This window comes from Streptomyces sp. NPDC001832 (assembly GCF_040297265.1).
Classification (GTDB): domain Bacteria; phylum Actinomycetota; class Actinomycetes; order Streptomycetales; family Streptomycetaceae; genus Streptomyces.
Map to the genome: position 1 here is coordinate 1 of NZ_JBEOYU010000038.1, position 57,671 is coordinate 57,671.

The 57,671-nt window shown below is 68.9% G+C and carries 48 protein-coding genes and 3 pseudogenes; 17 read left to right on the forward strand and 34 right to left on the reverse strand.

Features of this window, described 5'->3' with window-relative positions; all coding sequences use genetic code 11:
• The 3 genes and pseudogenes from ABT115_RS24265 to ABT115_RS24275 all read right to left on the reverse strand — a co-directional run.
• Nucleotides 1–96: pseudogene (locus ABT115_RS24265) on the reverse strand (IS200/IS605 family transposase); the annotation flags it as partial.
• Nucleotides 97–168: 72 nt separating this feature from the next.
• Nucleotides 169–1,413 carry a LolA family protein gene (locus ABT115_RS24270; protein WP_351793511.1) on the reverse strand — a complete coding sequence of 415 codons (1,245 nt, stop codon included), beginning with the start codon at nt 1,411–1,413 and terminating at the stop codon, nt 169–171.
• A 218-nt stretch (nt 1,414–1,631) separates the two neighbouring features.
• Complete coding sequence (locus ABT115_RS24275) at nt 1,632–2,642, reverse strand: polyprenyl synthetase family protein (RefSeq protein WP_351793514.1); 1,011 nt, start codon at nt 2,640–2,642, stop codon at nt 1,632–1,634.
• Nucleotides 2,643–2,798: 156 nt separating this feature from the next.
• On the opposite strand from ABT115_RS24275, the gene ABT115_RS24280 reads away from it, so the two are divergent.
• From ABT115_RS24280 to ABT115_RS24295, 4 genes are all read left to right on the forward strand, one after another.
• On the forward strand, nt 2,799–4,298 hold the full coding sequence (locus tag ABT115_RS24280) for a peptide MFS transporter (protein ID WP_351793517.1): 1,500 nt from the start codon (nt 2,799–2,801) through the stop codon (nt 4,296–4,298).
• Nucleotides 4,299–4,307: 9 nt separating this feature from the next.
• Complete coding sequence (locus tag ABT115_RS24285) at nt 4,308–6,302, forward strand: CocE/NonD family hydrolase (RefSeq protein ID WP_351793520.1); 1,995 nt, start codon at nt 4,308–4,310, stop codon at nt 6,300–6,302.
• Between the two features lie 172 nt (nt 6,303–6,474).
• Nucleotides 6,475–7,707, forward strand: a complete 1,233-nt coding sequence (gene fahA, locus ABT115_RS24290) for a fumarylacetoacetase (RefSeq protein ID WP_351793523.1) — start codon at nt 6,475–6,477, stop codon at nt 7,705–7,707.
• Nucleotides 7,708–7,848: 141 nt separating this feature from the next.
• The gene (locus ABT115_RS24295; RefSeq protein ID WP_351793525.1) at nt 7,849–8,457 is read left to right on the forward strand and encodes a Uma2 family endonuclease; all 609 of its coding nucleotides are present in this window, start codon (nt 7,849–7,851) and stop codon (nt 8,455–8,457) included.
• Nucleotides 8,458–8,484: 27 nt separating this feature from the next.
• Here ABT115_RS24295 and recQ read toward each other — a convergent pair whose 3' ends face one another.
• The 15 genes from recQ to ABT115_RS24370 form a co-directional block, all read right to left on the reverse strand.
• Nucleotides 8,485–10,500, reverse strand: a complete 2,016-nt coding sequence (recQ, locus tag ABT115_RS24300) for a DNA helicase RecQ (RefSeq protein WP_502969157.1) — start codon at nt 10,498–10,500, stop codon at nt 8,485–8,487.
• Between the two features lie 133 nt (nt 10,501–10,633).
• On the reverse strand, nt 10,634–12,337 hold the full coding sequence (gene nuoN, locus ABT115_RS24305) for an NADH-quinone oxidoreductase subunit NuoN (RefSeq protein ID WP_351793528.1): 1,704 nt from the start codon (nt 12,335–12,337) through the stop codon (nt 10,634–10,636).
• Nucleotides 12,334–13,932, reverse strand: coding sequence for an NADH-quinone oxidoreductase subunit M (locus ABT115_RS24310; RefSeq protein WP_351793531.1), 1,599 nt, complete (start codon nt 13,930–13,932; stop codon nt 12,334–12,336). The genes nuoN and ABT115_RS24310 overlap by 4 nt, the downstream gene beginning before the upstream one ends.
• Nucleotides 13,933–13,936: 4 nt before the next feature.
• On the reverse strand, nt 13,937–15,832 hold the full coding sequence (nuoL, locus tag ABT115_RS24315) for an NADH-quinone oxidoreductase subunit L (RefSeq protein ID WP_351793533.1): 1,896 nt from the start codon (nt 15,830–15,832) through the stop codon (nt 13,937–13,939).
• A 14-nt stretch (nt 15,833–15,846) separates the two neighbouring features.
• Nucleotides 15,847–16,146 (reverse strand): NADH-quinone oxidoreductase subunit NuoK, encoded by a 300-nt coding sequence (gene nuoK / locus ABT115_RS24320; RefSeq protein ID WP_351793536.1) that lies wholly within the window; start codon nt 16,144–16,146, stop codon nt 15,847–15,849.
• A complete protein-coding gene (locus ABT115_RS24325; protein ID WP_351793538.1) occupies nt 16,143–16,970 on the reverse strand; it encodes an NADH-quinone oxidoreductase subunit J in 828 nt (275 codons plus the stop codon). Before ABT115_RS24325 ends, nuoK begins: the two co-directional genes overlap by 4 nt.
• A complete protein-coding gene (gene nuoI, locus ABT115_RS24330) occupies nt 16,967–17,593 on the reverse strand; it encodes an NADH-quinone oxidoreductase subunit NuoI (protein ID WP_351793540.1) in 627 nt (208 codons plus the stop codon). Before nuoI ends, ABT115_RS24325 begins: the two co-directional genes overlap by 4 nt.
• On the reverse strand, nt 17,586–18,989 hold the full coding sequence (gene nuoH / locus ABT115_RS24335) for an NADH-quinone oxidoreductase subunit NuoH (RefSeq protein ID WP_351793543.1): 1,404 nt from the start codon (nt 18,987–18,989) through the stop codon (nt 17,586–17,588). The genes nuoI and nuoH overlap by 8 nt, the downstream gene beginning before the upstream one ends.
• A complete protein-coding gene (locus ABT115_RS24340; RefSeq protein ID WP_351793546.1) occupies nt 18,986–21,532 on the reverse strand; it encodes an NADH-quinone oxidoreductase subunit G in 2,547 nt (848 codons plus the stop codon). Before ABT115_RS24340 ends, nuoH begins: the two co-directional genes overlap by 4 nt.
• On the reverse strand, nt 21,529–22,899 hold the full coding sequence (gene nuoF / locus ABT115_RS24345) for an NADH-quinone oxidoreductase subunit NuoF (protein WP_351793550.1): 1,371 nt from the start codon (nt 22,897–22,899) through the stop codon (nt 21,529–21,531). The genes ABT115_RS24340 and nuoF overlap by 4 nt, the downstream gene beginning before the upstream one ends.
• The gene (gene nuoE, locus ABT115_RS24350; RefSeq protein WP_351793633.1) at nt 22,899–23,672 is read right to left on the reverse strand and encodes an NADH-quinone oxidoreductase subunit NuoE; all 774 of its coding nucleotides are present in this window, start codon (nt 23,670–23,672) and stop codon (nt 22,899–22,901) included. Before nuoE ends, nuoF begins: the two co-directional genes overlap by 1 nt.
• Before the next feature lie 29 nt (nt 23,673–23,701).
• Nucleotides 23,702–25,024 (reverse strand): NADH-quinone oxidoreductase subunit D, encoded by a 1,323-nt coding sequence (locus ABT115_RS24355; RefSeq protein ID WP_327369242.1) that lies wholly within the window; start codon nt 25,022–25,024, stop codon nt 23,702–23,704.
• Entirely contained in the window at nt 25,024–25,746 is a 723-nt protein-coding gene (locus ABT115_RS24360; RefSeq protein WP_351793553.1) for an NADH-quinone oxidoreductase subunit C, read from the reverse strand. Before ABT115_RS24360 ends, ABT115_RS24355 begins: the two co-directional genes overlap by 1 nt.
• Nucleotides 25,743–26,297, reverse strand: coding sequence for a NuoB/complex I 20 kDa subunit family protein (locus tag ABT115_RS24365; protein WP_351793556.1), 555 nt, complete (start codon nt 26,295–26,297; stop codon nt 25,743–25,745). The genes ABT115_RS24360 and ABT115_RS24365 overlap by 4 nt, the downstream gene beginning before the upstream one ends.
• Nucleotides 26,298–26,307: 10 nt before the next feature.
• The gene (locus ABT115_RS24370; protein ID WP_003992243.1) at nt 26,308–26,667 is read right to left on the reverse strand and encodes an NADH-quinone oxidoreductase subunit A; all 360 of its coding nucleotides are present in this window, start codon (nt 26,665–26,667) and stop codon (nt 26,308–26,310) included.
• Nucleotides 26,668–27,428: 761 nt separating this feature from the next.
• On the opposite strand from ABT115_RS24370, the gene ABT115_RS24375 reads away from it, so the two are divergent.
• Complete coding sequence (locus ABT115_RS24375; RefSeq protein WP_351793559.1) at nt 27,429–28,280, forward strand: C40 family peptidase; 852 nt, start codon at nt 27,429–27,431, stop codon at nt 28,278–28,280.
• Between the two features lie 426 nt (nt 28,281–28,706).
• Here the strand turns inward: ABT115_RS24375 and ABT115_RS24385 are convergent, their stop codons facing one another.
• On the reverse strand, nt 28,707–29,153 hold the full coding sequence (locus ABT115_RS24385) for an ATP-binding protein (RefSeq protein WP_351793562.1): 447 nt from the start codon (nt 29,151–29,153) through the stop codon (nt 28,707–28,709).
• Nucleotides 29,154–29,439: 286 nt separating this feature from the next.
• Here ABT115_RS24385 and ABT115_RS24390 point away from each other — a divergent pair, with 286 nt between their 5' ends.
• Complete coding sequence (locus ABT115_RS24390; protein WP_351793565.1) at nt 29,440–30,249, forward strand: helix-turn-helix domain-containing protein; 810 nt, start codon at nt 29,440–29,442, stop codon at nt 30,247–30,249.
• Between the two features lie 10 nt (nt 30,250–30,259).
• Nucleotides 30,260–30,460 carry a DUF397 domain-containing protein gene (locus ABT115_RS24395; RefSeq protein WP_351793567.1) on the forward strand — a complete coding sequence of 67 codons (201 nt, stop codon included), beginning with the start codon at nt 30,260–30,262 and terminating at the stop codon, nt 30,458–30,460.
• Nucleotides 30,461–30,951: 491 nt separating this feature from the next.
• Here ABT115_RS24395 and ABT115_RS24400 read toward each other — a convergent pair whose 3' ends face one another.
• From ABT115_RS24400 to ABT115_RS24420, 5 genes are all read right to left on the reverse strand, one after another.
• Nucleotides 30,952–31,491, reverse strand: coding sequence for a hypothetical protein (locus ABT115_RS24400; protein ID WP_351793569.1), 540 nt, complete (start codon nt 31,489–31,491; stop codon nt 30,952–30,954).
• Between the two features lie 14 nt (nt 31,492–31,505).
• Complete coding sequence (locus tag ABT115_RS24405; RefSeq protein WP_351793572.1) at nt 31,506–33,446, reverse strand: alpha/beta hydrolase; 1,941 nt, start codon at nt 33,444–33,446, stop codon at nt 31,506–31,508.
• Between the two features lie 3 nt (nt 33,447–33,449).
• Nucleotides 33,450–33,896 (reverse strand): amino acid ABC transporter permease, encoded by a 447-nt coding sequence (locus ABT115_RS24410; RefSeq protein WP_351793574.1) that lies wholly within the window; start codon nt 33,894–33,896, stop codon nt 33,450–33,452.
• Between the two features lie 519 nt (nt 33,897–34,415).
• On the reverse strand, nt 34,416–35,699 hold the full coding sequence (locus ABT115_RS24415; RefSeq protein ID WP_351793577.1) for a geranylgeranyl reductase family protein: 1,284 nt from the start codon (nt 35,697–35,699) through the stop codon (nt 34,416–34,418).
• A 78-nt stretch (nt 35,700–35,777) separates the two neighbouring features.
• Entirely contained in the window at nt 35,778–36,473 is a 696-nt protein-coding gene (locus ABT115_RS24420; protein ID WP_351793579.1) for a demethylmenaquinone methyltransferase, read from the reverse strand.
• A 148-nt stretch (nt 36,474–36,621) separates the two neighbouring features.
• On the opposite strand from ABT115_RS24420, the pseudogene ABT115_RS24425 reads away from it, so the two are divergent.
• Both ABT115_RS24425 and ABT115_RS24430 read left to right on the forward strand, forming a co-directional pair.
• A pseudogene (locus ABT115_RS24425) lies at nt 36,622–36,804 on the forward strand (SigE family RNA polymerase sigma factor); the annotation flags it as partial.
• A 130-nt stretch (nt 36,805–36,934) separates the two neighbouring features.
• Nucleotides 36,935–37,861 carry a DUF3152 domain-containing protein gene (locus tag ABT115_RS24430; protein WP_351793582.1) on the forward strand — a complete coding sequence of 309 codons (927 nt, stop codon included), beginning with the start codon at nt 36,935–36,937 and terminating at the stop codon, nt 37,859–37,861.
• Between the two features lie 33 nt (nt 37,862–37,894).
• Here ABT115_RS24430 and ABT115_RS24435 read toward each other — a convergent pair whose 3' ends face one another.
• From ABT115_RS24435 to ABT115_RS24450, 4 genes are all read right to left on the reverse strand, one after another.
• Entirely contained in the window at nt 37,895–38,548 is a 654-nt protein-coding gene (locus ABT115_RS24435; protein ID WP_351793585.1) for an imidazolonepropionase-like domain-containing protein, read from the reverse strand.
• 7 nt (nt 38,549–38,555) lie between these two features.
• A complete protein-coding gene (mqnC, locus tag ABT115_RS24440) occupies nt 38,556–39,755 on the reverse strand; it encodes a cyclic dehypoxanthinyl futalosine synthase (RefSeq protein WP_351793588.1) in 1,200 nt (399 codons plus the stop codon).
• Nucleotides 39,756–39,827: 72 nt separating this feature from the next.
• Nucleotides 39,828–41,615, reverse strand: a complete 1,788-nt coding sequence (locus ABT115_RS24445; RefSeq protein WP_351793591.1) for a serine/threonine-protein kinase — start codon at nt 41,613–41,615, stop codon at nt 39,828–39,830.
• A 361-nt stretch (nt 41,616–41,976) separates the two neighbouring features.
• The gene (locus ABT115_RS24450) at nt 41,977–42,855 is read right to left on the reverse strand and encodes a menaquinone biosynthetic enzyme MqnA/MqnD family protein (RefSeq protein WP_351793594.1); all 879 of its coding nucleotides are present in this window, start codon (nt 42,853–42,855) and stop codon (nt 41,977–41,979) included.
• A gap of 373 nt (nt 42,856–43,228) precedes the next feature.
• Between ABT115_RS24450 and ABT115_RS24455 the strand changes: the two genes are divergently transcribed.
• Nucleotides 43,229–43,432: a cold-shock protein gene (locus ABT115_RS24455; RefSeq protein ID WP_003967102.1), complete on the forward strand. Its 204-nt coding sequence runs from the start codon at nt 43,229–43,231 to the stop codon at nt 43,430–43,432.
• A 177-nt stretch (nt 43,433–43,609) separates the two neighbouring features.
• On the opposite strand, the gene ABT115_RS24460 is transcribed toward ABT115_RS24455, so the two are convergent.
• Nucleotides 43,610–44,839: an amidohydrolase family protein gene (locus tag ABT115_RS24460; protein WP_351793597.1), complete on the reverse strand. Its 1,230-nt coding sequence runs from the start codon at nt 44,837–44,839 to the stop codon at nt 43,610–43,612.
• Between the two features lie 263 nt (nt 44,840–45,102).
• On the opposite strand from ABT115_RS24460, the pseudogene afsR reads away from it, so the two are divergent.
• Both afsR and ABT115_RS24470 read left to right on the forward strand, forming a co-directional pair.
• Nucleotides 45,103–48,073, forward strand: a pseudogene (gene afsR / locus ABT115_RS24465) (SARP-family global regulator AfsR).
• Between the two features lie 209 nt (nt 48,074–48,282).
• Nucleotides 48,283–48,471 (forward strand): hypothetical protein, encoded by a 189-nt coding sequence (locus tag ABT115_RS24470; protein WP_351793599.1) that lies wholly within the window; start codon nt 48,283–48,285, stop codon nt 48,469–48,471.
• Between the two features lie 172 nt (nt 48,472–48,643).
• On the opposite strand, the gene ABT115_RS24475 is transcribed toward ABT115_RS24470, so the two are convergent.
• Together ABT115_RS24475 and ABT115_RS24480 are read right to left on the reverse strand one after the other, a co-directional pair.
• Nucleotides 48,644–49,039, reverse strand: a complete 396-nt coding sequence (locus ABT115_RS24475; protein WP_351793602.1) for a hypothetical protein — start codon at nt 49,037–49,039, stop codon at nt 48,644–48,646.
• Entirely contained in the window at nt 49,039–49,314 is a 276-nt protein-coding gene (locus tag ABT115_RS24480) for a hypothetical protein (protein WP_351793605.1), read from the reverse strand. Before ABT115_RS24480 ends, ABT115_RS24475 begins: the two co-directional genes overlap by 1 nt.
• Nucleotides 49,315–49,438: 124 nt before the next feature.
• Between ABT115_RS24480 and ABT115_RS24485 the strand changes: the two genes are divergently transcribed.
• Together ABT115_RS24485 and ABT115_RS24490 are read left to right on the forward strand one after the other, a co-directional pair.
• Entirely contained in the window at nt 49,439–49,765 is a 327-nt protein-coding gene (locus ABT115_RS24485; RefSeq protein ID WP_351793608.1) for a type II toxin-antitoxin system Phd/YefM family antitoxin, read from the forward strand.
• Nucleotides 49,765–50,178, forward strand: a complete 414-nt coding sequence (locus tag ABT115_RS24490; RefSeq protein WP_351793610.1) for a type II toxin-antitoxin system VapC family toxin — start codon at nt 49,765–49,767, stop codon at nt 50,176–50,178. Before ABT115_RS24485 ends, ABT115_RS24490 begins: the two co-directional genes overlap by 1 nt.
• A 4-nt stretch (nt 50,179–50,182) precedes the next feature.
• Here ABT115_RS24490 and ABT115_RS24495 read toward each other — a convergent pair whose 3' ends face one another.
• Nucleotides 50,183–51,745 carry a FadD3 family acyl-CoA ligase gene (locus tag ABT115_RS24495; protein WP_351793613.1) on the reverse strand — a complete coding sequence of 521 codons (1,563 nt, stop codon included), beginning with the start codon at nt 51,743–51,745 and terminating at the stop codon, nt 50,183–50,185.
• A gap of 92 nt (nt 51,746–51,837) precedes the next feature.
• Between ABT115_RS24495 and ABT115_RS24500 the strand changes: the two genes are divergently transcribed.
• From ABT115_RS24500 to ABT115_RS24510, 3 genes are read left to right on the forward strand one after another with little or no spacing between them, the layout of a single operon-like run.
• Complete coding sequence (locus ABT115_RS24500; protein ID WP_351793635.1) at nt 51,838–52,986, forward strand: lipid-transfer protein; 1,149 nt, start codon at nt 51,838–51,840, stop codon at nt 52,984–52,986.
• Nucleotides 52,987–52,991: 5 nt separating this feature from the next.
• The gene (locus ABT115_RS24505) at nt 52,992–53,432 is read left to right on the forward strand and encodes a Zn-ribbon domain-containing OB-fold protein (protein WP_351793616.1); all 441 of its coding nucleotides are present in this window, start codon (nt 52,992–52,994) and stop codon (nt 53,430–53,432) included.
• A 6-nt stretch (nt 53,433–53,438) separates the two neighbouring features.
• The gene (locus ABT115_RS24510; protein WP_351793619.1) at nt 53,439–54,212 is read left to right on the forward strand and encodes an enoyl-CoA hydratase/isomerase family protein; all 774 of its coding nucleotides are present in this window, start codon (nt 53,439–53,441) and stop codon (nt 54,210–54,212) included.
• 2 nt (nt 54,213–54,214) lie between these two features.
• Here the strand turns inward: ABT115_RS24510 and ABT115_RS24515 are convergent, their stop codons facing one another.
• Together ABT115_RS24515 and afsK are read right to left on the reverse strand one after the other, a co-directional pair.
• On the reverse strand, nt 54,215–54,754 hold the full coding sequence (locus ABT115_RS24515; protein WP_351793622.1) for a hypothetical protein: 540 nt from the start codon (nt 54,752–54,754) through the stop codon (nt 54,215–54,217).
• Nucleotides 54,755–55,011: 257 nt separating this feature from the next.
• Nucleotides 55,012–57,402: a protein serine/threonine kinase AfsK gene (gene afsK / locus ABT115_RS24520; RefSeq protein ID WP_351793625.1), complete on the reverse strand. Its 2,391-nt coding sequence runs from the start codon at nt 57,400–57,402 to the stop codon at nt 55,012–55,014.
• Nucleotides 57,403–57,671: the final 269 nt, after the last annotated feature.

Here is a 57,671-nt window from a genome sequence, read left to right on the forward strand (position 1 = left end):
GAACGACGACGACCACAGGGTGGGCATACGGCTCTTGAGGTGCGGGAACTCCTCGCGCAGTACGCGGGAGGTGAAACCCTTGAACTGGTTCGCGAGCGGACCGCCCCGCCGTACGGAGAGTAACGGCGGGGCGGTCGGTCGGTGCCGGGAAGCGCGACGCGTCCGGCGTCAGGCGGCGTTGTCGGCCGCCTTGACCAGCGCGTTGGGTGTGACCGCGCCGATGTACACCTTGCCGTCGTCCGTCATCAGCGCGTTGACCAGGCGGGTCTTGAAGACCGTGCCCGAGCCGAACTTGCCGGAGACCTTGTCGCCCAGCGTGTCCAGGAACTGCTGCGCCTCGGCCGGTACGTCACCCGACTTCTTCGTGGGGAGTCCGGTGCCGCCCGGGGTGCTGATCTCGGCGATCGCGTTCCAGCCCTCGCCGATGACCTTCATGTCCCCGGCGCCCTGGCCCCCCGCGCTCAGTCCCTCGCCGCCCGGGAACATGCCCAGGCCCCCTGCTCCGTCGGCCTTCTGCTCTGTCTTCGCGTCGTCGGCCTCGGTCACCTCGGCGCCCTTGGGCGGGGTGAACGTGAACGAGGAGGCGGGCGGCTTCGCGAAGTCGACCTTGGTGAATCCGGCGTCGACGACGGCCTTGCCACCGCTGCTCGGAAGCAGCGTGAACTTCAGCGGCACACCGTTCTTCGCGTCGACCGCCACCGTGACGGAGCCGATCGTGGAGCCGCTCTGCCTGGGCTTGATCAGCAGCTTGTACGCGTCACGTCCGGCGACCTGCGCCGTGCCATCGACCGTCACCGATGTGGTGGGGCCCGCGGCCTTCAGGACCTGTTCGGCGAGCGCCTTGGGCGTGGACGGCACGCCCTCGGGGGCCGGGTGCCCGGGCTTCTTCCCGCTCCGGTCCTCGGCGGCGTGGTAGGCCTGGTTGGTCTTGCTGTCGTAGGCCCAGACCTGACCGCCGTTTCGGATCAGGCTGTACTCCGCCGCGTTTTCCAGGATCGACACCCGCTGCTTGTCGGGGCCGTCGGCGGCCACCCGCAGGGTGTGCGTGCCGGACGCCAGCTCCGTCATCTTCGTCTGCGGGTCGGCGGTCGAATCGCCCTTGCCGCTGTCGCTGCCGCCCGGGGCGAAGGAGCCGTCCAGACCGCCGAGCGACGGGATGCCGAAATCCGTGCTGATCTTCACCGTGCCGGAGAGCTGCTGGGTGTCCGACGCGGCGATCTTCTCGATGAGCTGCTGTGCGGTGATCTCCGGCAGATCGGGGTCACCGGTGCTCGCGAGCGCCGGGGCGAGCCCGATCGTCGCAGCCGCCACCCCCACCACCGCGACCGGGACGATGTAGCGCGCCGCCTTTCGACGGCCGACGGCGGTGCCCCTGGTGCCGCCGTCGGTCTCTACGCTGTCGTTCGGTGCCATGTGTGCCCTACCTCCGTGGTCGGCGGCTTCCGTCCGGATGCACTCGCCCACTCCGTGCCGCCATTCTCACCGATTCGTTCAGGAGTGGTTGGTCTCCATCCGACCAGAACAGCGGCGCGGAATCGTCACTCCCGGGGAGCAACTCCGCCTACCTCTTCGGTATGACGCCACACGCTCGGGTGTCCACCGTCCCGTAGGGGGCCGGCCACCGAACGGGCTCAGCCCGCCCGGTGCACCACCGCGTCGCACAGCTCCTCCAGTGCGGCCTTCGCGTAGCCGCCGGGCAGCGGCGCCAGCGTCGCGCGGGCCTCCTGCGCGTACCGGACGGTGTCCCGTCGGGCCTGCTCCAGCGCCGGGTGGGCGCGCAGCCTGCGCAGCGCCTCGGCGTGCCGGGCGTCGTCGCTCAGGTCGCCGGCCAGCAGCTCGACGAGCTCCAGGTCGTCCGGCTTTCCGTCGGCCGCCGCCTGGGCCCGCAGATGGAGCACAGGGAGCGTCGGGATGCCTTCGCGCAGGTCGGTGCCCGGAGTCTTGCCGGACTCGTGGGAGTCGGAGGCGATGTCGAGCACGTCGTCGGCGAGCTGGAAGGCCACGCCGAGCCGCTCCCCGTACTGGGTGAGGATGTCGACGGCCGACTCGTCCGCACCGGCCATCATCGCCCCGAACCGGCAGGCCACAGCGATCAGCGAGCCAGTCTTGCCGCGCATCACTTCGAGGTAGTGCTCGACCGGGTCGCGCCCGTCGCCCGGGCCCGCGGTCTCCAGGATCTGGCCGGTGACCAGCCGCTCGAACGCCTCCGCCTGGATGCGTACGGCCTGGGGACCGAGGTCGGCCAGTATGTGCGAGGCGCGGGCGAAGAGGAAGTCGCCGGTCAGGACGGCCACCGAGTTGCCCCAGCGGGTGTTGGCGCTGTCGACGCCACGGCGTACGTCCGCCTCGTCCATCACGTCGTCGTGGTAGAGCGTCGCGAGATGGGTCAGCTCGACGACGACCGCGGCGGGCACGACGCCCGGCGCATCGGGGTCGCCGAACTGGGCGGCCAGCATGGCCAGCAGCGGACGGAATCGCTTGCCCCCGGCGCGTACGAGATGCTGCGCGGCCTCCGTGATGAAGGACACGCCGCTCTTGGTGGCATCGAGCAGCCCCGACTCGACAGCAGCCAAACCGGCCTGGACATCGGCCTCAAGAGCGTGGTCCCGCACGCTCAGTCCGAACGGCCCGACGACGGTCACGAGGGGATCTCCTGTCTGCTGACGATCACACGGAGTGTCGATGTGTCGCTGTTATCACTCAACTCAGCGTATCCGGTCCCCTTTGGATCACCATGGGCGCCTTCCCGCCACCGCCGGTATGTTCGGGATCAGCTCATACGATCAGGAGTTCTCCCTTTGTCCCGCATAACCACCGACACCGAACCGACTCGGCTGCCGACCCGCGACGACCGTGCGTTTTTCGGCCAGCCACGAGGCCTGATGACCCTGTCCGGCCTGGAGGTCTGGGAACGGTTCTCGTTCCTCGGCATGCAGGCGATCCTGGTTCTCTACTTCGCCGACACCGTCGCCCGCGGCGGCATGGGCATGGACGCGGGCACCGCGGCGTCCGTCTCGGCCGCCTACGGCACCCTGGTCTACCTGGTCTCCGTGGCCGGCGGCTGGCTGGCCGACCGAATCCTCGGCTCGTACCGTGCCGTCCTGTACGGCGGAATTCTGATCGCGTGCGGGCATTACGCCATGGCGGTGCCCACGGACGCCATGACGTGGACCGGCCTCGGTCTGATCAGCGCCGGAACCGGTCTGCTGAAGCCCAATGTGGCGACCATGGTCGGCAAGCTCTACCGAACCGACGACGAGCGCCGTGACGCCGGATTCGCGCTCTACTACATGGGCATCAACATCGGGGCGTTCCTCGGCCCGCTGGTCACCGGCTGGCTCGGGGACCACGCGAGCTGGCACTGGGGCTTCTCGGCCGCCGCTCTCGGTATGACGCTCGGTCTGATTCAGTACGTACTGGGCCGGCGTCACCTGGCCGGCCGAACGCACGGCGCCGAATTCAAGCTGGAGCCGCAGCCGATGCGCCGCGCCGTTCGGCTGATCGTGGCCGGCGTTGTCGTGGTCGCCGCCGTCGCCACCGCGCTGGCACTGGCGGGGTGGCTGACCATGGACCGCTTCGTCAACCTGCTCACCCTCATCTCGGTGATCGCCCCGGTCGTGTACTTCGTGGTGATGTTCCGCAGCCCGCGCGTCACCGGCGAGGAACGCGGCAGACTGCGCCCGTACGTGGTGCTGTTCCTGGCCTCCGTCGTCTTCAACTTCATCCTCTTCCAGGCGTACTCGACGATGATGCTGCTCGCGTCGACCAACGCCCGTACCGAGATCTTCGGCTTCCACTTCCCGGCCGGCTGGTACGCCTCCGCGCTCGGCGCCTTCGAGGTCGCGCTCGCTCCCGTGGTCGCCGCCGTCTGGGCCCGGATGGGCGCCCGTCAGCCGCACGCCTCCAACAAGATCGCAATCGGGGTGATCCTCGGCGGACTGTCGTTCCTGCTGATGGTGCTGCCGACCTCCGGGCACTCCGACGACAGCTACAAGATGGCCGCCTGGTGGATCGTCGGCTCGTATCTGCTGCTCGGCCTCGGCGACATCCTGCTGGAGACCTCCGGCATGTCCGCGACCACCAAGCTCGCACCCAAGGCGTTCGCCGGCCAGACGATGGCGCTCTGGTTCCTCTCGCTGGCCCTCGCCAACGGCATCCAGGCCCAAGTCGTGAAGCTGTACGGCGAGGTCTCCAGCCCCGCCTACTTCGGCATCAACGGCGCAATCGCGGTGGTGGCCGGTGTGGCCGTCATCGCCGCCGCGCCCTGGCTCAAGCGCACCATGCACCCCGTCCACTGAGGTACCGCCATGCACATCCGCACCACGCATCCGTATGACACCACTCATGAGGACGTCTACATTCCGCTGCCGGACGGCACCCGGCTCTACGCCCGGATCTGGCGGCCGGTCACCGAAGAACCCGTCCCCGCGCTCCTCGAATATCTGCCGTACCGGCTGAGCGACTGGACGGCGCCGCGCGACTGGCAGCGCCACCCCTGGTACGCCGGTCACGGCTATGCCTCCGTCCGGGTGGACGTACGCGGACACGGCAACAGCGAAGGAATGCCGGGCGACGAGTACGACGCGACGGAGCTGGCCGACGGAGTCGCCGTCATCCACTGGCTGGCCGAGCAGGAGTGGTGCTCTGGCCGGGTAGGAATGTTCGGCATCTCCTGGGGCGGCTTCAACTCGCTCCAGATCGCGGCGCTGGCCCCCGAGCCGCTGAAGGCGGTCGTCACCGTCTGTTCGACCGACGACCGCTACGACAACGACGTCCACTACATGGGCGGCTCCGTCCTCGCCGTCGACATGCACGCCTGGGCGGCCACCATGCTGGCCTTCGTCTCCCGGCCGCCGGACCCGGCACAGGTCGGCGAGGGCTGGAAGGACATGTGGCTGGAGCGGCTGGAAACGGTCGAACCATTCATCCACACCTGGCTGGCGCACCAGACCCGCGACGACTACTGGAAGCACGGCAGCGTCTGCGAGGACTACTCCGCGATCACGGCGAACGTCCTCGCGGTCGGTGGCTGGCACGACCCGTACCGCGACACCGTCCTGCGGCTCGTCGAACACCTCGGCCCGGACAAGGTCCGCGGGCTGATCGGGCCCTGGTCGCACCAGTACCCCGACCGCGGTCTGCCGCCCGGTCCGGCGATCGGCTTCCTCCAGGAGACGCTGCGCTGGTGGGACCAGCACCTGAAGGACAAGAACACCGGCATCATGGCCGAGCCGCTGCTGCGGTCCTGGATCAGTGAGTCGCACCGGCCCGCCACGATGTACGAGACACTGCCCGGCCGCTGGGTGGGGGACACCAGCTGGCCCTCGGAGAACGTCGAGCCGGTCGCGTACGCCCTGCAGGGCGGGCCGCAGATCGTCGACTCGCCCCAGCAGACCGGTCTGGACGCCGGGCGTTTCTTCCCGTTCGGCAATGACGCCGACCTGCCGCCCGACCAGCGCGACGAGGACGCCAAGTCGGTCTGCTTCGAGTTCCCGGTCGAAGACGCCCCGGTCGAGATCCTCGGACGCCCCCGGGTGAAGCTGCGCATCCGGATGGACGTGCCGCGTGGCCAGGCCATCGCCCGGCTCTGCGACGTCGCACCGGACGGTTCCTCCACTCTGGTGACCCGCGGCGCGCTCAACCTCTCCGCCCGGCACGGCCGCGACCGCGCGGACGACTGGCCGGTGGGCGGGACCGAGGACGTGACCTTCGACCTGAACGGCATCGGGCACACCTTCCCGCCCGGCCACCGGATCAGGCTCGCAGTCTCCTCCTCGTACTGGCCGTGGATCTGGCCGCAGGCCGGGTCGGTCGGCTTCACCCTGGACGCCGACGGCAGCTTCGTCGAGCTGCCGGTGCGCCGGCACACCGAGGACCCCGCGATCCGGTTCGAGGAGCCGGAGCAGTCGGAACCGCTCGGCGTCGTCCACCCGGTGACGCTCGACGATCAGCGCCCCGAGCGCCTGGTGGTCCGCGATGTCGCCAAGGGCGAATGGCGCCTGGAGGTCGACCCGCGCTACGGCGGCACCCGTCTCTACCCGGACGGCCTGGAATTCACCGAGGACGCCGTGGAGACGTACACGATCCAGGAGGGCGACCCGCTTTCCGCACGCACCTGCTCCGAATGGGCGATCCGGCTGCACCGGCCGGAGATGGCGTGGGACGTACGGATCGAGACCCGGTCCGAAATCAGTGCGGTCGACACCGACTTCATCACGTCCGACGAGGTGGTGTGCAAGGACGGCGGCGAGGTCGTCTTCCACCGGACCTGGGAGAAGCGGATCCCGCGCACGGCCGGATGAACCACCGCTGTGCCCCCGCGCACGGCCGGACGAGACCCACCGCCGTGCCCCCTGCGCACCAGGGGGGCACGGCAGAACTTTCCGGGCATCAGGAGCAGTTGGGACACTCCCCCGGGTGGCGACACCGACGTAACGTGTCCCCCAAGCGACCTGGAAAGCGAGGCAGCAACACATGTCCGAGCAGAGCAGCCCGCTCGATCTGGCCGAGGGCGACCCCTTCGGTCCGCACAACCTTCCATACGGTGTGTTCTCCACCCCCGACCACCCCGAGGACCGCCGGATCGGCGTCCGCATCGGCAACCACGTACTGGACGCCGGAGCGGCGGCACACGCACTCGGCTCGCCCTACGAGCAGCTTCTCGCCCAGCCGGACCTGACCGCGCTGCTGGCCGCGGGCCGCACCGCCTGGCGGGACGTCCGGCGGGCCCTGACCGCATGGGTGACGGTCCCGGCACACCGCTCGGCCATCGAACCGCTGCTGCGTCCGATCGAATCCGTGACACTCCATCTGCCGTACAAGGTCGCGGACTACGTCGACTTCTACGCGAGCGAGCACCACGCCACCAACGTCGGAAAGATCTTCCGGCCGAACGGTGACGCACTGACGCCCAACTGGAAGCACCTCCCGATCGGCTACCACGGCAGGTCCGGCACCGTCGTCGTCTCCGGCACGGATGTGGTGCGCCCGTCCGGCCAGCGCAAGACGCCGGCCGACGCGGCCCCCGTCTTCGGCCCCTCCCTCAAGCTCGACATCGAGGCCGAGGTCGGCTTTGTCGTCGGAGTGGGCTCCGAGCGGGGCCGCCCGGTACCGCTCGGCGACTTCCGCGACCACGTCTTCGGGCTCTCGCTGCTCAACGACTGGTCGGCGCGGGACATCCAGGCCTGGGAGTACGTCCCGCTCGGCCCGTTTCTCGGCAAGTCCTTCGCCACATCCGTATCGGCGTGGGTGACGCCGCTCGAAGCCCTGGAGGCGGCCCGGATCGCATCCCCGGCCCGCGACTTCCCGCTGCTCCCCTATCTGGAGGACGCGGGCGACAAGGAGGAGTCCTGCGGCCTCGACCTGCGGATCTCCGTCGCGATCAACGGACAGCTGGTTGCCGAGCCGCCGTTCGCCACCATGTACTGGACGGCGGCCCAGATGCTGGCCCATATGACGGTGAACGGCGCGTCGCTGCGCACCGGCGATCTGTACGGCTCCGGCACGGTCAGCGGCGTCGAGCCCGGACAGCGCGGCTCACTCCTGGAACTGACCTGGAACGGCCGCGACCCGCTGGACCTCCCGGACGGAAAGCGCGCCTTCCTGGAGGACGGCGACACCGTGACGATGACGGCCTGGGCCCCGGGTCCGGACGGCACGCGGGTGGGGCTCGGCGAGGTGACGGGGCGGATCGTGCCGTCGGCGTGACACCTGCTGGCAGGCGGCCGCGCCCCTGACTGGGCGCGGCCGTCAATGGCACGCAATTGGTTCACCTGTTCGCGCGGTTCGGAACCGGTTCCCGGCGGATACGCTGGACAGATCCGCGAGACTCCGTGCATGGGAGCACTGATGAGCGTCGAACCCGAGGCCAACGAGCCGAGGTGGGCGGTTCCGCCCGTGGGCGGCTGGACCGCCGATGACCTGGACACACTCCCGAATCTGCCTCCGCACACGGAGTTGATCGACGGGAGCCTTGTTTTCGTGAGTCCGCAGACCCTGTTCCATTCACGAGCGGTCAGCTTCTTCGAGTGGCAGTTGCAATCGCTGCTGCCGCCCGACCTGGAGGTCGTGCGCGAGTTCACCATCGACATCGACCGCTACAACCGGCCCGAACCCGATGTGATCGTCGTGGACGGCGAGATCATCAAAGACCCGAACCAGACTCGTTTCCCCGCCGAGTCCGTACAGCTGGCCATCGAGGTCGTCTCCCCCGAGTCCCTGACCCGGGACCGGGAGACCAAGCCCGTGAAGTACGCACGGGCGAGGATCCCTCACTACTGGCGGGTGGAGAGCCACGACGGCAGGGCGGTGGTCTATGTCTTCGAACTGGAGCCGTCGACCGGGGCCTACACCTCCACCGGAATTTTCCACGACCGGATGAAGGTCTCCGTTCCCTTCCCGGTCGATCTGGATCTCACCGCCATCACGGCACGCCGCCGGGCAGCGGCCCCGGAGTAGACCGGCGAGCGCCGCCGGCTCCCGTGCTCACTCGTACTCGGGCGGCTCCTCGTCCCAGCCGAACTCTGGGTCCGGATCGGGGGCCGTCGCAGGTGCGGCCGGGCGCGGGGCGGGAGCCTGCGCCGCCGGGACCGGAGGCGCAGGGGCCACCGCAGGACCCGGCTCCGGGCCCGCCGCGGCATCCTGGAACGACGCGAGCACTTCCAGCACCCCCTCCCCGTACGTCGCCAGCTTCTTCTCGCCCAGGCCGCTGATGCCGGCCAGCGCGGACACCGAGTCCGGCCGCACCGTGGCGATCTCGCGCAGCGTCGCGTCGTGGAAGATGACGTACGCCGGAACGCCCTGCTCCTTCGCCTGGGCGCCACGCCAGGCCCGTAGCGCTTCGAAGACCGGGACGGCTTCGGGAGCCAGCTCTGCGGCGGCCGTCGAGGACTTCGCCTTGCGTTCGCTCCTCGTGGAACGCGACGCGGGCTTCGGCGCCTCCTTGCGCAGCAGCACCTCGCGCTGTCGGCCGAGCACCGAGCCGCTCTCCTCGGTCAGCACCAGCGTGCCGTACTCGCCCTCGACCGCGATCAGCCCCTGGGCGAGCAACTGCCTTACGACTCCGCGCCATTCGGCCTCGGCCAGCTCTTCGCCGATGCCGAAGACCGAGAGCTGGTCGTGGTCGAACTGGATGACCTTCGCCGTCTTGCGGCCGAGCAGGATGTCGATGATCTGGCCCGCGCCGAACTTCTGCCCGCGCTCCCGCTTCAGCCGTACGACGGTCGACAGCAGCTTCTGCGCGACCACCGTGCCGTCCCAGGTCAGGGGAGGGGTGAGGCAGGTGTCGCAGTTGCCGCAGGCCGCCGCTGTGGGCTCCTGGCCGAAGTACGTCAGGAGCTGGGCGCGGCGGCACTGGACCGTCTCGCACAGGGCCAGCATCGAGTCGAGGTGGGAGGCGGCGCGACGGCGGAACCCCTCGTCGCCCTCACCACCCTGGATGAGCTTGCGCTGCTGGACGACGTCCTGGAGTCCGTATGCCATCCAGGCCGTGGACGAGAGCCCGTCACGGCCGGCGCGGCCGGTCTCCTGGTAGTAGCCCTCGACCGATTTCGGCAGGTCCAGATGGGCGACGAAGCGTACGTCCGGCTTGTCGATGCCCATGCCGAAGGCGATGGTCGCGACGACGACCAGGCCCTCCTCGCGCAGGAAACGGGACTGGTGGGCGGCGCGTGTGCCCGCGTCCAGACCGGCGTGGTACGGCACGGCCTCGATGCCGTTGCGGCAGAGGTACTCGGCCGTCTTCTCGGTCGAGTTGCGCGACAGGCAGTAGACGATGCCCGCGTCCCCGGCGTGCTCCTCCTTGAGGAAGGAGAGCAGCTGCTTCTTCGGGTCGGCCTTCGGCACGATCCGGTACTGGATGTTGGGCCGGTCGAAACTGGCGACGAAGTGCTTCGCGTCGGGCATGCCCAGGCGCTGGGTGATCTCCTGGTGCGTGGCGTTCGTCGCAGTGGCCGTCAGGGCGATGCGCGGTACGTCCGGCCAGCGCTCGCCGAGGACGGAGAGGGCCAGATAGTCCGGGCGGAAGTCGTGACCCCACTGGGCCACGCAGTGCGCCTCGTCGATCGCGAAGACGGAGATCTCGCCACGGGAGAGCAGGCTGAGCGTGGTGTCCAGGCGGAGCCGCTCCGGAGCCAGATAGAGCACGTCGAGTTCTCCGGCGACGAACTGGGCCTCCATCGAACGGCGCTCGTCGAAATCCTGCGTGGAGTTGATGAAGCCGGCCCGCACACCGAGTGCCCGCAGCGCGTCCACCTGGTCCTGCATCAGGGCGATGAGGGGCGAGATGACGATGCCCGTACCAGCTCTGACCAGGGCCGGGATCTGGTAGCAGAGGGACTTTCCGCCACCGGTCGGCATGAGCACGACGGCGTCCCCGCCCGCCACCACATGGTCGACGATCGCTTCCTGCTCGCCGCGGAACGCCTCGTACCCGAACACCCGGTGCAGCGTCTTCCGCGCGTCGCTCTCGGTCACATCCATGGTCCCGCCCATCGCACCCATTGCTCTGTCCCCCGAAGTCGTCCCGTTCTGTCCTGCCGCCGTCCCCTGCCACGATAGGCGCCGCCTACGACAACGCCGGACGGGCTTGACTTCTCAAGCCCGTCCGGCGTTGTCCCAGCCGTGTGCGTGTGTGCTACCTCACGAACACTCCCGCCTGGCTCGCCAGGTCCAGGAAGTACTGCGGGGCCAGACCCAGCACCAGTGTGACCGCGACACCGACCGCGATCGTCGTCATCGTCAGCGGGGACGGGACGGCGACCGTCGGACCGCCCGCCTTCGGCTCACTGAAGAACATCAGCACGATGACCCGGATGTAGAAGAACGCGGCGATCGCCGACGAGATCACACCGACCACGACCAGGCCGCCCGCCCCACCGTCCGCCGCGGCCTTGAAGACGGCGAACTTTCCGGAGAACCCGGAGGTGAGCGGGATACCGGCGAAGGCCAGCAGGAACACCGCGAAGACCGCGGCGACCAGCGGCGAGCGCCGGCCGAGCCCGGCCCACTTCGACAGATGCGTCGCCTCACCGCCCGCGTCACGCACCAGGGTGACGACGGCAAACGCGCCGACCGTCACGAAGGAGTACGCGCCCAGGTAGAAGAGGACCGAGGAGATGCCGTCCGGGGTGGCCGCGATGACACCGGCGAGGATGAAGCCGGCGTGCGCGATCGAGGAGTAGGCGAGCAGCCGCTTGATGTCGGTCTGGGTGATGGCGACGATCGCACCGCCCAGCATCGTGACGATCGCGACGGCCCACATGACCGGGCGCCAGTCCCAGGCGAGGCCCGGCAGCACCACGTACAGCAGACGCAGCAGCGCACCGAACGCGGCGACCTTGGTGGCCGCGGCCATGAAGCCGGTGACCGGGGTCGGGGCGCCCTGGTAGACGTCCGGGGTCCACATGTGGAACGGGACGGCGCCGACCTTGAAGAGCAGACCGGTCAGGATCATCGCCCCGCCGATCAGAAGCAGCGCGTCATTGCCCATGGTGGCGGCGAGCGCCGGGTCGATCCGGGTGACGGATCCGTCGACCACGTCCGCGATGGCGGCGTACGAGATGGAGCCCGCGTACCCGTACAGCAAAGCGATCCCGAAGAGCAGGAACGCCGACGAGAAGGCGCCGAGCAGGAAGTACTTCACCGCGGCCTCCTGCGACATCAGGCGCTTGCGGCGGGCGACGGCGCACAGGAGGTAGAGCGGGAGGGAGAAGACCTCCAGGGCCACGAAGAGCGTCAGCAGGTCGTTGGCCGCCGGGAAGACCAGCATGCCGGCCACCGAGAAGAGGAGCAGCGGGAAGACCTCGGTGGTGGTGAACCCGGCCCTGACCGCGGCCTTCTCGCTGTCGCTGCCGGGTACCGAAGCGGCCTGTGCGGCGAACGAGTCCACGTTTCCCCAAGCGCTCAGCTTCGTTCGAGCAGGGGATGCCGCACCGCCGTGCGCGGCCGGGTCGAGCCGCCGCTCGGCGAAGGTGAAGACGGCGACCAGCGAGGTCAGCAGGATGGTGCCCTGCAGGAAGAGCGTCGGTCCGTCGATCGCGATGGCGCCCATCGCGGCGATGTGCGCCTTCGTTGTGCCGTAGCCCCCGGCCGCCAGGCCGATGACCGCGGCGAACGCGGCGGCGAAGGCGACCACCGTCAGGAAGACCTGCGTGTAGTACCGGGCCCGACGCGGCACGAAGGCCTCGACGAGTACGCCCACGACGGCGACACCGATCACAATGAGGACCGGGGCCAGCTGGGCGTACTCGATGACCGGTGCCTCGAACTTCACGCCCGGGGCGGCCGATGTCACTCCGCCCGCCATTGTCCACAAGCTGTGGACAGCTGTTGCGCTCACTTGGCGGCCTCCACCTCAGGCTGGGGGTCGTGCTTCTGGACGTCCGACATGGTGTGCTGCACCGCCGGGTTGACGATCTGTGTCAGCGGCTTCGGATAGACGCCCAGGAAGAGCAGCAGCGCGATCAGCGGGAGCACCACCGCCAGCTCCCGGACCTTGAGGTCCGCCATGCCCTGGACCTCGGCCTTGACCGGGCCCGTCATCGTCCGCTGGTAGAGGACGAGGACGTACAGCGCGGCGAGCACGATGCCGGTCGTGGCGACGATGCCCGCCACCGGATACGCAGTAAACGCGCCGACCAGGACCAGGAATTCACTGACGAACGGGGCCAGCCCGGGCAGCGACAGGGTGGCCAGAGAGCCGATCAGGAACGTGCCGGCCAGGACTGGCGCCACCTTCTGCACCCCGCCGTAGTCGGCGATGAGCCGCGAACCGCGCCGGGTGATCAGGAAGCCCGCCACCAGCATCAGCGCGGCGGTCGAGATCCCGTGGTTGACCATGTAGAGCGTGGCGCCCGACTGGCCCTGGCTGGTCATCGCGAAGATGCCCAGGATGATGAAGCCGAAGTGCGAGATCGACGCATAGGCGATCAGCCGCTTGATGTCGCGCTGGCCGACGGCCAGCAGCGCCCCGTACACGATGCTGATCAGCGCCAGGACGACGATCACCGGCGTCGCCCACTTGCTGGCCTCCGGGAAGAGCTGAAGGCAGAAGCGGAGCATCGCGAATGTGCCGACCTTGTCGACGACCGCGGTGATCAGGACGGCGACCGGGGAGGTCGCCTCGCCCATGGCGTTGGGCAGCCAGGTGTGCAGCGGCCACAGCGGGGCCTTCACCGCGAAGGCGAAGAAGAACCCGAGGAACAGCCAGCGTTCGGTGCTGGTCGCCATGGAGAACGAGCCGCTGGCCCGGGCATCGGCGATCTCGGAGAGCGAGAACGTCCCCGCGACCACGTACAGGCCGATCACGGCGGCCAGCATGATGAGGCCGCCGACCAGGTTGTAGAGGAGGAACTTGACGGCGGCGTACGAGCGTTGCGCCGCCGCGTTCTCGTCGCCGCCGCCCGCCGCGGCAGCGGCAGATCGAGAAGACGTCGCCCGGTCTCCGAAGCCGCCGATGAGGAAGTACATCGGGATGAGCATGGCTTCGAAGAGGACGTAGAAGAGGAAGACGTCGGTGGCCTCGAACGAGAGGATCACCATCGCTTCAGTCATCAGCACCAGAGCGAAGAAGCCCTGCGTCGGCCGCCAGCGGCGACTCTGATTCTCCAGAGGGTCGGCGTCATGCCAACCCGCCAGAATGATGAACGGGATCAGCAGCGCGGTGAGCGCCATGAGCGCCAGCCCGATGCCGTCCACGCCCAGTTCGTACCGGACGCCGAAGTCCTTGATCCAGGCGTGTGATTCGGTGAGCTGGTAGCGGGCGCCGCCGGGCTCGAAGCGGGCGAGCGCGATGCCCGCCAGTACCAGCGTGGCCAGCGAGAAGAGCAGCGCCAGCCATTTGGCGGCGGTGCGCCGGGCGGCTGGGACGGCGGCGGTGGCGACCGCACCGATCGCCGGCAGCACCGCCGTCGCTGTCAGGAGGGGAAAGGACATGTGATCAGACCGCCCTCATCAGCAGGGTCGCGGCGATGACGATCGCCGTACCGCCGAACATCGAGACCGCGTAGGAGCGGGCGTAGCCGTTCTGCAGCTTGCGCAGCCGGCCGGAGAGCCCGCCCATCGAGGCGGCCGTGCCGTTGACGACGCCGTCGACCAGGGTGTGGTCGACGTACACCAGGGAACGGGTGAGGTGCTCGCCGCCACGGACCAGGACCACATGGTTGAAGTCGTCCTGGAGGAGATCGCGGCGGGCGGCCCGTGTGAGCAGCGAGCCGCGCGGGGCGACGACCGGCACCGGCCGCCGTCCGTACATCGCCCAGGCGATGGCGACACCGATGACGAGCACCACCATGGTGGCCACCGTGATGGTCGTGGCGCTGACCGGGGCGTGTCCGTGGCTGTGTCCGGTGACCGGTTCCAGCCAGTTCAGGAAACGGTCGCCGAAGGAGAAGAGGAATCCGGCGAAGACCGACCCGAAGGCCAGGACAATCATGGGGATGGTCATCGACTTCGGGGACTCGTGCGGATGCGGCTCGTGCCCCTGTGCGTCGGGCTGCCAGCGCTTCTCCCCGAAGAACGTCAGCAGCATCACGCGCGTCATGTAGAACGCGGTGATCGCGGCGCCCAGCAGGGCCACTGAGCCGAGGATCCAGCCCTCGGTGCCGCCCTTGGCGAAGGCCGCCTCGATGATCTTGTCCTTGGAGAAGAAGCCGGACAGGCCGGGGAAGCCGATGATCGCCAGATAGCCGAGGCCGAAGGTGACGAAGGTGACCGGCATGTACTTCCTGAGGCCGCCGAACTTCCGCATGTCGACCTCGTCGTTCATGCCATGCATGACCGAACCGGCGCCGAGGAAGAGCCCGGCCTTGAAGAAGCCGTGCGTCACCAGGTGCATGATCGCGAAGACGTAGCCGATCGGGCCGAGCCCGGCGGCCAGGATCATGTAGCCGATCTGCGACATCGTCGACCCGGCAAGGGCCTTCTTGATGTCGTCCTTCGCGCAACCGACGATCGCACCGAAGAGCAGCGTGACCGCACCGACGGCCACGACGGCCAGCTGTGCGTCCGGCGCCGCGTTGAAGATCGCGCCGGACCTGACGATGAGGTAGACACCCGCGGTCACCATGGTCGCGGCGTGGATGAGGGCCGAGACCGGGGTCGGGCCCTCCATCGCGTCACCGAGCCAGGACTGCAGCGGCACCTGGGCCGACTTGCCGCAGGCCGCGAGCAGCAGCAGCAGGCCGATCGCTGTGAGCCTGCCCTCGGTCGTCTCCCCGGTCGCCCCCAGGACGGGACCGAAGGCGAAGGTGCCGAACGTGGTGAACATCAGCATGATCGCGATCGACAGACCCATGTCGCCGACCCGGTTGACCAGGAACGCCTTCTTGGCGGCCGTGGCCGCGCTGGGCTTGTGCTGCCAGAAACCGATCAGCAGGTACGACGCCAGGCCGACGCCCTCCCACCCGACGTACAGCAGCAGGTAGTTGTCGGCGATGACCAGGATCAGCATCGCCGCGAGGAACAGGTTCAGATAGCCGAAGAAGCGGCGTCGGCGCTCGTCGTGCGCCATGTAGCCGATCGAGTAGATGTGGATCAGCGTGCCCACACCGGTGATCAGCAGCACGAACGTCATCGACAACTGGTCGAGCTGGAAGGCCACATCGGCCCGGAAACCCTCGACCGGAATCCAGCTGAACAGCTTCTGGTGCAGCGCCCGGTTCTCCGCGCCCTTCCCCAGCATGTCGAGGAAGAGCACGACACCGATGACGAACGACACCGCGGCGAGCAGGGTGCCGACCCAGTGTCCGGCGCGGTCCAGCCGTCGGCCGCCGCACAGCAGGACCGCAGCTCCGAGCAGAGGCGCCGCGACGAGCAGCGCAATCAGGTTCTCCACGATTCAACGTCCCCTTACAGCTTCATCAGGCTGGCGTCGTCGACCGAGGCCGAGTGGCGGGAACGGAACACCGACACGATGATCGCGAGCCCGACCACGACCTCGGCGGCGGCGACAACCATCGTGAAGAACGCGATGATCTGGCCGTCGAGATTGCCGTGCATCCGGGAGAAGGTCACGAACGCGAGGTTGCAGGCGTTGAGCATCAGCTCCACGCACATGAACAACACGATCGCGTTCCGCCGGATCAGTACCCCGGCCGCACCGATGGTGAACAACAGGGCCGCGAGGCAGAGGTAGTTGACCGGATTCACTTGGCGGCCTCCTCATCTTCGTTGTCACGGCCGAGCCGCTCCTCGGAGCGCTGCTCCAGCGCCTTGAGCCGGCCCAGCGACTCCTTAGACACATCGCGGATCTGGCCGCGGCTGCGCAGCGTCTGCATGACGGTGAGCCCGGACGGTGTGCCGTCCGGGAGCAGCCCCGGGATGTCCACGGCGTTGTGCCGGGCGTAGACACCGGGGGCGGGCAGCGGCGGCACCTGCTTGCTGCGCACGCGCTGCTCGGACATCTCCCGCTGGGTCCTGGCCCGTTCGGTGCGCTCCCGGTGGGTGAGCACCATCGCGCCGACCGTCGCCGTGATCAGCAGGGCGCCGGTCATCTCGAAGGCGAAGACGTACTTGGTGAAGAGGAGGCTGGCCAGCCCCTCGACGTTCCCGCCGTGCTCGGCGTTGGCGGTGCCGAGCCCGTTGAAGCTGTTCAGCGAGGCATTGGTGATGCCCGCGATCAGCAGGATGCCGAAGCCGAGTCCGCAGGCTGCGGCCAGCCAGCGCTGGCCCTTGAGGGTCTCCTTCAGCGAGTCGGCCGCCGTGACACCGACGAGCATGACCACGAAGAGGAACAGCATCATGATCGCGCCGGTGTAGACGACGATCTGGACGACGCCCAGGAAGTAGGCACCGTTGGCGAGGTAGAACACCGCCAGGACGATCATGGTCCCGGCGAGGCTCAGCGCACTGTGCACGGCCTTTTTCATCAGTACGGTGGACAGCGCGCCGATCACGGCGACAGTGCCCAGCACCCAGAACTGGAGGGCCTCGCCGGTCGAGGTCTGGGAGGCCGCTGCGGCCAGGCCGGTCATGCGTCCACCTCCTGCGCCGAGCCGTTCCCGTGCCCGTTGTCCTGCTTGGACTCGCCCTTGGAGACAGCGGCCTGGCGCTCCGTACCGGGCGCGGCCTCGGTGACAAGACCCCGGTAGTAGTCCTGCTCGTCCATCCCGGGGTAGATCGCGTGCGGGGTGTCGACCATGCCCTCCTCCAGGCCCGCGAGCAGCTCGTCCTTGGTGTAGATGAGGCTCTCGCGGGTGGTGTTGGCGAGCTCGAACTCATTGGTCATCGTCAGCGCCCGGGTCGGGCATGCCTCGATGCACAGTCCGCAGAGAATGCAGCGCGCGTAGTTGATCTGGTAGACGCGGCCGTAGCGCTCACCCGGGGAGTAGCGCTCCTCGTCGGTGTTGTCCGCGCCCTCCACATAGATCGCGTCCGCCGGACAGGCCCAGGCGCACAGCTCACAGCCGATGCACTTCTCCAGACCGTCCGGGTGACGGTTGAGCTGATGCCGGCCGTGGAAGCGCGGCGCCGTCACCTTCTGCGTTTCCGGATACTGCTCGGTCAGCCGCTTCTTGAACATGGCCTTGAAGGTCACGCCGAAGCCGGCGACAGGGTTCTGGAACTTCTCGCCCGAGGGCTCTGATGACTCAGACACCGTCAGCCTCCTTTCCGTCACTCGAATTTCCGTCACTCTCAGTATCCGACCCGCCACTGACAATGAGCTGCCGCTCGCTCCGCGGCCTGCGGCGCGGCACCGGCGGCAGGGTCTGTCCTGGCAGCGGCGGCACCGGGAATCCGCCCGCCATCGGGTCGAACGCCGGTTTCGGTCCCGCGTCCGCCCCGGCGGCCCGGCCCTTCTTGTCGCGGAAGATGTCGGCGACGAAGGAGATCAGCAGGAGCGCGATCACGGCCCCGGCCACGTACAGCACGATCTTCGAGAAGTCGTACCCCTCGTTGCGCATCGCCCGCACCGTCGCGACCAGCATCAGCCACACCACGGAGACCGGGATCAGGACCTTCCAGCCGAGCTTCATCAGCTGGTCGTAGCGGACCCGGGGCAGCGTGCCGCGCAGCCAGATGAAGAAGAACAGCAGCAGCTGGACCTTGATGACGAACCAGAGCATCGGCCACCAGCCGTGGTTCGCGCCCTCCCAGAAGGTGCTGATCGGCCACGGGGCCCGCCAGCCGCCCAGGAACAGGGTCGTGGAGACCGCGGAGACGGTGACCATGTTGACGTACTCGGCGAGCATGAACATCGCGAACTTGATCGACGAGTACTCGGTGTTGAAGCCGCCGACCAGGTCGCCCTCGGACTCCGGCATGTCGAACGGGGCCCGGTTGGTCTCGCCGACCATCGTGACGATGTAGATGATGAAGGAGACCGGCAGCAGGATGATGAACCAGCGGTCCTGCTGCGCCTCCACGATCTTCGAGGTCGACATCGACCCGGAGTAGAGGAAGACCGAGGCGAACGCGGCGCCCATCGCGATCTCGTAACTGATCATCTGCGCGCACGAGCGCAGACCGCCGAGGAGCGGGTACGTAGATCCGGACGACCAGCCCGCCAACACGATGCCGTAGATCCCGACCGAGGCGACCGCGAGGATGTAGAGCATCGCGATCGGCAGGTCGGTGAGCTGCATCGCCGTACGGTGCCCGAAGATCGAGACCTCGTTGCCGGACGGGCCGAACGGGATGACCGCGATCGCCATGAACGCCGGTACGGCGGCGACGATCGGCGCGAGCACGTACACGACCTTGTCGGCGCGCTTGACGACGACGTCTTCCTTCAGCATCAGCTTGATGCCGTCGGCGAGCGACTGGAGCATGCCCCAGGGGCCGTGCCGGTTGGGGCCGATGCGCAGCTGCATCCAGGCGACGACTTTGCGCTCCCACACGATGGCGAAGAGCACGGTCACCATCAGGAACGCGAAGCAGAACACCGCCTTGACGACAATGAGCCACCATGGGTCGGTGCCGAACATCGACAGATCCTCGGCGGCGAGTACGACACTGTGCGGTGCCGCGGCCAGTTGAGCGAAGGCAGTCACGCCCCCACCTCCGGTGTGACGTCGGGAGTGCCCGGTGCGGCGGGCCCGATCCGGACCAGACCGCCGGGCCGGGCGCCGGTGTCGGCCAGGACGCCCCGCCCGGTGGAGTTCAGCGGCACCCAGACCACCCGGTCCGGCATGTCGGTGACCTTCAACGGGAATTCGACGCTCCCGGCCGGGCCGGTGACAGCCAGCAGATCGCCGTCCTTCACGCCCGTATCGGCCGCGGTGACGGCGGAGAGCCGGGCGACCGAGGCGTGCCGGGTGCCGGCCAGTGCGTCGTCGCCCTCCTGGAGCCGGCCCAGGTCGAGCAGCATCCGGTGGCCCGCGAGGACCGCCTCGCCGTCGCCGGGCCTGGGCAGCGGCCGCGTCGGCTCGTTCGGGTCGGTGGCGTGCGCACCGGTCCAGCCGCCGAGCCGGTCCAGCTCACGGCGTACGGACCTCAGATCCGGCAGCGCCAGACGGACGTCGAGCGCGTCGGCCAGCATGTGCAGCACCCGGGCATCGGTCGGCGCGAGCGCCCGTGTCATCTGCTCGGGCTTCAGCGCCGCCTCGAACATCCGCGTCCTGCCCTCCCAGTTGAGGAAGGTGCCGGACTTCTCGGCCACCGCGGCGACTGGGAAGACCACATCGGCCCGCTCGGTCACCTCGCTGGGCCGCAGCTCCAGCGAGACCAGGAAGCCGACCCGGTCCAGAGCCTCCAGAGCCCGTGCCGGGTTCGGCAGATCCACGGTCTCGACGCCGCCGACGACCAGCGCGCCCAGTTCGCCGGTGGCCGCGGCCTCCACGATCTGACCGGTGTCGCGGCCGAAGCGGGACGGGAGTTCGGCGACGCCCCAGACGGCCGCCACCTCGTCCCTGGCCCTCGGGTCGGTCGCCGGACGGCCGCCGGGCAGCAGCGACCCAAGCGCACCCGCCTCCACCGCACCGCGTTCGCCGGCCCGGCGCGGAATCCACGCCAGCGTGGCCCCGGTCGCGGTGGCTGTCCGTACCGCGGCGGTCAGCCCGCCCGGCACTCCGGCCAGCCGCTCGCCCACCACGATCACGGCGCCCTCGCCGCGCAACGCCTCGGCCGCCGCGGCTCCGTCGCCGTCGAGTCCGACGCCGCCCGCGATCGCGTCCAGCCACTCGGTCTCGGTGCCGGGGGCGGCGGGAAGCAGCGTGCCGCCCGCCTTCGTGAGGCCGCGCGTGGCGTGCGAGGCGACGGCGAAGGTGCGCTGTCCGTGTTTGCGGTTCGCCTTGCGCAGCCGCAGGAAGACGCCGGGCGCCTCCTCCTCCGACTCGAACCCGACCAGCAGCACCGTCGGGGCCTTCTCCAGCGAGGTGTACGTGACACCAGTGCCTTCCCCGAGTGCTCGGCTTCGCTCGAACAGGGAGGTGCCCCCTTGGTCACGTCCGCGCCCGGCCACGCGGGCAGCCAGGAAGTCGGCCTCCTCGCCGCTGTGCACCCGGGCCCGGAAGTCGACGTCGTTCGTATCCAGCGCGACCCTGGCGAACTTGCCGTACGCGTAGGCGTCCTCGAGGGTCAGCCGGCCGCCCGTGAGGACACCCGTCCTGCCGCGCGCGGCCGAGAGACCGGCAGCCGCGGCGGCCAGTGCCTCGGGCCAGCTCGCCGGTTCCAGGACGCCGTCCGCGTTGCGCACCAGCGGCGTGGTGAGCCGGTCCCGCTGCTGCGCATAGCGGAAACCGAAGCGGCCCTTGTCGCAGAGCCATTCCTCGTTGACCTCGGGATCGTTGGCGGCGAGCCGCCGCATGACCTTGCCGCGCCGGTGGTCGGTACGGGTCGCGCAGCCGCCGGCGCAGTGCTCGCACACCGACGGCGACGACACCAGGTCGAAGGGCCGGGAGCGGAACCGGTACGCCGCCGAGGTCAGCGCCCCGACCGGGCAGATCTGGATGGTGTTCCCGGAGAAGTACGACTCGAACGGGTCGCCCTCGCCCGTACCGACCTGCTGGAGAGCGCCGCGCTCCAGCAGTTCGATCATCGGGTCGCCCGCCACCTGGTTGGAGAATCGGGTGCAGCGCGCGCAGAGCACACACCGCTCGCGGTCCAGCAGCACCTGGGTGGAGATCGGGACGGGCTTCTCGAACGTGCGCTTCTTGCCGTCGAAACGGGAGTCGGCGCCGCCGTGCGACATTGCCTGGTTCTGCAGCGGGCATTCACCACCCTTGTCGCAGACCGGGCAGTCCAGCGGGTGGTTGATGAGCAGCAGCTCCATCACACCCTTCTGCGCCTTCTCGGCGACGGGCGAGGTGAGCTGCGACCTCACCACCATGCCGTCGGTGCAGGTGATGGTGCAGGACGCCATCGGCTTGCGCTGGCCCTCGACCTCGACGATGCACTGGCGGCAGGCGCCGACCGGGTCGAGGAGCGGGTGGTCGCAGAAGCGCGGGATCTCGATGCCGAGGAGTTCGGCGGCCCGGATGACCAGGGTGCCCTTGGGCACGCTGATCTCGATGCCGTCGATCGTCAGCGTGACAAGGTCCTCGGGCGGAAGGGCCGCCTCGCCGCCCCCCAAGGGCGCACTCGTGGTGACTGTCATGCGTTCACCCCCTGGTGAGCGTTCTTGTCGTCGGCCCAGGCGGTCGACCTGGCGGGATCGAAGGGGCAGCCGTTGCCCGTGATGTGCCGCTCGTACTCCTCGCGGAAGTACTTCAGCGAGGAGAAGATCGGCGAGGCGGCGCCGTCGCCGAGGGCGCAGAAGGACTTGCCGTTGATGTTGTCGGCGATGTCGTTGAGCTTGTCGAGGTCGGCCATCTCGCCCTTACCGGCCTCGATGCCGCGGAGCAACTGGACCAGCCAGTAGGTGCCTTCACGGCACGGCGTGCACTTGCCGCAGGACTCATGGGCGTAGAACTCGGTCCAGCGGGTGACCGCCCGCACGACACAGGTCGTCTCGTCGAAGCACTGGAGCGCCTTGGTGCCGAGCATGGAACCGGCGGCGCCGACGCCCTCGTAGTCGAGCGGCACATCGAGGTGCTCGTCGGTGAACATCGGGGTCGAGGAGCCGCCCGGGGTCCAGAACTTCAGCCGGTGCCCTGCGCGCATGCCGCCGCTCATGTCGAGCAGCTGGCGCAGCGTGATGCCGAGCGGGGCCTCGTACTGGCCGGGGCTCGCGACATGCCCGCTGAGCGAATACAGCGTGAAGCCCGGGGACTTCTCGCTGCCCATCGACTTGAACCAGTCCTTGCCCCGGTTCAGGATCGCGGGAACCGAGGCGATGGACTCGACGTTGTTCACCACAGTGGGGCAGGCGTACAGACCGGCGACCGCGGGGAAGGGAGGTCGCAGCCGTGGCTGGCCGCGTCGCCCTTCGAGCGAGTCGAGCAGTGCGGTCTCCTCACCACAGATGTACGCGCCCGCTCCGGCGTGCACGGTGACTTCCAGGTCGAGCCCCGAGCCCAGGATGTCCGTCCCGAGGAAGCCCGCCTCGTACGCCTCGCGCACGGCCTCATGCAATCGCCGCAGTACGGGGACGACTTCACCACGCAGATAGATGAACGCATGCGAGGAACGGATCGCGTAGCAGGCGATCACGATGCCCTCGATGAGGGAGTGCGGGTTGGCGAAGAGGAGCGGGATGTCCTTGCAGGTCCCGGGCTCCGACTCGTCGGCGTTGACCACCAGATAGTGCGGTTTGCCGTCGCCCTGCGGGATGAACTGCCACTTCATCCCGGTGGGGAAGCCCGCGCCGCCGCGGCCGCGCAGACCGGAGTCCTTGACGTATGCGATGAGCTCGTCCGGCGACATTGCGAGGGCCTTGCGCAGCCCCTCATATCCCTCGTGACTCCGGTAGGTCTCCAGAGTCCAGGATTCCGGCTCGTCCCAGAAGGCGGACAGGACGGGGACGAGCAGCTTCTCGGGGCTGTCACCGTTCCCGTTCTCGTTGATCTCGGTCGCCAACGTCATCACTCACCCTCCTCAGCGGCGGGGCCGGCCGGGTGGTCCGGGTCGGAGGCCGAGGTCTGCGGCTGGTCGCCGCGGGCCGGCTCGCCACGCGGGGCGACGACCCGCGGGTGCGGTTCCTCGCCCTTGGCGAGCCGGAGGCCGATCAGTGAGGCGGGGCCCGCGCCGCCGGACGCCTCGACGGCGCCGGGGCGCTCGTCGGGGAAGCCGGCCAGGATCCGGGACGTCTCCTTGTACGAGCACAGGGGCGCGCCGCGGGTGGGTTCGACGGTGCGCCCGGCGATCAGGTCGTCGACCAGGCGGGTCGCGCTCTCGGGCGTCTGGTTGTCGAAGAATTCCCAGTTGACCATCACCACGGGAGCGAAGTCGCAGGCCGCGTTGCACTCGATGTGTTCGAGGGTGACCTTGCCGTCCTCGGTGGTCTCGTCGTTGCCGACGCCGAGGTGCTCCTTGAGCCGGTCGAAGATGGCGTCGCCGCCCATCACCGCGCACAGGGTGTTCGTACAGACGCCGACCTGGTAGTCGCCGCTGGGCTTGCGCCGGTACATCGTGTAAAAGGTGGCGACCGCGGTGACCTCGGCGGTGGTGAGACCGAGCAGCTCGGCGCAGAACGCCATGCCCGTACGGGAGACGTACCCCTCCTCCGACTGCACCAGGTGCAGCAGCGGAAGCAGCGCGGAGCGGCTGCCGGGGTAGCGTGCGATCACCTCCTTCGCGTCCGCTTCGAGCCTGGCTCGCACCTCGGCCGGATAGGCGGGTGCGGGGAGCTGCGGCATCCCCAGACTGACTTCCTGACGTGTTTCGGTCACCGGTCGACGCCTCCCATCACGGGGTCGATGGACGCGACGGCGACGATGACGTCGGCGACCTGGCCGCCCTCGCACATCGCCGCCATGGCCTGCAGATTGGTGAAGGACGGGTCGCGGAAGTGGACCCGGTAGGGGCGGGTGCCGCCGTCCGAGACGACATGGACGCCGAGCTCGCCCTTGGGTGACTCGACCGCGGTGTACGTCTGCCCGGCAGGGACGCGGAAGCCCTCGGTCACCAGCTTGAAGTGATGGATCAGGGCCTCCATGGAGGTGCCCATGATCTTCTTGATGTGGTCGAGCGAATTGCCGAGCCCGTCCGGACCGAGCGCGAGCTGCGCCGGCCAGGCGATCTTCTTGTCGGCGACCATCACCGGTCCGGGGGCGAGCCGGTCGATGCACTGCTCGACGATCCGCAGCGACTGGCGCATTTCCTCCAGCCGGATGAGGAAGCGGCCGTAGGCGTCGCAGCTGTCGGCGGTGGGGACGTCGAACTCGTAGTTCTCGTAGCCGCAGTACGGGTCCGTCTTGCGCAGGTCGTGCGGGAGTCCGGCGGAGCGCAGGATCGGGCCGGTGGCGCCGAGTGCCATGCAGCCGGTCAGGTCGAGATAGCCGACGTCCTGCATGCGGGCCTTGAAGATCGGGTTGCCGGTGGCGAGCTTGTCGTACTCCGGCAGGTTCTTCTTCATGGTCTTCACGAACTCGCGGAGCTGGTCGATCGCGCCGGGCGGCAGGTCCTGGGCGAGTCCGCCGGGCCGGATGAACGCGTGGTTCATCCGCAGGCCGGTGATCAGCTCGAAGAGATCGAGAACGAGTTCACGATCGCGGAAGCCGTAGATCATGATCGTGGTGGCGCCGAGCTCCATGCCGCCGGTGGCGATGCACACCAGGTGCGAGGAGATCCGGTTGAGCTCCATCAGGAGCACGCGCAGGACGCTGGCCCGGTCGGGGATCTGGTCCTCGATGCCGAGGAGCTTCTCGACGCCCAGGCAGTACGCCGCCTCGTTGAAGAACGGCGTCAGATAATCCATGCGCGTCACGAAGGTGGTGCCCTGGGTCCAGTTCCGGAATTCGAGGTTCTTCTCGATGCCGGTGTGGAGGTAGCCGATGCCGCAGCGGGCCTCGGTGACGGTCTCGCCGTCGATCTCCAGGATCAGCCGCAGCACCCCGTGCGTGGACGGGTGCTGGGGGCCCATGTTGACGATGATGCGCTCGTCGTCGGACTTGACCGCGGACTCGACGACCTCGTCCCAGTCGCCGCCGGTGACTGTATATACGGTCCCCTCGGTCGTGGCGCGAGGCGTTGCATGGGGAGTAGTCATCAGGAGTACGACCTCCGCTGGTCCGGAGCAGGGATCTGGGCGCCCTTGTACTCGACGGCGATGCCGCCGAGCGGATAGTCCTTGCGCTGCGGGAAGCCCTGCCAGTCGTCCGGCATCATGATCCGGGTGAGGGCGGGGTGCCCGTCGAAGACGAGCCCGAAGAAGTCGTAGGTCTCGCGCTCGTGCCAGTCGTTGGTCGGGTAGACCTCGACGAGGGACGGGACGTGCGGATCGCTGTCCGGGGCCGACACCTCCAGGCGGATCAGCCGGCCGTGCGTGATCGAGCGCAGGTGGTAGACGGCGTGCAGCTCCCGGCCCTTGTCGCCGAGGAAGTGGACGCCGCTCACCCCCGTACAGAGCTCGAAGCGCAGCGCCGGGTCGTCGCGCAGGGTCCGGGCGACCCGGACGAGGTGTTCGCGGGCGATGTGGAAGGTGAGCTCGCCGCGGTCGACGACGGTCTTCTCGATGGCGTTGGCGGGAAGCAGGTCCTGCTCCTCCAGGGCCCCTTCGAGCTCGTCGGCCACTTCGTCGAACCAGCCGCCGTACGGCCGGGAGGTGGCGCCCGGCAGCGTGACCGTGCGGACCAGGCCGCCGTAGCCCGAGGTGTCGCCGCCGTTGTTGGCGCCGAACATGCCCTTGCGTACGCCGATGACCTCGCCGGTGTCGCGCGGTGCGGGCACGCCGTTGTTGTTCTGCTCGTCGTGGTGCTGGTTCTCACTCATCGCAGGAGCCCCTTCATCTCGATCAGGGGCAGTGCGTTGAGCGCCGCGTGCTCCGCCTCGCGGGCGGCCTCCTCCGCGTTGACCCCGAGCTTGGAGCTCTGGATCTTCTGGTGGAGCTTGAGGATCGCGTCCATCAGCATCTCGGGCCGTGGCGGACAGCCCGGCAAATAGATATCAACCGGGACAATATGATCAACACCCTGAACAATGGCGTAATTGTTGAACATCCCGCCCGATGATGCGCAAACCCCCATGGAGATAACCCACTTGGGGTTCGGCATCTGGTCGTAGACCTGCCGCAGGACGGGCGCCATCTTCTGACTGACCCGCCCTGCCACGATCATCAGATCCGCCTGCCGCGGCGATCCGCGGAAGACCTCCATCCCGAAACGGGCCAGGTCGTAGCGCCCGGCTCCGGTCGTCATCATCTCGATGGCGCAGCAGGCGAGGCCGAAGGTGGCGGGGAAGACGGAGGCCTTCCGTACCCAGCCGGCGGCCTGCTCGACAGTGGTCAGCGCGAAGCCGCTGGGCAGCTTCTCTTCGAGTCCCATGGTGTGCCCCTCAGTCCCATTCCAGGCCGCCGCGACGCCATACATACGCGTAGGCGACGAAGACAGTGAGCACGAAGAGCAGCATCTCCACGAGCCCGAAGATCCCCAGGGCGTCGAAGGTGACCGCCCAGGGGTAGAGGAAGACGATCTCGATGTCGAAGACGATGAAGAGCATCGCCGTCAGGTAGTACTTGATGGGGAAGCGGCCGCCTCCGGCCGGAGTGGGAGTGGGTTCGATACCGCACTCGTACGCTTCGAGCTTTGCTCGGTTGTACCGCTTCGGGCCGATAAGCGTGGCCATGACCACGGAGAAGATCGCAAACCCTGCCCCGAGGGCGCCGAGCACGAGGATGGGCGCGTAGGCATTCACGCTCCTCGCTCCTTCCAGTCGTCCTTGACCGTTGGACCGCATCGGGCGATTCGGCTTGCCACCCCACCAAGATCGTGCACATGTGAGGCAGTTCACAAGCCCGACTGCCCCGCATCCTATGCCCGCCATCCTGTGATCTGCGACACGGAGTAGTACACCGAGTTTGTGATCTCTGCCACCCGACGAATGATCATGAAGCCGGATGAGGGCCGATCTTCACACGCAAAGAGGCCGCACGGTCACGAGCCGTGACATCTGATGCTGTTGTCGCTGGTCAAAGCAGTTTTCCATTAACAATCAGACGCCTCTATGTGCAAATTAGCAATGGACACAGATACGTGATAGGGGAATCCACTCCATTCTGGACTCACCCGCGCGAGGGGTTCGGGCCGCGCGAAGTGGACACGTACCCGCAATCGCGATCTTTCGGATGAAAAGCCGACCGGCCGACGATCCGCCCCAGCCTCACGCCGGAGCCGCTCACGCGCCCGCCACGCGGCGACCACAATGTGACCTATGCCACTCCTTCGAGGCTCCAATAAAAGCGGGCTTGGCCATCAGTGCGAGCGGATGGTAGGCGGTGGGCAATTCGGGCGAATTACCGAAAGCCCGTGATCACAGCGGTGATCACGCATGCCCGGTTTGCCCGTTACGCCGTCAATAAGGGTCACCAGAAAGCGGATTCACAGATTCCGGACGTAACTGTGTCGCAACACACCTTTCTTGATGCGAGCCCCAGGGCCCTGATAGCGCTAGTACCCATGTCCCACACCGCTCACATACCCAGCCACCGGAAGCCCCGCCGAAACGCGCCGAAGACGGCACTGCGGGCCGGAGTTGCCAGTGGCGTCCTCAGCACCATCGCGGTCGCAGGCGCGGCCGGTACGGCCCAGGCCGAGCCGGTGACCCAGACCATCGAGATGCCCACCATCACCGCCGACCTCTCCACGGCCGTCGCCGCGTCCGCTGAGGCCACGCAGCAGGTCGCCCAGGACATGCAGACGCAGGCCCAGGAGGACGCCGCAGCCGCCACTGCGGCCAAGAGCGCCAAGAAGGCCAAGGCGGAGGCGGTCCGCAAGGCAGAGGCCAAGGAGAAGGCGGAGGCGGCAGCCAAGGCCAAGGCAGAAGCGGAGGCCAAGGCTCAGGCCGCCGAGCGCGCTTCCCGCACCGAGGCCCGTACGACGCCCAGCTCGACGTCCGGCTCCAACGCCGCTACGGCCGTGTCCACGTCCTCCTCTTCCTCCTCGTCGAGCGCGACCGGCTCCGCAGCGTCCATCGTCGCCTTCGTGAAGGCCCAGGTCGGCGACGCTTACGTGTCCGGCGGCACCGGCCCCAACTCGTGGGACTGCTCCGGCCTCGTCCAGGCCGCGTACAGCTCGGTCGGCGTCGACCTGCCGCGTGTCTCGCAGGCCCAGTCCACCGCGGGCACCCAGGTCTCCCTGAGCAACCTCCAGCCGGGCGACATCCTGTACTGGGGTGGCGCGGGCAGCGCGTACCACGTCGGGATCTACGTGGGCGGCGGCGAGTTCGTCGGTGCGCAGAACTCCAGCACCGGTGTGGTGCAGCGCCCGCTGTCCTACGACCCGCCGTCCGGCGCGGTGCGCGTTCTCTGATTCACAAACGCGCGTGAACGCGCGCAGGCGCGTGTGAAGACGGCGAAGGGCCGTCGCTCCCCCGCTCGGGAGCGACGGCCCTTCGCCGTGCCCCGCGCCGCTCGGATCCGGGTCGCCGTGCCCCGCGCCGCCCGGATCCGGGTCGCCGTGCCCCGCGCCGCCCGGATCCGGGGCCGTCCGCTGAAATGCGACATCACCGCGGCGGACATCGTTGAGGTCGCGAACCTGCCGACAGAGCGGCGTCCGTCCTGTTCACCGCGTCCTTCCAGGCGACCATCGCCATCGGCGCCGTGGCCGGTGGAGCCGTTCTCGACCACCTGTCCGTGTCGGCGCTCGTGCTGCTCGGGTTCGCGACCGCGGCTCCCGCGGTGGGCGCGGCGTGGGCGCACTCCGGCCCCGACAGGGCTTCGCCTTCTTCCGGAGATGTCATTCGACGAGGGTGAACCAGACGGATTTCACGTCCGGCCCGTGCAACCCGCCGCTGATCGTCGATCCCCAGCTGGCGGCGAGGGCGTCCACGAGGACGAGCCCGCGCCCGTGTTCGTCCTGTTCCGGGCGCACGGCGTTCCGAGGGCTGGGCGACGAACCGGAATCGTCGTCGGTCACGTATACGGTCACCTGACTGCGGTTGACCGTGACGTCCACCCGGATCAGCGGCGAACGCGTATGAACGTGCGCGTTGGTGACAATCTCACTGACGCACAGGCGCGCGTCGTCCGCGAGGGCGGGGTGCTCGGTGACGTACAGCAAGGTCCCGAGGAAGTCGCGCACGAGTCTGGGCGCGGTGCGGCTGTTCGGCGCGACGAGACGGTAGTGCTCGCCGCGCCGGGGGAGGTAGGGGGCCGGGTGCGGAGGGGCGGTTACGGAGGTCATACCGAGGTCTCCCAACTCACGTGTCCATGGTCTCGGTCCGTGGCATTGGCCGCATGCACGCGCGGGGCGCGTTCAACTGACCTACGAGCGGCTGCACTTCGGATCGGGCCAACGGGCGGGTCGATAACGATGGACGCTAGGGCGCAACAGTGGGACGGCGCAACTGTGTGACGCCCGTAGCACCCATACGAGTGGACCGGCGGCACAGTGGGGCGGCACACTCGTACCGCAGGAGAGGGAGGGATCGATGCCGCCGAGGAGCTACCCGACTGCCAGGCAGAGGCGCTTGGGCGCGGAACTCCGCAAGTTGCGTGAACGGGCCGGGATGTCAGGGAGCGAGGCCGCCGCATACCTGGGCGGCGAGCGCGCCCAGATCAGCCACATCGAATCCGGCCGGTATGGCGTGAGCGACCAGCGGGTCCGTCGACTGGCAGCGCACTACTCGGCCAACGACAAGCATCTCGTCGACGCGCTTGCGAGCATGGCCGAGGAACGCACCAAGGGATGGTGGGACGAGTATCGCGGGATACTCTCCCCCGGCTTTTTGGACCTGGCGGAACTGGAGCACCAGGCAACCTACATCCGCGCCATTCAGATGCTGAACATCCCAGGCATCTTCCAGACGGAGGCATACGCGCGAGAGCTCATCCGCAGCGGCGTTTCCGATCTCCCGGCCGCCGAACTGAATGCCCGAGTCGAACATCGCGTGAGACGTCGCGACATCTTCGACCGGCCCACACCGACCCCGTTCGAGGCGTTCATCCACGAGGCCGCTCTCCGCATGCGGTACAGCGACTCGGACACGATGCGCGAGCAGCTCGACTTCCTGCACACCGTGTCGACCTGGACTTCCGTGACGATCCGCATCATTCCGTTCACTGCACAGATCACCGGCTCGGTGCACTCGATGCTCTACGCCGGAGCCGACATCGCAGCACTCGACACCGTCCAGATCGACAGCGCCTTCGACGCCGGATTCCTGGATGCCGAGGCCCAACTTGCCAGATACCGAGCCCTACTTGATTCCGTCAAGTCGATCTCACTCGACTCGGAGGAGTCGGCGCAATTCATCCAACTCATCGCACAGGAAGTGTGAGTCAAGCGGCATGACCGATGCAATCAACTGGCAGAAGTCCTCTTTCTCGGGAGCAGATAACAATCAGAGCTGCATCGAGCTGGCCTCCGTTGACGGCTCGATCAAGATGCGCGAGAGCGACGATCCCGAAGTGGTCGTCACAACGAGCGTCGCCAAGCTGCGCGCGTTCATGCTCGGCGTGAAGGCCGGCGAGTTCGACCACTTGATCTGACCAGCGCCCCGAACGCCCTCTGCCCGGTAGGCGGAGGGCGTTTCGCATGCAGCGGCACAACTTAGGACTGTCCCAATGTTGCTCCACGCCCACCAGTAGCGAGACTGTCACTGTGCGTCGCCGACGCGGATCCGATTTCAGAAGTCGGCCCCACACGACGCCCTGATTCCCCTACTCTGCCACCGACGCCCCGGAGTCCGACTGACACTGGAAGCCGAAGCAGGCCTTCCGCGCGCTGGCGCGGTGCTACGGACGAGCGGGAGGCTACTGACGCCCCGCCGTCCGGAATGCCGACCTCAACACGTCACCCTCCCCGGCCGGTCACTGGATCAGGCTTTCGGGGCCACCTGGGACAGCCCGTTCGTGATGCGGTCCATCGCATCACCTGCGGCAGCGCACAGCACGCGGAGGCGCCGCAAACGAGTGCAACACGCCGCCGGGCAAGTACGGGCCAAAATATCAAAAGCAGAATCCGATGCCCTGCCAAAAAATCACGTACGGGAAGAGGGAGAGCTCTTCGCAGACCAGAAATCCGACCTGACGTCAGGAAAAGGAATCCTCTTTCCGGCATAGTTCGGGCCAACCGTCTCCGCCTTCGGCGGAGAAACCTCGGAAGCATTCACGCAAGGCGTCGCAACTTCAAAAAAAGCTTGCCCGTTACTGCCGACAAGAACGCGCACATTGAATCCGTCGGGCGTCCTGTAGTACATGGCTGGCATATCTGAGTTGTTCACTGCGAGCTGCTTGTATCCCTGGCTCTCCCAGTAGCGCTCGATCATCCCCAGGAAGCTCCCCCGACGTTCCTCCGAGATGATCGTCATGACCGCTCGGCGCCTTTGTACGTCACATCCGCCTTCAGTCGACTGCCCGTGCGTCCAGTGCACCGGCGGCTTGATGGCGGCGAACGTCCCATCGAGGATTTCGTCCGCTCGCACCGCCGCCTCTTGCATGTTCATCTTTACCTCCCGTCCAGCCGATTCGCCTAATACGCCGCATCCGGCCAGGAGCAGCGCTCCAGCCACCAGCACCACGGCTCCCGAAATCCTCATCGAGGCGTCTCCAAAATGATCTTTCCGGACTTCCCAACCACAATCTTGGCAATATTATCGGCCGAGGCCTGATCTTTGTCGGGGTTGAAGTAATTCGAGTGCGCCGACATCTCTCCGCGGTCTTCCACGATGGTTGACCCGTCATCCACCATGAACCGTGTGGCTCCGAAATCCCTACTTGCAGGGTCGGTACCGAACCAATGCTCACTGGGGTCGGTCTGTGCGTTTTGGGCCATGTAACCGCCGATGCCTCCAACAATGGCCCCAGCACCGCCACCGATAACTGCTCCCGGCGGGCCGGCGATGCCGGCCCCCAGGACAAACCCGGCCGACCCTCCACCGGCCGCACCGGTGGCCATTCCGGAGGCTTCCTCATGGTTCGGGAGTTTGGTGACGATGTCGTTGTCGGCTGCGCCCACGAACACGTGACCCTTACCCACATTGAGGTCCTGAGCGTTGTCCGCGCCGGTGCCGGGGCTTCCGACCAGGATGATGTCATCGGCGCCGGGGATGCCGCCTTCCTCCTGAGCTGCGAGCCCGACCGTGAGGGAGCCGTAGGAGTGTCCAATGGCGGTGACGCGCGGGTCTCCGCCCTCGTGCGTTGCGGAGATCCCCTCCATGAACGCGTTGTAGTCAGGGGCTCCCGCCTCGGCATCGTTCGTGAACATCACGCTTCTACCGCTGGCCAGATCACTCGGCGTCGCCTGCGGCGCGTCGTATCCGAGCCACACGATCGACGAGGTTCTACTGGACGGGTCGGCTTCTTGCGCACCGAGGGCTGTCTGCAGCGCTCGGTTGACCGTTCCGTCGGCGAACTCCGCATCCAACTTGGTTCCGAGTCCCGGGACATAAGCCGAGACGTTGTCGGCGGTGTCGGGGTTGCCATAGGCAATGATCGCGCGGCCGTTGCCCTCGCCGCCGATGCCGAGCAGGTACATCGGCGGCTCGCTGCCTTTCTCCAGCTTCTCCTGGATCTTCTTCAGACCACCCAGCATGTCTCGGGAAGCGTCATCGCGCTTCCCGTCGAGTTGCCCGATGAGCATCTGAAGGTTTTCGCGGTTTGCCTCATCGCGTGCCAGCGCCGGAATCCCGTCCAAGTTCCCGATCAGCTCCGGAAACGCGGAGATGTACTCTGCACGCTGCTCCTTGCCGAGATGGTCCCACCACTCCTTGCGTTCCGCGGGCGTTTTGTCGAGCGGAAGGTGCTTCTCCAAGTAGTTGTGGGCGGCTTGGCTCACCGCATCGGCATCCAAGGCCACGTCCGCCCACGTCTTGGTGTCGACCGTGAGGCCCGGGGCTGCCTTGAGCTTATTGAGTGCTGAGCTGTACCGCTCATCGATCTCGTGTGCTTCCCGCATGGCATGGGCGAGGCGGTCGGCGACGTCCTGGGCCTTGGCGCGGTGCGGATTGGGACTCTTCAGCTCGGGACCACCCGGGCCCAGAGCGGGGCCTAACATGCCGTTGGCATCGCGGTACAGGCCCGGGTTCCCAGCGCCGATAAGGCCGTTGTTACCCATCACGGAGCCGCCGGGAATCATGTCGCCCGTCATCTCGTTCTTGCCACCGGCCGGGTAGTCGATACTGCCGTTGTCGTTGACGGTGTATCCGAGAGAAGCGGCGTCGTCGAGGGCGTCGCGCAGTCGGCGCTGTGGGGCGCTGAGTTCGGTAGCGAGCCCGTCGAGGGCGCCTCGGATGAGACCGGTCTCGGTGCGGACGTAGTGGTAGTTCTCGCTCAGTCGTTTCAATCGCTTGACGGCTGCTCGGGCGGACTCGCTGTCCTGGGTCTTGGTGAGCTTGCCGCTCATGTCGCCGTCGACGCGTTCGCGAGCAGCATCGGCGAACGAGGAAGCGGCGCGCCAGCCGTCGGCGGCATCGGTCAGTTCTGACAGGTTGAGGTCGCGAAGGCGCTGCCATGTCAGCCCGGATGCTGTGGCCATGGTCTACTCCCCCCTCCTCGTGCCCGGCACCGTGACCGCCTTCGCTTTGTCCCCCACCTCGGCATCCACTTCAGCAAGGTCCACGGCCACCTGCCGTAGCTTCGGCTCCAAAGAACTGCACTCCTCACGGAGACGACCGAGGCGTTCGTCCCACGAGGTGAGCACGGACGTGAGTGCTCCGAGGCTGGACAGCCCGGCCAGACCGCCGACAGTGCCGTCGTGAGCTCTACGCAGGTCAACCTTTGCGGTGATCGTGCTGGTCTGGAGATCATCCGCGGTGCCGGCCGCCTTCGTCCACGGGCCGCCCCTGTGCTTGAGCGTGCCAGTACCGCCCCCGCCACCGGACGGCCTGGCGTAACCGCCTTCTCCCCGAAGGCTGTTGATCTGCATTTGGGTGGTGTGTCGCTCGACGGCCTGTGCCTTGAGCTGCTCCCACTCGTCCCACGCCATGCGCGTGCCCTCCCCCGTGACCCGGACGTCGTCCGGGTAAGCGACCGAGTTACGTCTGCTGTGATCTTTGAGATTGCCGACACAGACGTTACGCACGGGGTGCGTTGCGTCATGTCCGCACGATCACTCAAACCAGCTCTGAGTATCCGTACCTACGCGCACCGTAATCGAGCCCGGCTAGCCGGCCGCTCCGGCACATGGCTCGAAGCCGTCACCGTGCGCAATGCGCGTCGGTGCCGTGCGGGCTGGCAGGCTGCGGCACCTGCGGAATGAACGCAGCTTCGATGTACGTAAGTTGGCCGGATACCAGTGGTGCGGTGTGCAGGTGGGCGCTACGCCCGCGCCGAATCGGAACGGCGACCGCCAGCGCACCCAGTACCACCGCGGTCAGCCCGAATGCAGAGCCGGGCGCCAAGCGCTCACTCGGTCCAACATGCCCACGGAGCAACAACTGCTCCTCCGTGGGCATACGTACATCAAGAGGACCGGCCCACGGCCGTGGCCGGTCCGGGGGGCGGCTCAGGCCCGCGGAGCCACCTTGGACAGCCCGTTGATGATCCGGTCCATCGCGTCGCCGCCCGTCGGGTCGGTCAGGTTGGCGAGCATCTTCAGCGTGAACTTCATCAGCAGCGGGTGCGTCAGACCGCGCTGGGTGGCGACCTTCATGACCTTCGGGTTGCCGATCAGCTTCACGAAGGCGCGGCCCATCGTGTAGTAGCCGCCGTAGGTCTCCTTGAGCACCTTCGGGTAGTTGGTCAGGGCCAGTTCGCGCTGGGCCGGGGTGGCGCGGGCGTGGGCCTGGACGATGACGCCCGCGGCGATCTGGCCCGACTCCATGGCGTACGCGATGCCTTCGCCGTTGAACGGGTTGACCATGCCCCCCGCGTCACCGACGAGCAGCAGGCCCTTGGTGTAGTGCGGCTGACGGTTGAAGGCCATCGGGAGGGCGGCACCGCGGATCGGCTGCGTCATGTTCTCCGGCGTGTAGCCCCAGTCCTCCGGCATGGACGCGCACCATGCCTTGAGGACCTCGCGCCAGTCCAGCTCCTTGAAGGCGGACGAGGAGTTGAGGATGCCGAGGCCGACGTTGGACGTGCCGTCGCCCATGCCGAAGATCCAGCCGTAGCCGGGCAGCAGCCGGTCCTGGGGGCCACGCCGGTCCCACAGCTCCAGCCAGGACTCCAGGTAGTCGTCGTCGTGGCGGGGCGAGGTGAAGTACGTACGCACGGCCACGCCCATCGGGCGGTCCTCGCGGCGGTGCAGGCCCATCGCGAGCGACAGCCGGCTGGAATTGCCGTCAGCAGCGACGACGAGCGGGGCGTGGAAGGTGACCGGGGTCTTCTCCTCGCCGAGCTTCGCGTCGACGCCGGTGATGCGGCCGGTGCGGTCGTCGACGATCGGGGCGCCGACATTGCAGCGCTCGTACAGCCGCGCACCCGCCTTCTGCGCCTGGCGGGCCAGCTGCTCGTCGAAGTCGTCGCGCTTGCGGACCAGTCCGTAGTCCGGGTACGAGGCGAGATCCGGCCAGTCCAGCTGGAGGCGGACGCCGCCGCCGATGATGCGCAGACCCTTGTTGCGCAGCCAGCCGGCCTCTTCGGAGATGTCGATGCCCATGGAGACGAGTTGCTTGGTGGCGCGCGGGGTGAGGCCGTCGCCGCAGACCTTCTCCCGGGGGAAGGCCGTCTTCTCCAGGAGCAGGACGTCCAGTCCGGCCTTGGCGAGGTAGTACGCAGTCGTGGAGCCGGCCGGGCCTGCCCCGACGACGATCACATCCGCGCTGTGTTCGGAGAGGGGCTCGGTCACGGTCGGATCTCCCGAGGGCTCGAAATCGCGTGCCGCGCGGCACCTGTCCCATGCAGTCTATGGGGCGGCGTCGGCGCTTCAGCAGGGACGTACGCCCCGGTGCAGCGCCACCACACCGCCGGTGAGATCGCGCCAGGCGACCTTCGACCAGCCGGCCTGCTGAAGCTTCGCCGCGAGTCCGGCCTGGTCGGGCCAGGCACGGATGGACTCGGCGAGATAGACGTACGCGTCGGGGTTGGACGACACCGCGCGCGCGACCGGCGGCAGCGCCCGCATCAGGTACTCGGTGTAGACCGTGCGGAACGGCATCCAGGTCGGCTGTGAGAACTCGCAGATCACCACGCGGCCTCCCGGCTTCGTCACCCGGTACAGCTCGCGCAGCGCCGCATCCGTGTCCTGGACGTTGCGCAGCCCGAAGGAGATCGTCACCGCGTCGAAGGTCTCGTCGCGAAACGGCAGCCGGGTGGCGTCGCCCGCGGTGAAGGGCAGCCAGGAGTGGCGCTTCTTGCCCTCCTGGAGCATGCCGAGGGAGAAATCGCAGGGCACGACGTACGCGCCCGTCGCGGCGAACGGCAGCGAGGACGTCGCCGTGCCCGCGGCCAGGTCGAGGACCTTCTCCGCGGGGCGGGCATGCACCGCCTTCGCGACCTCCTTGCGCCACAGCCGGGCCTGGCCGAGCGACAGCACATCGTTGGTGAGGTCGTAGTTCGCCGCCACGTCGTCGAACATCGAGGCGACTTCGTGCGGCTGTTTGTCCAGGGATGCTCGGGTCACCCACCCATTCAAGCAGCCCGGTCGGCGCCGCCTCGCGCCGGTCGTGCGCCGGCGCCGGAACATTCTGGAACTCGGCTACAACCTTTTGGCCACGGCATTACTCACTACAGAGGTGAGAGACCACCGAGACCCCGGAGAGGAAGGGCAGATGACCGCGGACCGCAGCCGGGGCTCCACCGGATTCGAGGAGTTCGCCCGGGCGAACCAACGGCGTCTGTACCGGCGCGCATATCTGCTGTGCGGCGATGCGGAGGGCGCCCGCGATCTGACCCGGACGACGCTGGCCAAGCTCTTCCAGTACTGGCACCGGGCGAGCGAAGCCGACCATCCCGCCGACTCCGCCGTGGTCTCGGCGCCGGTCACCGCCGACCAACTGCTCCACGTCGCCCGGGACGACCGCTTCCTGCGCCTCGTGCGGTACGCGGACGCATTCCCGATGGAGCCGAAGCAGGAGTCCGTCCATGCCGGGTGAAGAGCGGGGCCGCCGGGGTCGGGGCCGTGGTCGTGGTGCGGCCCGGCGGGCCCGCCGCCGACGGACCCGGATACGGGTGATGGGCGCCTTGCTGGTGCCGGGCGCGCTGCTCTGCGGGGCGCTGGTGTGGGGGCCGTGGGGCGGCGGTGAAGGGGGGTCTGCGGTGGCGGACGCCCCGTCGGACCGGGTGGCGGCGTCGTCCCCGGCCTCGCCCCCCGGGCCCGGCCGTCCGCTCCCCTCCGCCTCCGCCTCGGGTGCCGCATCCGACGCCGGGAAGGAACGCAGGGCGAAGAAGAGGCCCGAGCGGAGGAAACGGGCGGACGGGTCCCGGACCTCGGGCGGGCCCGTGCCCGTACATGGCTCCGGTACGTTCGTCACCGCCGCCCCTGTGCGCACCGGCAGCCAGGGCACCGGCACCGTCCACCGCTATCGCGTCGAGGTGGAGGAGGGCACCGGTCTGGCCACGCGTCCCGCCGCGGCCGCGGTCTCCGAGGTGTTCGGCGACCCGCGCGGCTGGACCCGCACCGGGCGCGACGCGTTCCAGCAGGTCGACTCGGGCCCGGCCGGTCTGGTGATCCGGATCGCGACACCGGACACCGTGGACCGGCTCTGCGGGGCGTACGGGCTGAACACACACGGCGAGGTCAACTGCCGCGTCGGCACCACGGTCGTGGTGAACCTGAAGCGGTGGATGCTGGGGTCACCGCAGTTCGACGGTCCGCTGGCCGAGTACCGGGCGCTGATCATCAATCACGAGGTCGGCCACTGGCTGGGTCACGGCCATGAGACCTGCCCGGGACCCGGACGCCAGGCGCCCGCGATGATGCAGCAGATCGACGGGCTGAAGGGCTGCGTCGCCAACGCGTGGCCGTACACAGCCGCGGGCGCATACATACGCGGTCCGTCCGTGCCGTGACAGCACGGGCCCCGGCCTGACGGGTCAGTACACCTAGCGACGCCGGTACACCAGCCGCCCGCCCAGCACCGTGGCCACGCACCGCCCCGCCCCCGCCGCGCACAGCGCCGGCTCATCGGGTACGTCGAAGACGGCGAGGTCGGCGCGGCCGCCGACGGTGAGCGGGCCGTGCACGGAACCGGGCAGGTCGTACCCCGCCACGAACGGGTCCAGGCTCGGTTCGCCGACCAGGATGCCGGGGGCGCCGACGGCCGAGACCTCCGTCAGGCCCGAGCGGGCCACGGCGGTGCGGACGGCCGGGTCGTGGAAGCGGCCCGCGAGGTGCGTCGTGCCGTACCGCAGCATCTGCTGCAGCCCGCGCCGTACGCTGCCCGCCCACCGCGTCGCGTCCATCCCGGCGGCCAGCCGCTGGAATTCCTCGCCCCACAGCGGCTGGTCGCCCAGCGCGTCCGCCTCGCGCGGGTCGGGGTGGTAGCAGCGGGTGAGCAGCCACAGCCCGTGCCACTGCCGCAGTCCCGGCGTGATGACGCCCGGCCAGGTGCGGACCCGGGCCGCGGGGTGGGCGGCGACGACCTCGTCGTACGGCCCGAGGGCGACGATCCGGTCGCGGTCCACGGCGACCGCGCCCTGCGCGATGGGCGCCGCGCCGACCGGAAGAACCAGTGGCGCGGCGTGAACGGTCAGCAAAGCAGCCTCAGTTGGCGCTCAGGAGCTTCAGCTCCGGGTGCGCGGTGCCGCCCTCGATGGCGGTGGACGAGATGTGCGAGACGACGCGCTCGTCGACCGGGTCGTTCGCCGGGTCGTCGTGGACGACGAGGTGCTCGTACGTCGTGGCGCGCTGTGCCGGCACGCGGCCCGCCTTGCGAATCAGGTCGATGATCTCCAGGCGGTTGGACCGGTGCTTGGCACCGGCGGAGGAGACGACGTTCTCCTCCAGCATGATCGAGCCGAGGTCGTCGGCGCCGTAGTGCAGCGACAGCTGGCCGACCTCCTTGCCGGTGGTCAGCCAGGAGCCCTGGATGTGCGCGACGTTGTCGAGGAAGAGCCGGGCGATGGCGATCATCCGCAGGTACTCGAAGAGCGTCGCCTGTGTCCGGCCCTTCAGGTGGTTGTTCTCCGGCTGGTACGTGTACGGGATGAACGCACGGAAGCCGCCCGTCCGGTCCTGTACGTCGCGGATCATCCGCAGGTGCTCGATGCGCTCGGCGTTGGTCTCGCCGGTGCCCATCAGCATGGTGGAGGTGGACTCGACACCGAGGCGGTGCGCGGCCTCCATGATCTCCAGCCAGCGCTCGCCGGACTCCTTGAGCGGGGCGATCGCCTTGCGCGGCCTGGCCGGCAGCAGCTCGGCGCCCGCTCCCGCGAAGGAGTCGAGACCGGCCGCGTGGATCCGCTGGATGGCCTCCTCGACGGAGACCTTGGAGATCCGGGCCATGTGCTCGACCTCGGAGGCGCCCAGCGAGTGGATGACCAGCTGCGGGAACGCCTTCTTGATGGCGGAGAAGTGCTCCTCGTAGTACTCGACGCCGTAGTCCGGGTGGTGCCCGCCCTGGAACATGATCTGCGTACCGCCGAGTTCGACGGTCTCCGCGCAGCGGCGCAGGATGTCGTCGAGGTCGCGGGACCAGCCCTTGGCGGTGTCCTTGGGCGCGGCGTAGAAGGCGCAGAACCTGCAGGCCGTGACGCACACGTTGGTGTAGTTGATGTTGCGCTCGATGATGTACGTCGCGATGTGCTCCGTACCGGCGTAACGGCGTCGGCGTACGGCGTCGGCCGCCGCCCCCAGTGCGTGCAGCGGCGCAGCCCGGTAGAGGTCGAGAGCCTCCTCCGGGGTGATCCGACCGCCCTCGGCGGCTCGGTCGAGGATGGGCTGAAGGTCGGCCTTCTCGGTCACCGGGCTGTCACCTTTCGGCGGTTTTTCAACGGATCTACGGACCGGTTCAGCGTACGCCAGCCCCGGTCGGCGTCAGCTGCCGGACCGGGTGAGCGTGCCGTACGGAAGTCCCGCGCCCCTCTCCTCGGACTGGAAGCGGAGGGTGCCGTCGGCGGCGCGCGTGAAGTGGACGTCGGAGGTGGTGGACGTGCACAGGGTCTTGTCGCTGGGGCGCTCCGGATCTGTTCGCTCCCGGAGCGTCAGTTCCTTGTCGGTGCCGGACGAGAGACTTGCGATGCTGTTGCACCGCACGGTCAGTCCTAGAGCGCTGACCTCCGTGGTCATACGGACCACGTCCGTGCCCTTCTTCCCCGCAGTGAACACGGCGGTGAGCGTGCCGTGCGACTGCCCGGAGGTCTTCTCGGTGACCGGGCCCTTCCATGTGCCGATGAACGCCTTCGGAAGTCCGCTGATCTGCTCCGAGCCACCCGCACCCGAATCCGATGGCTGCGGTGGCCGCCCGGTGGACGTGGCAGCCGGCGGCGTGTGGCCGGCATCGCCGTGCTCGGCGGCTTCCCGGTCGCCGCCGCCCGGCATCAGATCGAAGATGTACGCGCTGCCCACGGTCACAGCGGCGAGCACACCCGCCACGGCGAGGGCGACAGTGCAGCTCAGCCTCCGGCCGCGGTTCGCATTGGGGCGGGCCGGCCCGGAGTCCGCGCCGACGGTGACGGAGAAACGGGGGTCGGGCGTACGTTGCCCCGGCAGCCCGGATGCCCCGGTCGGCCCGGCCGAATCGGCCATACCGGCGGTCGCGGGCCATGAGGGCGGCCCGTTCGGCCGGGGCGGCCAGGTCGGTCCGTGCGACGGGGGCGGCTCGATCGGCGGGCCGGACCCACCGCGCACACCACCCCCACCGTTCGCACCGTTCGCGCCCCACGCCGCACCGCTGAACGGCACCGGCCCCGACTCCACCGGTGCGTCCTGCGGCTCCAGGTCCAGCAGCGCGACCGCCGTCCGGCTGACCTCGCGCACCAGAGAACCGGGCAGCCAGCCCGCCGCCACCAGCGCCGCCGCCCCACCCGGCGCCAGCTGCCGGGCCAGCTCCACAGGGGTCGGCCGGTCCTCCGGGTCCTTCGCCAGACACCCGGCGACGACCTCTCGCAGCTCCCCCTCCAGCTCCCCCAGCTCGGGCTCCTCGTGCACCACCTTGTAGAGCAGTACGGCGGATGAGTCACCGAGGAAGGGGGCGGTACCGGTCGCCGCGTACGCGAGCACCGCGCCGAGCGAGAAGACATCGGCCGCACCCGAGATGTCCACGCCCCGGATCTGCTCCGGTGCCATGTAGCCGGGCGAGCCGACCGAGACCCCGGTTGAGGTGAGCGAGGCGGTGGCACCGATGGCGTGGGCGATCCCGAAGTCGATCAGCCGGGGGCCGTCGAGGGCGAGCAGCACGTTCGACGGCTTCACATCTCGGTGGATGAGGCCCTGCTCGTGCACCGCGGCCAGCGCCTCCCCGAGTCCGGCGGCCAGTGTCCACACCGCGTGTTCGGGCAGTGGCCCGTGCTCGGCGACCGCGGTGGACAACGGGGGCCCGGCCACATAGCCGGTGGCAACCCACGGGATGGGAGCGTCCGGGTCGGCGTCCAGGACCGGCGCCGTCCACTGCGCACCGATCCGCCGCGCCGCGTCCACCTCCCGCCGGAAGCGGGCCCGGAACTGCTCGTCGAGAGCGAAGTGGGGGTGCACGACCTTGACCGCGACAGTACGTCCGCCCGCGCTGCGCCCCAGATAGACCCGGCCCATGCCGCCCGCACCGAGCCTGCCGAGCAATCGGTAGGCACCGATGGTCAGCGGTTCGCCGGCTTCCAGCGGCTGCATATGGACTCCCCCTGTGGACCGGCCGGACCTCCGACCGAAGCCTATGGGCGAAGGTCATCGGGTTACAGAGGAAACCATCCGCCGATTTCACCCACAAGGGAACGAACAACGGCTTTCGACACAACGAAAGGCGTGAATGTGTCGTTCACCCGAGCGATTCCGGTACGCGATCGGGTCTCTCCCCGGACGCCATCCTGGATATCGACTATTCGACGCGTATTGACCCGAATCGATAGCCGGGCCGGGAGAAGGAGTGAAAGCGGGGGCGGGAAGCGATATCCGCCGCAGCGGTACAGGATTCACCTATATCCCGAGCCATTCCCGCGCACGGTGTACTCGGCACCCGCCCACCGCCGTCCGGTCAGCCGCCGAGGAGCTCGACCTTCACGTCCGCCGGGAAGCCGGTCGTCGGACCGACCCGACGCGCGAACTCCTGCACGCCCTTCAGCTGGTCCGGGCCGAAGCGGAAGTCCAGGGTCGTGAAGTACCGCTCCAGCACCCCCGCGCCGAAGGCCTCCCAGCGCGCCGCCTGCTCCGCGACCTTGGCGACCTCTTCCAGGGAGACGTCCCGCGAGGCCAGGAAGGCCTCGTGCACCTTGCTCACGTAGTGGGGCTCGGCCGCCAGATAGTCCTTGCGGGCCGCCCAGACCGCGAAGACGAACGGCAGCCCGGTCCAGTCCTTCCACATCTGGCCCAGGTCGTGGACCTGGAGACCGAGCCGGGGCGCGTCGTGCAGGTTGGCGCGCAGCGCGGCGTCGCCGATCAGCACCGCGGCGTCCGCCTCCTGCATCATCACGCCGAGGTCCGGCGGGCAGGTGTAGTAGTCCGGGCTCACCCCGTACCGCTCGGCGAGCAGCAGCTGGGCCAGACGCACGGAGGTGCGCGAGGTCGAACCGAGCGCCACCCTGGCCCGGTCCAGCTGGTCGAGCGGCACCTGCGACACGATCACGCACGACATGACGGGCCCGTCGCAGCCCACCGCGATGTCCGGGAAGGCGACCAGGTCGTCGGCGTTGCGGAGGAACTCCACCAGTGTGACGGGGCCGATGTCCAGATCGCCCCTGATCAGCTGTTCACTGAGCTTCTCCGGGGTGTCCTTCGAAAGCTCCAGGTCAAGCAGGGTTCCGGTTCTCGCCAGTCCCCAGTACAGGGGGAGACAGTTCAGGAACTGGATGTGGCCGACGCGCGGCCGGCTGCGACGGTCGTCGCCTGCGACGGTTGAGACGATTGAATTGTCCACATCGCGAGGCTAGACCCGCGTCGGCGCCCGGACGGCACCGGGTGCGGGGGCGGCACTCGGTCCCACTCCGGGTCGCGCCGACACCACTCCCGGGTGCGCGCGGAAGTCTTCTCCCGTACCCCCTGAAGGCGCTTCGATGACACCTTCCGGTACCCCACTTCGTCAGCCCATCAGCCGGGCAATCAAACATCCGGGTGAAGTGATCTCTCCAGCTACCCTTCCGCACACGCTGCGTGCTAGGCTCGACGCAAGTTGCAGTTTGGTTTCCCTTGCAGTACAGAGCCTGCGGAGCATGTAACCCGCAGGCTTTTGTAGTTTTCAGACTTCTTTGCAGGTTCTGGAGCAGGGCAACCCTTTGGCCCAAGGAGGGCTTATGGCTACCGGAACCGTCAAGTGGTTCAACGCTGAAAAGGGCTTCGGCTTCATCGCCCAGGACGGCGGCGGCCCGGATGTCTTCGTTCACTACTCCGCGATCAACGCGTCCGGGTTCCGCTCCCTCGAGGAGAACCAGGTCGTGAACTTCGACGTCACCCAGGGCCCCAAGGGCCCGCAGGCTGAGAACGTCACCCCGGCCTAGTTGCCCGGGTCGGCCGATCGCGGCCGGCTAGCAGTACCCAAGGAGCCCCGTTCCTTCGCCTCGGCGGAGAAACGGGGCTCCTGCTCTTTTCCGGAAGGCGGGCACTGCGCTGCTTGACCTTGGCACCGTGTGAGGCCGCGCACTGGGAGACATCATGCCCCGGGGGTCTTCCCCCCTTTATCGTCCTCCGGGCCCTGCCCACAGCCCGTCGTCCGTCAGACCCAGCAGGTCGATCGCGTTGCGGCGGACGATCCGGTCCACGACGTCGGCGTCCAGATGCCCCATCTGCGCCTCGCCGACCTCGCGCGACTTGGGCCAGGTGGAGTCGGAGTGCGGGTAGTCCGTCTCGTACAGGACGTTTCCGACACCGATCGAGTCCAGGTTCCTCAGCCCGAAGGCATCGTCGAAGAAACAGCCGTAGACGTGCTCGGCGAACAGCTCCGACGGCGGGCGGTGGACCTTGTCGGCGACGCCGCCCCAGGCCCGGTTCTCCTCCCAGACCACGTCGGCGCGTTCCAGGATGTACGGAATCCAGCCGATCTGGCCCTCCGCGTACATGATCCGGAGGTTCGGGAAGCGTTCGAACTTGCCGCTCATCAGCCAGTCGACCATCGAGAAGCAGCAGTTGGCGAAGGTGATGGTGGAACCGACGGCGGGCGGGGCGTCGGTCGAGGTGGACGGCATCTTCGAGGACGAGCCGATATGCATCGCGATCACCGTCCCCGTCTCGTCACAGGCCCGCAGGAACGGATCCCACTCGTCCGTATGAATGGACGGCAGCCCGAGATGCGGAGGTATCTCGGAGAACGCCACCGCGCGCACACCGCGCGCCGCGTTCCGCCGGACCTCGTCCGCGGCCAGCTGCGCGTCCCAGAGGGGGATCAGGGTGAGCGGGATGAGCCGGCCCCGCGCCTCGGGGCCGCACCACTCCTCCACCATCCAGTCGTTGTACGCCCGCACCCCGAGCAGCCCCAGCTCGCGGTCCTTCGCTTCGGTGAAGGTCTGGCCGCAGAAGCGGGGGAAGGTGGGGAAGCAGAGGGCGGACTGGACATGGTTGACGTCCATGTCGGCGAGCCGGTCGGGGACCGAGAACGACCCCGGACGCATCTGCTCGTACGTGATGACCTCAAGCCTGATCTCGTCCCGGTCGTAGCCGACCGCGGTGTCGAGCCGGGTGAGCGGGCGGTGCAGATCCTCGTAGACCCACCAGTCGCCGATCGGCCCGTCGTCGCCCTTCGCTCCCATCACGGGCGCGAACTTGCCTCCCATGAAGGTCATTTCCTTGAGCGGTGCGCGAACGATCCGCGGACCGCGGTCGAGGTACTTGGACGGGAGCCGGTCCCGCCAGACATGAGCGGGCTCCACCGTGTGGTCGTCCACCGAGATGATCTTCGGGAAGGTCTCCATGCCTACCACGGTAGCGCTGATCTGACGTACCGTCAGCTATCTGTACCGCCCCCCGTTCCGCAATCGTTGTCGAGGGCTTGTGCAGAGAGTCACCCGCTGCTGACGTGTCCGCCCAAAACAAGGCAGACTGTTGAGCGCGATACCAGCGGTACCGAGCAATCCGGATCAACCCGCACCGGGCCGGCACGCGGGCGGGCAATCCGAAACAGACAGCACCAGCACGATCGGCAGGACCGGCGGGACAAGCAGGGCAGGGGGCAGCAATGGACCGTGGCAACGGGCCGCGCATGCATGTTCCGGAGCATCGCGCTCCTGGGCAGCGGTCGGGTGACGGCACCGATCTGCGCTTTTCCGTGCTCGGCCCGGTACGGGCATGGCGAGCCGGAGAAGCGCTGCCGTCCGGTTCACCGCAGCAGCGCGCCCTGTTGACCGCACTGCTTTTGCGCGGCGGCCGCACGGCCACGGCCTCCGAACTCATCGACGCCATCTGGGGCGAGGAACCGCCCTCGCAGGCACTCGCCGCCGTACGCACGTACGCCTCCCGGCTCCGTAAGATCCTCGACCCGCAGACGCTGGTCAGCGACGCCGGCGGTTACGCGATCCGGACCAGGCACGACGCCCTCGACCTGACTGTCGCCCAGGAGCTGGCGGCCGAGGCGGAGAAGGCCCGGGCCGGCGGCGACCGCGCCCAGGCCCGCGCCCTCTTCAACGAGGCGCTCGGCCTGTGGGACGGCGAGGCTCTGGCCTCCGTGCCCGGCCCGTACGCCGAGAATCAGCGCACCCGTCTGGAGGAATGGCGGCTCCAGCTCACCGAGACCCGCCTCGACCTCGACCTGGAGGTCGGCTGCCACGCGGAGGCGGTCTCCGAGCTGACCGCGCTCACTGCCGCGCACCCCCTGCGCGAGCGGCTGCGCGAGCTCCTCATGGTCGCCCTGTACCGCAGCGGCCGCCAGGCGGAGGCGCTCGCGGTGTACGCGGACACCCGTCGGCTGCTCGCCGACGAACTGGGTGTCGACCCGCGCCCCGAGCTCTCCCAGCTCCAGCAGCGCATCCTGCAGGCCGACGAGGAACTGGCCCGACCGGCCGACGAACCGGCCCCGGCCCCCGCACCGGTGCGTCCCGCCCAGCTCCCGGCCACCGTCCCGGACTTCACCGGCCGCGCCTCCTTCGTACGGGAGCTGGGCGACCGGCTGGCGACCGCCGAGGGTTCGGTCATGGCCGTCTCGGCACTGGCCGGCATCGGCGGTGTCGGCAAGACGACCCTCGCCGTGCACGTCGCCCACCAGGCGCGAGCGCACTTCCCGGACGGCCAGCTGTACGTGGACCTCCAGGGCGCCGGCGCACGCGCCGCCGAACCGGAGACGGTCCTCGGCGCCTTCCTGCGCGCCCTCGGCACTGCGGACTCGGCCATCCCCGATTCCCTGGACGAGCGCGCCGCCCTCTACCGCTCCACGCTCGACGGCCGCCGCATACTGGTCCTCCTCGACAACGCCCATGACGCGGCCCAGATCCGCCCCCCTTCTCCCCGGCACCGCGGGCTGCGCAGCCCTGGTCACCAGCCGCGTCCGCATGGTCGACCTGGCCGGCGCCCACCTGGTCGACCTGGACGTGATGTCCCCGGAGGAGGCACTCCAGCTCTTCACCCGCATCGTGGGCGAGGAACGCATCAACTCCGAGCGCGAGGCCGCCCTGGACGTGGTCGCCGCCTGCGGCTTCCTCCCCCTGGCCATCCGCATCGCCGCCTCCCGCCTGGCCGCACGCCGCACCTGGACGGTCTCCGCCCTGGCCGCCAAACTCGCCGACGAACGCCGCCGCCTGGACGAACTCCAGGCCGGCGACCTCGCGGTGAAGGCCACGTTCGAACTCGGCTACGGCCAACTGGAGCCCGCCCAGGCCCGCGCCTTCCGCCTCCTGGGCCTGGCCGACGGCCCCGACATCTCCCTGACCGCGGCGGCGGCTTTGCTCGACCTGGAAGCCCACGCGGCGGAGGACCTGCTGGAGGCCCTGGTCGACACCAGCCTCGTGGAGTCCGCGGCACCGGGCCGCTACCGCTACCACGACCTGGTACGCCTCTACGCGCGCTCCTGCGCGGAACGCGACGAACAGCCGCCGAAGGAACGCGAGTTGGCGCTTTCGCGGCTCCTGGACTTCTATCTGGCGACGGCGGCGGGGGTGTATGCGCTGGAGCGGCCGGGGGATCGGCTGGTTGATCACCTGGAGCCGACGGGGCACGAGGGGCTGGCTTTCGATGACAGGCACACGGCACGGGACTGGCTCTATACGGAGGCCGGTCCCCTGCTGTCCTGCGTGCGCCAGTCGTCCAGCGCCGGCACGCTGCCGCGCGCCGTCGATCTGCTCTGGTCCGCGCTCGACCTGGGCGAGTCCGGAGCGAACTCGAAGCAGTACGAGACCACCGCCTTCGCCGTGCTGGAAGCCGCCCGCGCAGGGCGTGATCAACGCACGGAGGTGCGGGCCCTGATGACGCTGGCCGATGTGCACCACACATCGGGGCGCTTCGACCAGGCCAAGGACGAGGCGGAGAAGGTCATGCGGCTCGTCGAAACGGCATGCGACCCCCTCCCCGGCTGCTGGGCTCCGAACGCCCTCGGAATCATGGCGCTGTATCAGAACCGTCACGACGACGGCGAGAAGTACCTCACCTTGGCCATCGACCGGTTCCGCAAAATCCAGGATCGCCCGGGTGAGGCAAGTGCGTTGTGCAACTTGTCGCGCATCCATCTCGCCACGGACCGCACCGACAGTGCGGTTTCGCTGGCCCAACAGGGCATAGACATCTACGACAGCATGGGACATACCCTCCGGAGCGCCAACGGGCGCTATGCACTGGGAATGGCTCTCACCCAGAGCGGCCAGTTCGCGACCGCGACAGAACGCCTTCTGGAGGCGCTGGACATCTTCCGAGAAAGTCGCCAGCGCCTGTGGGAGGGAATGACCCTCTTCCGCCTCTCCGAGGTCGACCTCGCGTCCGGATGCTCGGCGGATGCGGCGACCAACGCCGAACAGGCCCTGACCTCACTCCGCGGCATCGGAGGAGAGTGGAGGAGGGGCAATGTGCTCACCGTTCTCGGCCGGGCCCTGGGCGACATCGGCCAGTTCGGGCGCGCACAGGTGTGCTGGCGCGAAGCCCTGGCCATCTACGACCAACTCGGCTCTCACGAAGCCGCCGAGGTGCGCACTTTGTTGGCGTCCGTCGCGTCGTCGGCGGCCACGTAGCGCACACCGAGCGGCGTTCATCGTTCGTTTATCGCGGCCGGGCACTCTCGTGAAAGTCAATCCGCCGCGTCGGGGGGCAGACGGGTTGACGCCAAGGCCGTAGCACTAGTGTGAACGGCCCTGAGATGCCCGCCCGGCAGTCCACGGGGGAACAGCCGGGCGGGCATCGCCGACCCATCTCATCGAGACGCCGAGGGAAGCAGACGGACATGGCTGACGCGAAGAAGGACCCGGAGATCAAGCCGCAGGACATGCATGCCACTGGCGAAGACGCAGGGCAGATCACGACCAAGGACATGCATGCCACCGGCGGGACCATCAAGCCGCTGGACATGCACGCCACAAGCGGCACGGCCAAGACCGAGGACATGCACGCCACGGCGGAGCCGAAGGACTGACAAGGACCTATTTCGACGGGGTACGGGGGAGCGGCCGCGGCGGCGCGGAGGGGGAGCCGTCGCGGCCGCTGCATGTCCGCGCACCGGTCAACGCATTCGTGCCAACGTTCGACCGCTTCCCGCCAAGGGGGTGCCGAGATCGCCCCTCGGGGCCCCTTCCGCGTCCGGCGACCTACAACCCCCGCACCTGCACTCCCGCCCCGCACAGCTTGCCCATGTCGTCCTCATCCGAGGTGAAGACCACCACCCGGCCCGCCTGACGCCCCGCGATCACCGCGAGCGCCGCGTCGATGGCGTACTTGTGACCATGCAGTCCCGTGGCCCCCAGCAACCCGATCGCCGCGTCGGCGACGTCCTTGGTCACGGGCTCGACGACGATGCCGGACATCGTCCAGTTCCAGACGGGCCGCCGGATCTTGCTGTGGTAGGCCTCGATCAAGGTCATCGAACTGGTCACCACACGGATGCCCGCGCGGTGAGCGTCCTTGAGACGAGCCCTCATCTCCGCGTCTCCGAGCGCCGCGCGGGAGAGGGCCTCGCAGTCCAGTACATATGAGATGTCCAGCATCAGGCTGCAGACCTGTGCGACACCGCGCCCGCATCGCGCTCGTCGAACCACTGCTCGATCTCGCGCCGCTCCGCCTCGGCAGCCGCCAGGTCCGTATCCGCCACCGGGCCATACTCTCCCTCCATCCGCTCCACCAGCTCCCCCAGCCGGTCATGCTCGCGCTGGCGCTCTATGGCGCGCGTGACATAAGCGCTGAACGCACCAGGGCCGACCTCGCTGCGGATCTCCTCCGCCAACTCCTCAGGCAGGGTGACCGTGTACTTCTTGGTTGCCATACCAGCAACCATACTCGCGGTCCGACCGACTGGACGTTCAGTTCATCCCATCGAGCGGCCCGCACACTCCTCACATTGACGTACCTGGTGGCAGCATGTCGCACACCCTCGTACTCTGTGCGACATGGACAGCGAGGAGCGTCGCGACACCAGGATCACCGTCCGTGATCTTCAGCGGAACGCCGCTGCCGTCCTCGTGCGGCTGGAGCACGGGGAGACCTTCACCGTGACCCGGCATGGCCGGACCGTAGCCCGGATAGTCCCCCCGGACCCCGTCGAAGAGGCGGTCAATCAGGCCGTGGCCGACGGGCTGATCGACCTTCCGGAGCTTGCGCGCGCGCGGACGGCCGCACAGACGGCACGCATCCGGACAGCGCCCACCGCGCCCGGCGACATCCCCCTCAGCCAGGCTCTGGACGAGCTCCGAGAGGACGAGAGGGAGGGGCGCTGATGCGTTTCATCTATCTCGACACCTCTGCGGCACTCAAGCTCTTCAAGGCGGAGGCCGAGACCGACGCGCTCAAAGCATGGCTGTCCACCCAAGGATCTGCCGTCGCCTTGACCTGCGACCTCACGCGGACCGAGGTGCGGCGTGCGCTGCACGCTGTCGGCGCGGACCTCGATGTGGCCGCCGAGGCCGAAAGCTGGCTCGACGAGAGTGCCCTCATCCGCATGCCACCCCTGCTCTTCGACCGCGCCGGCAGCCTGTCCCCCGGCAACCGGCCGCGTTCCCTGGATGCTCTGCACCTGGCCGCGGCGCAGGGCCTGGGGCAGGCACTCACCGCATTCGTGGCGTACGACAAGCGCCTCGTCGAATCGGCACAGGGTCTGGGGCTTCCGGTCCGGAGCCCCGGCTCACCGTGAGCCGTCAGGCCTCCGCCCAACTCCGCAGCTCCCCCTTCACCACCTTGCCGCTCGCATTGCGCGGCAGCTCGTTCACGAACTCCACCGCTCTCGGCACCTTGTAGTTCGCCATCTCGCGGCGGGACCAGGCGATCAGGTCGTCGGCCGTGAGCGCGGCACCCCGGCGCCGCACCACGTACGCCTTGCCCACCTCGCCCAGTCGGGGGTCGGGGACGCCGATCACCGCCACGTCGGCCACGTCCGGGTGCAGGCCGAGAAGCTGTTCGATCTCGGCGGGGTACGCGTTGAAGCCGCCGACGATGAACATGTCCTTGATCCGGTCGGTGATCCGGAGGTTGCCGTCCTCGTCGAGGACGCCCACGTCGCCCGTGTGGAGCCAGCCGTCGGAGGTGATCGCGGCGGCCGTGGTGTCCGGGTCCTCGAAATAGCCCTGCATCACGTTGAATCCGCGGACCAGGACCTCGCCAGGGGTTCCGGGGTCGGCCAGGACGCGGAGTTCCGTGCCGGGGATCGCCCGGCCGGAGGTCGAGGCGATCGTCCGCGCCGGGTCGCCGCGCCGGCACATCGTGACGATTCCGCTCGCCTCGGAGAGGCCGTACGCGGTGAGGACCGTCGCTATGCCGAGCTCCGTGCGCAGGCGTTCCACCAGTTGCAGCGGGACCACCGCCGCGCCCGTCACCACCAGGCGCAGGGCGGAGAGGTCGTGGGCGTCCCGGGCCGGATGGTCCAGGAGGGACTGGTGGAGGGTGGGCGGGCCCGGCAGGACCGAGATGCGTTCGGCGGCGATGTTGGCCAGGACCGTGTCCACGTTGAACACCGGCTGCGGGACCATCGTCGCGCCCCGCATCAGGCACGCGATGATGCCCGCCTTGTAGCCGAAGGTGTGGAAGAAGGGGTTCACGATCAGATAGCGGTCGCCCTCGCGCAGATCCGCCAGCTCGCTCCAGATCGCGTAGCAGCGCAGGGTCTGAGCATGGGTGATGACCGCGCCCTTGGGCCGACCCGTGGTGCCCGAGGTGTAGATGATGTCGGACGGGGCCGAGGGGACGATCGCGTCGGCTCGGGTTCGTACCGCCGCGCCGGAGACCCCCTCCCCCGCAGCCAGGAAGTCCTTCCAGGTGCGGTAGTCGTCCGGGGCGCTGTCCGCCAGCACCACCACTTGTTCCAGGTGCGGGAGCCGTACGTCGGCCCGGCGCAGGGATGCCACGTATGACGTGCCGAGGAAGGTGCCCGTGACGAAGAGCAGTTTCGCCCGGCTGCATTGCAGGATGTACGCCGCCTCCGCGCCCTTGAAGCGGGTGTTGAGGGGGACGAGGACCGCCCCGGCCGTGACGGCGCCGAGCGCGGAGACGATCCAGTCCAGGGTGTTCGGGGCCCAGACCGCGACCCGGTCCCCCGGCTCGACGCCCGAGGCCATGCAGGCGGCGGCGGCCCGTTCGACGCGGTCGCCGAGTTCGGCGTACGAGATCCGGGTCCGGCCCTCGACGACCGCCTCCCGGTCCGCGTACCGCTGCGCCGCTGCCCGTATCAGCTCCGGGATGCTGCCCCACTCCTCGTCGCCGCGCATCGTTCGCCCTCTCTGACGCAGTAGCTGACTATCCGTCAGATTAGCTGTAGCCTCAGCCGCTGTCAGCAGTCATGACGGTCTCGGAGGTGGCGGTGGCGGCGCTCAAGGACGTGACAGCGATAGCCGGCATTGGGCAGACGGTCTTCGCGAAACAACTGCCCGAATCCGAGAAGACCTTGGCCTGCCGGGCCATCGTCGCGGCGCTCGACGACGCGGGCATCGCGGCCTCCGAGGTGGACGCCTTCGCCTCGTACACGATGGAGGAGACCGACGAGGTCGAGATCGCCAAGGCCATCGGGGCGGGCGATGTCACCTTCTTCAGCAAGGTGGGGTACGGGGGCGGCGGCTCGTGCGCGACGATCGCACATCTCGCCGCCGCCGTGGCGACCGGGCAGGCGAGTGTCGGTGTCGCCTGGCGGTCGCGGAAGCGGGGGTCGGGGCCCCGGCCCTGGAAGAACACCGCCGTGCAACTGCCCACCCCCGCCCAGTGGACCCGCCCGTACGGGCTGCTGCGGCCGGCCGACGAGATCGGGATGCTGGCGCGGCGGTACATGCACGAGTACGGGGCGACCCGCGACCATCTCTTCAATGTCGCCCTCGCCTGCCGCAACCGCGCCAACCAGAACCCGGACGCGGTGATGTACGAGCGGCCGCTGACCCGCGACATGTATATGACCTCGCGCTGGATCAGCGAGCCGCTCTGCCTCTTCGACAACTGTCTGGAGACGGACGGCGCGCTGGCTTGCGTCATCGTCTGTGCCGAGCGGGCCCGCGACTGCCGGCAGAAGCCCGTCTACATCCATTCCGCCGCCCAGGGGCTGCCCGCCCAGCACCACGGCATGGTCAACTACTGGAACGACGACCCGCTCACCGGACCCGCCTGGACGGCCGCCCGGCAGCTCTGGAAACAGGCCGACTTCGGCCCGGACGACGTGGATGTCGCGCAGATCTACGACGCGTTCACCCCGCTCATTCCGCTCTCCCTGGAGGGGTACGGCTTCTGCGGGCGCGGCGAGGGAGCGGCGTTCACCGAGGGCGGGGCGCTGGAGAGCGGCGGGCGGCTGCCCATCAACACCGGGGGCGGCGGGCTCAGTGAGGCGTATGTGCATGGCTTCAACCTCATCAACGAGGGCGTGAAGCAGTTGCGCGGCGTCTCCACCGCACAGGTCCCGGACGCCAGGACGTGTCTGGTCACCGCCGGCGAGGGCGTGCCCACATCTGCCGTACTGCTGAGGAGTTGACCGGTATGGATGCCATGCTGCTGCCCGTCGTGGACGAGGACGGCGCCCCCTTCTGGGAGTACGCGGCCCGCGGCGAACTCCGCGTGCAGGCGTGCGCCGCCCCGGAGTGCGGAAGGCTGCGCTTCCCGCCCCGGCCGTGCTGCCCGCACTGCCAGTCGTTCGAGAGCGAGTGGCAGCCCCTCAGCGGGCGCGGCCGCATCTGGTCGTACGTGCTGCCGCATCCGCCGCTGCTGCCCGCGTACGCCGCGCAGGCACCGTACAACGCCGTCGTGGTCGAGCCTACCGATGCCCCGGGCATCCGGCTGGTCGGGAATGTGGTGAGCGGGCCGGATGCCCCGCTGGACTCCGTCGATCCGGGGCGGTTGCGGATCGGGGCCCCGGTGAAGGCGGTCTTCTGCCCGGTCAGTCCCGAAGTGACCCTGGTGCGTTGGCTGCTGGAGCGGTGACCGGCGATGGCGCTGCGGACGGAGACGGACATGGAGACCGGGGTCGCGCTCGTCACCCTTGACCGGCCCGAGAAGCTCAATGCGATCGACCTGGCGACGGCAGCCGAACTGACCGCGGTCTGGCAGGCGTTCCGCTTCGACGACGGGGTACGGGCCGTGGTCGTCACCGGTGCGGGCGTCCGGGCCTTCTGTACGGGGATCGACCGGGGCGTGGAGGTGCCGCAGCCCTCCTCCCCGTACACGATCGGTGATCCGCTGATCGCGATCGGGCCGAAGGCGAACGATCTGTGGAAGCCGGTGATCGCGGCCGTGGAGGGGATGGCCTGCGGCGGGGCGTTCTATCTGCTGGGCGAGGCTGAGTTCGTCATCGCGTCCGAGGAGGCGACATTCTTCGACCCGCACACGACGTACGGCATGGTCAGCGCGTACGAGGCGATCTCCATGGCGCAGCGGATGCCGTTCGGCGAGGTGGCCCGGATGTCCCTGATGGGTACGGCCGAACGCGTCACGGCCCGCCGGGCGTACGAGACCGGACTGGTCAGTGAGTTGACGGCACCCGGCGGCGCGGTGGCGGCAGCGCTGCGGGCGGCGGAAGTGATCGCCTCGTACCCGACCCGGGCGGTGCAGGGCACGGTACGGGCGGTGTGGTCCGCGAAGGAGGCGGCCAGGGCGCAGGCCATGGCCCATGCCCCGCACCTGATCGCACTCGGGAACCTGCCGCCGGAGCGGCAGGGCGAGTTGTTCCGGGGGCGGGGCGGCAACGAGTTCCGGATGCGTTGAGGTCAGTGGCTCAGCTCGGCCTCGACCCGGCACTTCTTCACCCGGGAGACCTTGCTCGGGCTGTCCATCCGCACGGAAACGGTCTTGGTCTCGCCACCCTCGGCATCCACGCTCGCCTCACCCTTGTCAACGGTGTTGCCAACTGCGTCGAGGAAGGTCACATCGACTTCGTAGGTGTGCGAGCCGACGGCGTTCGCCGTGAGCTGGACGGTGGAGGTGGTGACGGCCTTGCGCTTGCCCTTGCGGGGCTGGGCGCAGCGGACGACGTACGTCTCGGGCTCGTCCGAAGCGGTGGCGTCCGAGGTCGGCGTCTCGTAGCCGGAGTCGCCGGAAGAGCCGCTCGACGAGTCGTCGTAGTCGTTGTCGTCGTAGTCGTTGCGGTGGTAGCTGCCGTTGCTCTTCTCCGAGTTGGAGCATCCGCCGCCGCTGCTGCTGCTCGATCCCTTGCCGCTTCGACCGCCGTGACTGGAGGTCGTGAAGCCGGTGAGTGCGAGTACCACCACGACCAGTACCGCGGAAAGCTTTATGTGCTGCCGCATCATCGATGCAGCCCCCCTTGTGTTGTTGCCCGTGTGGCTGTCTGTGCTGTTGTCGCTGTCTGTGCTGTTGCTGTTGTCGAACGACCGCGCGACACGGTAGCGCAAGGTGCGGGAGGCAGGGGCCGGGCGTAGCGTCGACGCCGAGAGCGGTGCTGATCCGTGACGCCGGTCCGCGCACACGCAGGAGCGGCGGCCGCCGTGCCGAGCCCCTTCCGTGACTGGTACGACGGCCGTCTGGGCCGTCACTACAGCTCCGTCCTCTAGGTCCGGGGGCGGCTGCCCGTGCCCGTTCCCTTCAGGGCGTCCAGCGCATACACGCACCGGTCCTTGCTGCACGCGTACACGACGCCGCCCCGCGCCACCGGTGAACCCGTGATCTCGCCGCCCGTCGCCAGCTTCCAGCGGAGCTGGCCGCCCGCCGCGTCCAGGGTGTACAGGACGTGGTCGGCGGAGCCGAAGTGGACCCGGCCGTCGGCGACCACCGGGGCCCCCACCACCTCGCCGCCCGCCGCGAACCGCCACTTCGGGGTGCCGGTGACAGCGTCGAGCGTGTACAGCGCGCTGCCGCTGCCGACATGGACGTTCCCGGCCGTGACCAGGACAGGTTCGATCGACTGGCGGGCCTCTGTGGCGATGCGCCAGCGGTCCTTGCCGGTCGAGGCGTCGAGTGCGTACACCGTGCCGAGGTAGTCGGCGAGGTACACGCCGCCTCCGGTGACGGCGGGGCCGGGCGCGAACGAGGGCGGGGAGAGGAAGACCGTGGGCGACTCGAAGTGCCAGCGGACGTGACCGGACATGGTGTCGAAGGCCAGGACCCGGGCCCCCGCGCTGACGTACACGAAGCCGTCCGGCGCCGGGGTCACCCGGACCGGCACACCGCCGCAGGAGGCCGCGTCGCCGATGGGGTACGACCAGCGTTCGATGCCGGTACGGGCGTCGACGGCGCGCAGCCGGGCGTCCTGCCAGAGGTAGACCGTGCCGTCGTGGACCGTGGGCCCGGCCTCCGCCGTCTCGAAGTCGGTCTGTACGCCGCCGCTCTCCCACAGCTTCTCGCCCGTGGACGCCTCCCACGCCTGGACGCCGCCGCCCCTGGTGCCGGTGACGACGGTGCCGCGGTCGGCCTTGAGTGCGTACACCCAGGCATCGGTCTGCAGCCGCCACCGCTCGGCGCCGGTCGCCGCGTCCAGGGCGTACAGCGACGGCCCGTCGGAGGCGTGGATACGGCCGCCGTCGACGGCCATCACCCAGGCCACGTCCCGGGTCTTGAACTGGCGCCGCCCGTTGCGAATGTCCAGGGCGTGCACCTCGAACGACGTGACGTAGAGGAGGTCCCCTGCGACAACGGGCGTCCCCCAGACGTCGTTGGACATCCGGAACCGCCAGGGCCGCCAGCGGTCCGGGCCCGGGGGCGGGGTCTCGGGGGCGTGCGCGGGCGGGGGCAGGGGGGCGGGAGGGGCGGTGGGAGCCGTGCCGTTCACTCCGGCGGGCGGGCGCACCCAGCCGGTTGCGGGGCCGGCGTCCGTGGTGGCCGTGGCGGTGGCCCGTACGTCCTGGGCGCGCGGGCCGGGGCCGATCGGCACCCGCGCACCGGGCAGCCGCACCGTGCCGCCCCCGTCGGGCAGCTGCGCGGAAACGGCGGCCGGGGAGTGCAGGTCGGCGCCGCTGCGCCAGGCGGTGGCCCCGGCGGCACTGGGCGGCTGCTGGGGCGGCGGCGGCACGGGGGCCGGAGCGGGTGCGGGAGCCGCGGTCCTGCGGCCTCCGCCGCGGCGCTGCTCGATCATCGCGGTGGCGGAGGCCGGCAGCCATGCCGAGGCCGTACCGCTGTCGTCGCTGCCGGAGGCGAAGAGGTGCGGGGCGAGCTGGGCCTGCAGATCGGCGGGGCTGGGCCGCAGCCCGGCGTCCATCTGCATACAGGACTCGATCAGCGGCCTCAGTTCGTCGGGCAGGCCCTCCAGATCGGGGCCCTCGCGCAGCAGCATGAAGACCGTTTCGACGGGGTTGGCGCCGTGGAACGGCGCATGGCCGGTGGCGGCGAAGACCAGCGTCGAGCCGAGCGAGAAGACGTCGCTGGCGCCCGTGACGCTGCGCGAGTCCCGCGCCTGCTCGGGCGACATGTAGGCGGGCGTGCCGACGGCCACATTCGTCATGGTCAGCCGGGTGTTGGAGACCCCGGAGGCGATCCCGAAGTCGATCACCCGCGGGCCGTCCTCGACGACGAGCACGTTCGACGGCTTCATGTCGCGGTGGACGAGCCCCGCTCCGTGGATCGACTGGAGCGCCTCGGCGATACCGGCGGCCAGCCAGCGCACTGCCTGGACCGGCATGGGCCCGCACTCAGTCACTATCTCCTCGAGCGACGGGGCGGGCACATAAGCGGTGGCCAGCCACGGCACGGCGGCCCGCGAGTCGGCGTCCACCACCGCGGCCGTGTAGAAGCCGCTGACGGCCCGGGCGGCCTCCACCTCACGCGTGAAACGGACCCGGAACAGTTGGTCCTCGGCGAGCTCCGTACGTACCGTCTTGATCGCCACCCGCCGGCCCGAAGCCGAGCGGGCGAGATAGACCAGCCCCATGCCACCGGCCCCGAGTCGTCCCAGCACCTCGAACGGGCCGATCCGCCTCGGGTCGTGCTGCGTCAGCTGCTCCACCACTTGCCCTGCCACCTCCCCGTACGGGCCTCAGGAACAGAAGCCCGCGAAAACCCGCCCCTTTACGGCGTCTCACCACTGGGCACCACCCGGCGGTGCGCACCCCGATTGTTCCTGGCTGAGGCTCTGGTTGCGAACCCGGGGGCGGACCGGGGTGTCACAGCTCACTCTGCCCTCTTCCCGGACACAAGGCCGTCCTGCTTGGCGGCGGTGCGGCGACGGTCGTGGCGGTGACGCTCGTCACAGCAAACGTAACCCGCAGGTGGCGCGCA

Coding starts and splice junctions, on each gene's coding strand:
- ABT115_RS24270 (WP_351793511.1), bottom strand. CDS start 1,413: ATGGCACCGAACGACAGCGTAGAGACCGACGGCGGCACCAGGGGCACC.
- ABT115_RS24285 (WP_351793520.1), top strand. CDS start 4,308: ATGCACATCCGCACCACGCATCCGTATGACACCACTCATGAGGACGTC.
- fahA (WP_351793523.1), top strand. CDS start 6,475: ATGTCCGAGCAGAGCAGCCCGCTCGATCTGGCCGAGGGCGACCCCTTC.
- ABT115_RS24295 (WP_351793525.1), top strand. CDS start 7,849: ATGAGCGTCGAACCCGAGGCCAACGAGCCGAGGTGGGCGGTTCCGCCC.
- recQ (WP_502969157.1), bottom strand. CDS start 10,500: ATGGGTGCGATGGGCGGGACCATGGATGTGACCGAGAGCGACGCGCGG.
- ABT115_RS24310 (WP_351793531.1), bottom strand. CDS start 13,932: ATGTCCTTTCCCCTCCTGACAGCGACGGCGGTGCTGCCGGCGATCGGT.
- ABT115_RS24325 (WP_351793538.1), bottom strand. CDS start 16,970: ATGACCGGCCTGGCCGCAGCGGCCTCCCAGACCTCGACCGGCGAGGCC.
- ABT115_RS24340 (WP_351793546.1), bottom strand. CDS start 21,532: ATGACAGTCACCACGAGTGCGCCCTTGGGGGGCGGCGAGGCGGCCCTT.
- nuoF (WP_351793550.1), bottom strand. CDS start 22,899: ATGACGTTGGCGACCGAGATCAACGAGAACGGGAACGGTGACAGCCCC.
- nuoE (WP_351793633.1), bottom strand. CDS start 23,672: ATGCCGCAGCTCCCCGCACCCGCCTATCCGGCCGAGGTGCGAGCCAGG.
- ABT115_RS24355 (WP_327369242.1), bottom strand. CDS start 25,024: ATGACTACTCCCCATGCAACGCCTCGCGCCACGACCGAGGGGACCGTA.
- ABT115_RS24360 (WP_351793553.1), bottom strand. CDS start 25,746: ATGAGTGAGAACCAGCACCACGACGAGCAGAACAACAACGGCGTGCCC.
- ABT115_RS24365 (WP_351793556.1), bottom strand. CDS start 26,297: ATGGGACTCGAAGAGAAGCTGCCCAGCGGCTTCGCGCTGACCACTGTC.
- ABT115_RS24375 (WP_351793559.1), top strand. CDS start 27,429: ATGTCCCACACCGCTCACATACCCAGCCACCGGAAGCCCCGCCGAAAC.
- ABT115_RS24385 (WP_351793562.1), bottom strand. CDS start 29,153: ATGACCTCCGTAACCGCCCCTCCGCACCCGGCCCCCTACCTCCCCCGG.
- ABT115_RS24395 (WP_351793567.1), top strand. CDS start 30,260: ATGACCGATGCAATCAACTGGCAGAAGTCCTCTTTCTCGGGAGCAGAT.
- ABT115_RS24405 (WP_351793572.1), bottom strand. CDS start 33,446: ATGGCCACAGCATCCGGGCTGACATGGCAGCGCCTTCGCGACCTCAAC.
- ABT115_RS24410 (WP_351793574.1), bottom strand. CDS start 33,896: ATGGCGTGGGACGAGTGGGAGCAGCTCAAGGCACAGGCCGTCGAGCGA.
- ABT115_RS24430 (WP_351793582.1), top strand. CDS start 36,935: ATGCCGGGTGAAGAGCGGGGCCGCCGGGGTCGGGGCCGTGGTCGTGGT.
- ABT115_RS24445 (WP_351793591.1), bottom strand. CDS start 41,615: ATGCAGCCGCTGGAAGCCGGCGAACCGCTGACCATCGGTGCCTACCGA.
- ABT115_RS24455 (WP_003967102.1), top strand. CDS start 43,229: ATGGCTACCGGAACCGTCAAGTGGTTCAACGCTGAAAAGGGCTTCGGC.
- ABT115_RS24460 (WP_351793597.1), bottom strand. CDS start 44,839: ATGGAGACCTTCCCGAAGATCATCTCGGTGGACGACCACACGGTGGAG.
- ABT115_RS24470 (WP_351793599.1), top strand. CDS start 48,283: ATGGCTGACGCGAAGAAGGACCCGGAGATCAAGCCGCAGGACATGCAT.
- ABT115_RS24475 (WP_351793602.1), bottom strand. CDS start 49,039: ATGCTGGACATCTCATATGTACTGGACTGCGAGGCCCTCTCCCGCGCG.
- ABT115_RS24480 (WP_351793605.1), bottom strand. CDS start 49,314: ATGGCAACCAAGAAGTACACGGTCACCCTGCCTGAGGAGTTGGCGGAG.
- ABT115_RS24485 (WP_351793608.1), top strand. CDS start 49,439: ATGGACAGCGAGGAGCGTCGCGACACCAGGATCACCGTCCGTGATCTT.
- ABT115_RS24490 (WP_351793610.1), top strand. CDS start 49,765: ATGCGTTTCATCTATCTCGACACCTCTGCGGCACTCAAGCTCTTCAAG.
- ABT115_RS24495 (WP_351793613.1), bottom strand. CDS start 51,745: ATGCGCGGCGACGAGGAGTGGGGCAGCATCCCGGAGCTGATACGGGCA.
- ABT115_RS24505 (WP_351793616.1), top strand. CDS start 52,992: ATGGATGCCATGCTGCTGCCCGTCGTGGACGAGGACGGCGCCCCCTTC.
- ABT115_RS24510 (WP_351793619.1), top strand. CDS start 53,439: ATGGCGCTGCGGACGGAGACGGACATGGAGACCGGGGTCGCGCTCGTC.
- ABT115_RS24515 (WP_351793622.1), bottom strand. CDS start 54,754: ATGATGCGGCAGCACATAAAGCTTTCCGCGGTACTGGTCGTGGTGGTA.